General features: G+C 55.2%; 43 protein-coding genes, 1 tRNA gene and 1 pseudogene (1 of these 45 running past the window's edge). 32 read left to right on the forward strand and 13 right to left on the reverse strand.

Annotated features, from left to right (window positions below; genetic code table 11):
- Positions 1-373 precede the first annotated feature (373 nt).
- Complete coding sequence (locus K9N21_14340) at positions 374-2,113, reverse strand: aldehyde ferredoxin oxidoreductase (protein MCF8145092.1); 1,740 nt, start codon at positions 2,111-2,113, stop codon at positions 374-376.
- A 437-nt stretch (positions 2,114-2,550) separates the two neighbouring features.
- Between K9N21_14340 and K9N21_14345 the strand changes: the two genes are divergently transcribed.
- The 5 genes from K9N21_14345 (at position 2,551) to K9N21_14365 (ending at position 7,153) form a co-directional block, all read left to right on the forward strand.
- Complete coding sequence (locus tag K9N21_14345) at positions 2,551-2,796, forward strand: MoaD/ThiS family protein (GenBank protein MCF8145093.1); 246 nt, start codon at positions 2,551-2,553, stop codon at positions 2,794-2,796.
- 5 nt (positions 2,797-2,801) lie between these two features.
- Positions 2,802-3,128: a MoaD/ThiS family protein gene (locus tag K9N21_14350; protein MCF8145094.1), complete on the forward strand. Its 327-nt coding sequence runs from the start codon at positions 2,802-2,804 to the stop codon at positions 3,126-3,128.
- 844 nt (positions 3,129-3,972) lie between these two features.
- Entirely contained in the window at positions 3,973-5,460 is a 1,488-nt protein-coding gene (locus K9N21_14355) for an NAD(P)/FAD-dependent oxidoreductase (GenBank protein MCF8145095.1), read from the forward strand.
- Positions 5,460-6,743 (forward strand): NAD(P)/FAD-dependent oxidoreductase, encoded by a 1,284-nt coding sequence (locus K9N21_14360; protein ID MCF8145096.1) that lies wholly within the window; start codon positions 5,460-5,462, stop codon positions 6,741-6,743. The genes K9N21_14355 and K9N21_14360 overlap by 1 nt, the downstream gene beginning before the upstream one ends.
- 35 nt (positions 6,744-6,778) lie before the next feature.
- Positions 6,779-7,153: a DUF1667 domain-containing protein gene (locus K9N21_14365; GenBank protein ID MCF8145097.1), complete on the forward strand. Its 375-nt coding sequence runs from the start codon at positions 6,779-6,781 to the stop codon at positions 7,151-7,153.
- Positions 7,154-7,228: 75 nt separating this feature from the next.
- On the opposite strand, the gene K9N21_14370 is transcribed toward K9N21_14365, so the two are convergent.
- A complete protein-coding gene (locus tag K9N21_14370) occupies positions 7,229-8,146 on the reverse strand; it encodes a DeoR family transcriptional regulator (protein ID MCF8145098.1) in 918 nt (305 codons plus the stop codon).
- Positions 8,147-8,608: 462 nt separating this feature from the next.
- On the opposite strand from K9N21_14370, the gene K9N21_14375 reads away from it, so the two are divergent.
- From K9N21_14375 to K9N21_14415, 9 genes are all read left to right on the forward strand, one after another.
- A complete protein-coding gene (locus tag K9N21_14375) occupies positions 8,609-8,878 on the forward strand; it encodes a hypothetical protein (GenBank protein MCF8145099.1) in 270 nt (89 codons plus the stop codon).
- A 44-nt stretch (positions 8,879-8,922) separates the two neighbouring features.
- Entirely contained in the window at positions 8,923-10,017 is a 1,095-nt protein-coding gene (locus K9N21_14380; protein ID MCF8145100.1) for an ABC transporter ATP-binding protein, read from the forward strand.
- Between the two features lie 14 nt (positions 10,018-10,031).
- Complete coding sequence (locus K9N21_14385) at positions 10,032-11,117, forward strand: ABC transporter ATP-binding protein (GenBank protein ID MCF8145101.1); 1,086 nt, start codon at positions 10,032-10,034, stop codon at positions 11,115-11,117.
- 178 nt (positions 11,118-11,295) lie between these two features.
- A complete protein-coding gene (locus K9N21_14390; GenBank protein ID MCF8145102.1) occupies positions 11,296-12,171 on the forward strand; it encodes a sugar ABC transporter permease in 876 nt (291 codons plus the stop codon).
- Positions 12,168-12,971: a carbohydrate ABC transporter permease gene (locus K9N21_14395; protein ID MCF8145103.1), complete on the forward strand. Its 804-nt coding sequence runs from the start codon at positions 12,168-12,170 to the stop codon at positions 12,969-12,971. Before K9N21_14390 ends, K9N21_14395 begins: the two co-directional genes overlap by 4 nt.
- A gap of 12 nt (positions 12,972-12,983) precedes the next feature.
- The gene (locus K9N21_14400) at positions 12,984-13,268 is read left to right on the forward strand and encodes a DUF2160 domain-containing protein (GenBank protein MCF8145104.1); all 285 of its coding nucleotides are present in this window, start codon (positions 12,984-12,986) and stop codon (positions 13,266-13,268) included.
- A gap of 270 nt (positions 13,269-13,538) precedes the next feature.
- On the forward strand, positions 13,539-15,269 hold the full coding sequence (locus K9N21_14405) for an ABC transporter substrate-binding protein (protein ID MCF8145105.1): 1,731 nt from the start codon (positions 13,539-13,541) through the stop codon (positions 15,267-15,269).
- 286 nt (positions 15,270-15,555) lie between these two features.
- Positions 15,556-17,067, forward strand: coding sequence for a glycerol kinase GlpK (gene glpK, locus K9N21_14410; GenBank protein MCF8145106.1), 1,512 nt, complete (start codon positions 15,556-15,558; stop codon positions 17,065-17,067).
- Between the two features lie 6 nt (positions 17,068-17,073).
- Positions 17,074-18,243 (forward strand): FAD-binding oxidoreductase, encoded by a 1,170-nt coding sequence (locus K9N21_14415; GenBank protein MCF8145107.1) that lies wholly within the window; start codon positions 17,074-17,076, stop codon positions 18,241-18,243.
- A gap of 240 nt (positions 18,244-18,483) precedes the next feature.
- Here K9N21_14415 and ald read toward each other — a convergent pair whose 3' ends face one another.
- Positions 18,484-19,593 (reverse strand): alanine dehydrogenase, encoded by a 1,110-nt coding sequence (gene ald, locus K9N21_14420; GenBank protein ID MCF8145108.1) that lies wholly within the window; start codon positions 19,591-19,593, stop codon positions 18,484-18,486.
- A gap of 744 nt (positions 19,594-20,337) precedes the next feature.
- On the opposite strand from ald, the gene K9N21_14425 reads away from it, so the two are divergent.
- The 16 genes from K9N21_14425 (at position 20,338) to K9N21_14500 (ending at position 42,861) form a co-directional block, all read left to right on the forward strand.
- Entirely contained in the window at positions 20,338-21,699 is a 1,362-nt protein-coding gene (locus K9N21_14425; protein ID MCF8145109.1) for a sigma 54-interacting transcriptional regulator, read from the forward strand.
- A 254-nt stretch (positions 21,700-21,953) separates the two neighbouring features.
- Complete coding sequence (locus tag K9N21_14430) at positions 21,954-22,343, forward strand: NifB/NifX family molybdenum-iron cluster-binding protein (GenBank protein ID MCF8145110.1); 390 nt, start codon at positions 21,954-21,956, stop codon at positions 22,341-22,343.
- Positions 22,344-22,383: 40 nt separating this feature from the next.
- A complete protein-coding gene (locus K9N21_14435; GenBank protein ID MCF8145111.1) occupies positions 22,384-22,821 on the forward strand; it encodes an iron-sulfur cluster assembly scaffold protein in 438 nt (145 codons plus the stop codon).
- A gap of 167 nt (positions 22,822-22,988) precedes the next feature.
- A complete protein-coding gene (locus K9N21_14440) occupies positions 22,989-23,348 on the forward strand; it encodes a NifB/NifX family molybdenum-iron cluster-binding protein (GenBank protein MCF8145112.1) in 360 nt (119 codons plus the stop codon).
- 12 nt (positions 23,349-23,360) lie between these two features.
- Entirely contained in the window at positions 23,361-23,606 is a 246-nt protein-coding gene (locus K9N21_14445; GenBank protein MCF8145113.1) for a zinc ribbon domain-containing protein, read from the forward strand.
- 688 nt (positions 23,607-24,294) lie between these two features.
- Positions 24,295-24,867, forward strand: a complete 573-nt coding sequence (locus tag K9N21_14450) for a NifB/NifX family molybdenum-iron cluster-binding protein (GenBank protein MCF8145114.1) — start codon at positions 24,295-24,297, stop codon at positions 24,865-24,867.
- An 18-nt stretch (positions 24,868-24,885) separates the two neighbouring features.
- Positions 24,886-25,266, forward strand: a complete 381-nt coding sequence (locus tag K9N21_14455; protein ID MCF8145115.1) for a dinitrogenase iron-molybdenum cofactor biosynthesis protein — start codon at positions 24,886-24,888, stop codon at positions 25,264-25,266.
- A 166-nt stretch (positions 25,267-25,432) separates the two neighbouring features.
- A complete protein-coding gene (locus tag K9N21_14460) occupies positions 25,433-25,873 on the forward strand; it encodes an iron-sulfur cluster assembly scaffold protein (protein MCF8145116.1) in 441 nt (146 codons plus the stop codon).
- A gap of 465 nt (positions 25,874-26,338) precedes the next feature.
- Positions 26,339-29,635, forward strand: coding sequence for a PAS domain S-box protein (locus K9N21_14465; GenBank protein ID MCF8145117.1), 3,297 nt, complete (start codon positions 26,339-26,341; stop codon positions 29,633-29,635).
- A gap of 110 nt (positions 29,636-29,745) precedes the next feature.
- Positions 29,746-31,920, forward strand: coding sequence for a response regulator (locus K9N21_14470; protein MCF8145118.1), 2,175 nt, complete (start codon positions 29,746-29,748; stop codon positions 31,918-31,920).
- Between the two features lie 25 nt (positions 31,921-31,945).
- Positions 31,946-33,343 (forward strand): sigma-54 dependent transcriptional regulator, encoded by a 1,398-nt coding sequence (locus K9N21_14475; protein ID MCF8145119.1) that lies wholly within the window; start codon positions 31,946-31,948, stop codon positions 33,341-33,343.
- Positions 33,344-33,515: 172 nt separating this feature from the next.
- A complete protein-coding gene (locus K9N21_14480) occupies positions 33,516-34,895 on the forward strand; it encodes a methyl-accepting chemotaxis protein (GenBank protein ID MCF8145120.1) in 1,380 nt (459 codons plus the stop codon).
- Positions 34,896-35,181: 286 nt separating this feature from the next.
- Complete coding sequence (locus tag K9N21_14485) at positions 35,182-37,455, forward strand: PAS domain S-box protein (GenBank protein MCF8145121.1); 2,274 nt, start codon at positions 35,182-35,184, stop codon at positions 37,453-37,455.
- The gene (locus K9N21_14490; protein ID MCF8145122.1) at positions 37,421-37,801 is read left to right on the forward strand and encodes a response regulator; all 381 of its coding nucleotides are present in this window, start codon (positions 37,421-37,423) and stop codon (positions 37,799-37,801) included. Before K9N21_14485 ends, K9N21_14490 begins: the two co-directional genes overlap by 35 nt.
- 8 nt (positions 37,802-37,809) lie before the next feature.
- Complete coding sequence (locus K9N21_14495; GenBank protein ID MCF8145123.1) at positions 37,810-40,347, forward strand: response regulator; 2,538 nt, start codon at positions 37,810-37,812, stop codon at positions 40,345-40,347.
- Between the two features lie 87 nt (positions 40,348-40,434).
- Positions 40,435-42,861, forward strand: a complete 2,427-nt coding sequence (locus K9N21_14500; protein ID MCF8145124.1) for a PAS domain S-box protein — start codon at positions 40,435-40,437, stop codon at positions 42,859-42,861.
- A gap of 139 nt (positions 42,862-43,000) precedes the next feature.
- Here the strand turns inward: K9N21_14500 and K9N21_14505 are convergent.
- The 5 genes from K9N21_14505 to K9N21_14525 all read right to left on the reverse strand — a co-directional run bounded on the left by K9N21_14505 (position 43,001) and on the right by K9N21_14525 (position 47,322).
- Positions 43,001-43,077 (reverse strand) — tRNA-Met (locus K9N21_14505).
- 55 nt (positions 43,078-43,132) lie between these two features.
- Positions 43,133-44,596, reverse strand: a complete 1,464-nt coding sequence (locus K9N21_14510; protein MCF8145125.1) for a PAS domain S-box protein — start codon at positions 44,594-44,596, stop codon at positions 43,133-43,135.
- 2 nt (positions 44,597-44,598) lie between these two features.
- The gene (locus K9N21_14515; protein MCF8145126.1) at positions 44,599-45,174 is read right to left on the reverse strand and encodes a hypothetical protein; all 576 of its coding nucleotides are present in this window, start codon (positions 45,172-45,174) and stop codon (positions 44,599-44,601) included.
- A 28-nt stretch (positions 45,175-45,202) separates the two neighbouring features.
- The gene (gene xerD / locus K9N21_14520; GenBank protein MCF8145127.1) at positions 45,203-46,084 is read right to left on the reverse strand and encodes a site-specific tyrosine recombinase XerD; all 882 of its coding nucleotides are present in this window, start codon (positions 46,082-46,084) and stop codon (positions 45,203-45,205) included.
- Between the two features lie 116 nt (positions 46,085-46,200).
- Entirely contained in the window at positions 46,201-47,322 is a 1,122-nt protein-coding gene (locus K9N21_14525) for a Xaa-Pro peptidase family protein (GenBank protein ID MCF8145128.1), read from the reverse strand.
- Positions 47,323-47,928: 606 nt separating this feature from the next.
- On the opposite strand from K9N21_14525, the gene mnmA reads away from it, so the two are divergent.
- Together mnmA and mtaB are read left to right on the forward strand one after the other, a co-directional pair.
- Complete coding sequence (gene mnmA / locus K9N21_14530) at positions 47,929-48,972, forward strand: tRNA 2-thiouridine(34) synthase MnmA (GenBank protein MCF8145129.1); 1,044 nt, start codon at positions 47,929-47,931, stop codon at positions 48,970-48,972.
- Between the two features lie 218 nt (positions 48,973-49,190).
- Positions 49,191-50,507 (forward strand): tRNA (N(6)-L-threonylcarbamoyladenosine(37)-C(2))-methylthiotransferase MtaB, encoded by a 1,317-nt coding sequence (mtaB, locus tag K9N21_14535; protein ID MCF8145130.1) that lies wholly within the window; start codon positions 49,191-49,193, stop codon positions 50,505-50,507.
- Positions 50,508-50,648: 141 nt separating this feature from the next.
- Here mtaB and K9N21_14540 read toward each other — a convergent pair whose 3' ends face one another.
- The 5 genes and pseudogenes from K9N21_14540 to K9N21_14560 form a co-directional block, all read right to left on the reverse strand.
- Positions 50,649-51,128, reverse strand: a complete 480-nt coding sequence (locus K9N21_14540; protein ID MCF8145131.1) for a hypothetical protein — start codon at positions 51,126-51,128, stop codon at positions 50,649-50,651.
- A gap of 112 nt (positions 51,129-51,240) precedes the next feature.
- Positions 51,241-54,057 (reverse strand): annotated as a pseudogene (locus tag K9N21_14545) (alkaline phosphatase family protein).
- A gap of 13 nt (positions 54,058-54,070) precedes the next feature.
- Positions 54,071-54,829 carry an IPTL-CTERM sorting domain-containing protein gene (locus K9N21_14550; protein MCF8145132.1) on the reverse strand — a complete coding sequence of 253 codons (759 nt, stop codon included), beginning with the start codon at positions 54,827-54,829 and terminating at the stop codon, positions 54,071-54,073.
- Between the two features lie 165 nt (positions 54,830-54,994).
- Positions 54,995-55,486: a hypothetical protein gene (locus K9N21_14555; protein ID MCF8145133.1), complete on the reverse strand. Its 492-nt coding sequence runs from the start codon at positions 55,484-55,486 to the stop codon at positions 54,995-54,997.
- A 165-nt stretch (positions 55,487-55,651) separates the two neighbouring features.
- A protein-coding gene (locus tag K9N21_14560; protein MCF8145134.1) for an AsmA-like C-terminal domain-containing protein crosses the window boundary here: on the reverse strand, positions 55,652-57,671 show its 3' portion. The gene runs 1,610 nt beyond the window's last position; only the last 2,020 of its 3,630 coding nucleotides appear in the window; its start codon lies off the right edge, out of view; its stop codon occupies positions 55,652-55,654.

Below are 57,671 nucleotides of genomic sequence, written 5' to 3' on the forward strand. Positions count from 1 at the left end.
TCGTAGTGCATCAATCCCAGGTGTTCTTCATCCGCCTCGTTTTGCCGGTAGTGCTCGATACCCTGGAGGATAGAGGCTGCGCAGTTTCCGATACCAACAATACCGATTCTGATCTTTCTATCGCTATCCATGTCCCAACAATCCACTATGAGTACGAGAATGAGATCGAGACTTCTGCAACCGCCTCACAATATATCTTTTTATTTTGAAAATCAAGCCATACTTGGCCTTGAACTCGATTCCGGCTCTGATTGCGGACCGTTTTCGGTAGAGGCGACGATCGGGGGATGCCGGCCGGAGAGTGTGGATGCGTCAGGCCGGGTCTGGGGGAAGTTCCCCCCCGTCCGCATCTTATCGGACGGGGGGGACACTGTCAGGGGGAATCAAATTTTAACACTGAATCGAGATCCTCGTCAGAAACATCAAAGACGGCGTTGTGGGGCGAGAGTTTTTCCGTCTTGAAAAACTCGGGGAGCCGGTCATCGGCCGAAGTGAACCCGGCGCGCCGGTTGAAGTCGATCTCGGTCTTCAGGACCTTCTGTCCAAGGGCGCCGATGTCGTCTCCTGTGAGGCTTAGACCATACTTGGCGTTCACCATATCCACAATCGCCGCGAAGGCATCAGGGACGTCCAGCACCGGGAAGGCCACGAAGAGGCAAAGCCCGGCAGTGTCGATGAAGGCCGTGGCGATCTGGAGATCTTTGGAGAGTTTCGCCTGGCCCTCGCTCTTGAGCGGATCCAGTTGGCCCCCCACATTCATGATATTGGTTGCCACGGCGTAACCTGCCGTGTGGTCCGCCCCCATCGGTGAGGTGGCAAAGGTTACGCCGACGCCCTTTACCGCCCTCGGGTCATAGGCCGGGAGGGCCTGGTTCTTGACAACGGGAACCCGTCTGACCCCGAAGGTTTTTCCCACGACCCCGGCCCCTGCGCCTAATATGCGGCCCAGGGGGGTTCCTTTGCCCACCTCTGCGATGAGCTCTTCGGCACCCGCTGCGTCGCCGAAGTTTTTTAAGCCCCCTTCCATGGCAACGGCCACCGAATTTCCCATTTCGATGGTATCCACACCGATATCGTCACAGGCCCGGTCGATACGGGCGATGGCGTCCAGATCATCAATCCCGCAGTTGGGACCCCAGGCCCATACGGTTTCGTATTCGGGCCATTTGGAAACATAATCGCCCTTTTGGTCAACGAAGATTCCGGAACAACGGATGACGCAACCCGACATGCATCCGTGCGTCGGATCTCCCTTACGTTCTATGGTGAGCCTGTTCAGGGTTTCTCCTCCCACCTTGTCGGCCCCATCAAAACGCCCGGCGCTGAAGTTTCGGGTGGGAAGCCCCCCCGCCTCATTAAGGATATTGATGAGAATGTCTGTCCCGTAGGTCGGCAGGCCCTGACCGGTTACCGGATACTCCTGAAGCGCCTTGGCAAAGCGTTTGGCCGCCTGATTGAAGGATTCCTTGTCAATAATGGGCGCCACTTGGCCCCCTGACGGATCGATGATAATGGCCTTGAGTCCCTTGGATCCCATGACTGCGCCCAGGCCGCCCCGGCCGGCATGCCGGGTGGGGCGGACCTCTCTGTCGGTAAAGGCCACGCTCGCTCCGCCCAGTTTCCATTCGCCTGCCTGACCGATACTGACAAATCCGACTTTGTCTCCGAATTCGGTTTTCAGTTTATCTACGGCGGCATAGTTCCCGAGACCTTTTAGCTCGTCTGCAGGAGACAGCTCATACCGGTCCTTGCCCACCCAGAGCTTATAGAGCTTTCCGTTCTGCGGCAGACCCTCTACAACGATTGCTCCGATACCGAGCCGGGCAAGATACTGGCCTGCCTGACCCCCTGAATTGGCCTCCTTGATGCCGCCCGTGAGGGGACTCTTGGCGCCCACTGAGATACGGCCCGAATTGGCGCAATTGGTGCCGCCCAAGAGGCCCGGGGCAAAGATCAACTTGTTGTTGGGCCCGATGGGGGAGCAGGTCGGTTCCACCTCTCTTGCCACGATGGCAGAGGTGAGCCCCCGTCCGCCCAGTCCCTCATATACCTCCGGGATATCTTCCGCCTTGACCGAAAGATCGGTCATGTTGACTCTTAACATCTTGAACATGGCAGCCTCCTTTTGAATTGGGTTATTGCGTGTTTTTTCAATGACATTGCTTCGGTACCGCTCGGCTGGCGAGAAATCGGACCCGTTGGGTCCTGGTCAAAGAAGTCGATCGTCGCTCCTGTCACCCCCCTAAGCCTGCCATAATATGATCTCGATATCAAGCAGTTTTTACAAAAAAATCAGCATGTTAAGTCAAGAATGACATAAGGCGCCATCTGTAGCGGAATTGACAGCTACGGGTGTTTCTGATAAATTCCAGTCAGCAGGGTCCTCTCTGACGATATCGGATACTGGTTCAGCCTGCATCCAAAAAAAACGAAAGATCTCACTCCAAGACACGGAAAGGTTCTTCAACGGCTGACGGTCTGAGGTTCCTGAATTGAGAGAAGACAAGCAGCAACCCGCAAGCATTTTCAGTGGAGGGTCTGTTTAAAAAGATGTCTTTACCTATAAAGGTGTTTCTGAGTTCAACGGTGAGACAGTACATTCCCGGATATGATCCGTCTGAGGGAGTATTGATTTCCTTGGATCGGAAGACAACGATATTCGAACTCTGCAAGCGGATGCATATCCCCCAGGATAAGATCAAGATTATCATGGTGAATGGCAGGAATGCGTCTTTTGATTATGAACTGGAAGGGGGCGAGCGGGTCGGGCTCTTTCCCCCCGTAGGAGGGGGTTGAAAAAGATGGGTACAACCACAAAACAACAGCCTGTCACCATCCGCATATTCGGGTTTCTGCGGAGCCACATGGATGGGCAGGGATTGCCCTATACCCTGGAAAGAGATGTTCCCCAAGAGGGGTGTACCGCATACCATATCGTTACGATGCTGTCGCTTCCGCCTGAAGAGGTGGAAGCGGTATTTCGTAATGGACAGGTGATCAATATCTACGATCCCGTATTCCCCGGTGACCGGCTGGCATTGTGTCCGTACGGGACCCCTGGGCCTTATCGGGTTTTCCTGGGGATGGTGAGGGAAAACCGGGAACGGGCGCGGAGGGAATCAGAATAGAGCGCATTGCCAGGACCGGTTTCCCACGATTCGTACGAATGAGATTCTTGCCTGTATTCCCGCCTCGCAAGCCTCGGCAGGTTTTTGCCCCTTCTTGCACATGTTTTAAAACAACACGCATTAAAACAATAACGTTCAAAAACGAAAATTGAAATTTGGGATAATCAGAGCTGCGAAGGCCCTTCGGAGTCTTTTTTCGGAAGCTCGGCGTACAGGATAAGGACCGCTGTCATGCACATCCTAAGGATCGTAAGTTAATTTATCTCATCAAAATAATAAAATAAATTTTTTTTGCATCACACCAGAGAACCGCCTCGTTTCAGATGGGAATATTCCCCGACGTCTGCCGCTGTGCCATATCACTCCGGGCCACACACTCTATCACATTTTTTCGTAAATAACCTTATGTTTTGAAAAATGTCATATTTCGAAAAAAATTCTTGACATATTTCTTCATGTGGGAATAATAAATTCTGGTTAAGCTTGGTCTTTGTCGGATCCGCGCCCCAATGCCGGGCCATCATGGGAGATCCCCGGTAAGCACAGCGCTTCATCGATGGCGCCGCCACTGGCGGTTCTGTCAGGGCGCTGATCCACAAGAGCGGTGTTGGTTTCAAGCGTGGCAGAAGTCGACTTGGTTATTGTCTTCGTCGGCCATGGGGTGGATGTCAAACAGTTTCATGGTGCTTTACAGGTTTAGAAACAACTTTGATATGTCCCGGCTTGTCTTTGGTGTCATCTACCGGGGCATGTCCCACATCAGTACGGGCCTTCGTTAAAGAGCGAGAGGTCACCATGGTTCCGGATCAACGATTCGAAGCTGCAATCTGAAGCAGAGGGGTGAATGCGTTCACAGTATGACGTCATCATCATAGGCGCCGGGGTGGTGGGGTGTATGGTAGCCCGCTGGTTATCCCGGTACACGCTCAGGATTCTGCTTGTCGAGAAGACTTCAGACGTGTGTACCGGCGCCACGGCGGCCAACTCCGCCCTGGTTCATGCGGGCTACCACGCAGTCCCCGGTACGCTCAAGGCCGAGATGAACATCAAGGCGAATCCGATGTGGGACCGGCTTTCCGAAGACCTCCAGTTCGGGTTTGTACGCTCCGGCGCTTACATTGTGGCTGTGGGCGAAGACGAACGCCCGAGCCTGGACATGTTTCTGGACCGCGCCCAGAAGAACGGCACACCGGCGCAGATCATTTCCGGCAGGGAGATGCATAAGCGCGAGCCGTGCATCACTCCCGAGGTGACCAGTGCCCTCTTCGTGCCTGCCGGCGGCATCTGCGATCCTTGGGGCGCAACCATCGCAGCCGCAGAGAATGCGGTGATGAACGGCGTCGAACTCCGTCTTGACACGGAGTTCCAGGAGTTTCTATGGTCGGATGAGGAGGTCAAGCACATCGTCGGGATCAAAACCAACCGGGGTAGGTTCCATAGCCGGTGGGTGATCAACGCAGCCGGTCTTTTTGCCGACGAAGTGATGCATAAAGCAGGTGTACGGCCGGAATTCACGATCACGCCCCGCCGAGGAGAGTATTTTGTTTTGGATCGCAGCCGGATTCAGGTCCAAAACGTGCTGTTCCCGGTACCCACTCCCATCAGCAAAGGGATACTGGTCACCCCGACCCTTCACGGCAATACCCTTATCGGACCCAATGCGGAGAATGTCGAGGATAAGATTGACGTGGATGTGACGCCCGAGGGGATGGATGAGATCTGGGATGGGGGCAAGAAACTGGTCCCGAGTCTTGACCGGCGAGACATTATTGCGGTGTTCGCAGGGTTGCGGCCCGCAGGCAATGCACCGTGCCAAAACCCGGACGTGCACTACAATCACGACTTCATTATCGAAATCCCGGAGCACGTCAAGGGCTTCGTCAATCTGGGCGGCATGGATTCTCCCGCATTGACCGCGGCGCCCGCCATTGCCGAGAAGGTGGTAGAATTATTGCGGGAGGCGGGTGAGGCGTTGGCACCCAAGGCGGATTGGGATTCGATTCGCCCGGCACGCCCTGTTTTCCGGAACCTGTCTCACGGGGAGCAGGCTGCACTCGTCGCTGAAGACCCTCGATATGGACGGGTGATCTGTCGTTGTGAATATGTCACCGAGGGCGAAATCGTGGCCGAGATCCACGCGCCGATTCCTGCCACCACCTACGACGCCCTTAAACGGCGCACGTGGCTGGGTACGGGACGCTGCCTGGGCGCCTTTGACATGCCTCGCGTTATCAATATCCTGGCTCGCGAATTGGGAAAGGACCCCCTGGAGATAACAAAGAAAGGGGATGGCTCCGAACTCCTTTTCCGCAGGACCAAGGAGGTTCCGTGATGGCGAAGCCGCTGAAATCCCATTATGACGTCGTCGTCATCGGGGCCGGTCCCGGCGGGCTGGCCGCGGCCATCTCCGCCAAAAAAACCGGTGCGGACGACGTATTGATGATCGACCGCGATCCGGAATTGGGCGGCATCCTGTTGCAGTGCATCCACAACGGGTTCGGGGTGGAGACCTTCAAGGAAGATCTGCCCGGTCCCAGCTATGCCCAGCGCTTTATCAATGAGGCGCAATCGGTCGGCATCGAGTATCTGCTCGATGCCATGGTGCTGGATGTGACGCCGGGGCGCAAGATATATGTTTCGGGAGCCCGGGGGGGATTTAGAGAACTCCAGGCCAGGGCCATCGTTATCGCAATGGGATGCCGGGAGCGCACGCGCGCCCAGATTCGCATCCCCGGACCGCGCCCGGCCGGCGTCTATACCGCGGGGCTGGCGCAACGGTGGGTCAACGTTGAGGGATACATGCCCGGCGAGCGCTTTGTTATTCTGGGTTCGGGGGATATCGGCATGATCATGGCGCGGCGTCTGACGTTCGAGGGGGCCAAGGTCGAACGGGTCTTGGAGGTCATGCCCTATCTCACGGGGTTGAGCCGCAACTATGTCCAGTGCCTCATGGATTTCGATATTCCGCTGCAATTGCGACACACCGTCAAGCGCATTATCGGCAACGACCGTGTGGAGGCGGTTGAGGCGGTCCAGGTGGACGAGCGGTGGCAGTCTGTCCCCGGTACTGAGGAGATCATTCCCTGCGACACCCTGCTGCTTTCGGTGGGATTGATCCCGGAGAACGAACTCTCGCAAAAGGCCGGTGTGGTGCTGGATCCAGTCACCAACGGGCCGTTCGTGGATGACGGATTCGCCACCAATATCCCCGGGGTGTTTGCCGCCGGCAACGTGGTGCATGTCTATGACCTGGTGGATTGGGTCACCCAGGCCGGCCTTACCGCTGGGAGGCGCGCGGCCATGTTTGCCAAGGGGAGCTGTAACAAGAAGGCGGTCATGGTACCCACCGCTGCCGGTCGGAATGTGCGCTACGTAGTCCCCCACAAGCTCGATCCGGAGACGCTGACCCAGGACGCGATCACCCTTCAGATGCGAGTGACACAACCGATGGAAGAGGCGGTTCAGGTGCGGATAACCGACGGTGACACACTCATTGCGAAGAAGCGGGAGCGGTACGCGCGTCCCGGTGAAATGGTAAGCCTCACTCTGCGAGGACAGGAGTATGACGCGGTCCGAAATGCAAAAAAACTCGTCGTTAGCGTAGCTCCGGTTTAATCGCCGTGACACGGAGCCTGGACCGGAAGATGAACATGCCAGAGACAGAGAATATCATCTGCATCACATGCCCCATGGGGTGCAATCTGACGGTGACGCGCGAGGGCGCGACTGTATTGCATGTGAACGGCAATGCATGCAAACGCGGGCTCAAATTCGCTGAGGCGGAATTAACCGATCCGAGGCGTATGGTGGCGACGACAGTACATGTCAAGGGGGGGATTCACCCCCTGGTGCCTGTTTACACCAAGGAACCCTTTCCCAAACCACGCATCTTCGAGCTGTTGCGCGAGATTCGTCAATTGAATATCGAGGCACCGGTAACCATGGACCAGGTGGTGCTGAAGAATGCCCTGGGAGAGGGCATCGACATTATCGCCAGCCGGGACATGCCCGCAGCAGCCGTTTAGGAAATTCGATAAGGCCGCTGAGGGGTTTCAGCAAATCGCCTCATTTCCTGGTTGGGAATGCACGTCGAAGATTGCTCAGGAGTTGGGTGGGACATCTTTTCCGGACGGAATGATCTTTTTTTTCAGAGACTTCCCCTGGACGGGTTTCAAATCGTTAGGTGAGGATTCGTCTGCCACATACAATTTGACATCTGCGGCCGCTAACATCTCACACATCTCGGGAGGGGGAAACTGGTCTGTAAACAGGGCGTGCACTTCACGGATATTACAGAGGCGCACCATGGCCTGCCGGCCGAATTTGGTGTGATCGGCCACCAGAAAAACCTTTCGGGAGGTTTCGATGATCGCCCGTCCCACTCGAATTTCATGATAATCGAAGTCCAGCAAGGTTCCGTCTCCGTCGATGCCGCTCACGCTGATGATGCCGAAGTCGAATTTGAACTGCCGGATGAAATCAATGGTCGCCTCCCCTGTCAGTCCCCTGTCACGGCCGCGCACGGCCCCACCCGTGACAATCACTTCGAACCTTTCGTTTTCGCTCAAAATGACCGCCACATTCAGATTGTTGGTGATCACCCTCAACCGGTCATGATTCAGGAGGGCTTTGGCCACCTCCTCTGTGGTCGTACCGATGTCGAGGAAGAGGGATGCCTCGTCGGGGATATGCCTTGCCAGCAGGCGGGCGATCTGGATCTTTCCTGCCAGCGCAAACATCTTGCGGGTTGTGTATCCTACGTTTTCTACGCTGGAAGGGAGCCCGGCCCCTCCATGGTGCCGGTGTACCAGGCCCTTTCTGGAGAGCTCATTAATGTCCCTGCGAATGGTCTGGGGGGTGACCATGAATGTCTGGGCCAGGGCATCGATGGAAACAAATCCCTGCCCTCGGACAAGGTCCACGATTTTGGATTGTCGGAGGAGGACGCTCCTCGACTTGCCGTCTTTCTTAAATTCCTCTTCTTCTGTTCTTGTCGTGACGGTCTTGTCGGGTGCCATTTCAAGTCCCATTACAGTCACCTCCGGCATGGTTTTCTATTTCCTGAATTTGTCAAAGAGAACATATCACTAAATAATGCATTTCGCAAACGAAAATTCAAGATGATCTTCCCGAAGATCCACAGCCCCTGTGAACGGCTGTTCGGGCGTCTGGCGGAAAGATGAAGACCGGTGCCGTTAGATTGCCCGCCGAATACAGGCAAAAAGCCATTCTGGTGGACTTGAACGTCGCTTCCTTTTGGACAGAAAACTCTCTCGGGATGGCATTCAACACATAATCCACATCGCTTATGGGATGCCATCCGTTGAAATGATTTTTCACAAACGATTATTTTATGAAAAACAATGTAATTTTCCGAAAGAAATGCTTGACATTCTTTTCAGGTTGTTCTAGTAAAAATAGACGAGATTTTCACCTTTGAACTTCAACCTGCCGGATCGGCGTCCGGTTCCTGAGTAACCATGGACCATCCTCTGCAACCAAACATACTCAAGATCATCGGTGGCGCGCAACCGGAACAGGTTTTGTCATTGACCTGGTCCTTTGCGACATTCCGTTGCGTCTTTATGAAAAGAGAGGATATCCATTCCGGCGCATCCGGCGGAACGCACGGACTGCTCCACAAGCGATTTGAACCGCTGTCTCAGGTGGTGGTCATTGAACACGGGGCTCCTGACAAGCGCCCCCCATATGCAGACCGCACCGGTCGAATTATTTGGATCAGGCTTTGAAAATCCATCAACAGACGTAAAGCAGCCGTATGGATGACGTTCCTATGTCCTTGAGATTGGAATCCATAGGTAAGAAGGTGGGCCGCGAAACGCATATCGACGCGGTAAGCCTGGAGTTTGAGGCGGGATCTCGGAATGTCCTCCTTGGCCGCACGCTTTCCGGCAAGACCTCCCTTCTCCGCCTGATGGCCGGGCTGGACCGGCCTACATGCGGACGGGTTTTGGTAAACGGGCAAGACGTTACGGGCAGGTCTGTCCGAAAGCGCAGGATTGCCATGGTGTATCAGCAGTTCATTAATTATCCCTCTCTCACCGTCTTTAACAACATCGCATCGCCTCTGAAAATCGCCAAGGTCCCCAATTCAGAAATCGACAAACGAGTGCGCACTACAGCGGAAATGCTCCATCTGGAAGGGTTCCTGGATCGGCTACCCAGCGAGCTTTCAGGCGGACAGCAGCAGCGCGTGGCCATTGCCCGGGCCCTGGTCAAGGAGACGGATCTTCTCCTGCTGGATGAGCCCCTGGTGAATCTGGACTACAAGCTGCGCGAGGAGCTGCGGGCTGAGTTGCAGGATATTTTTGAAGCGCGTCAGGCCATTGTGGTTTACACAACAACGGAACCGACCGAGGCCCTGATGTTGGGCGGCAATGTCGTGGTTATTGACGAGGGCCGGGTCCTGCAGACCGGTCCGACTCCGGAAGTGTATCATCACCCCGCCACAACCAAAGTGGCCGAAGTCTTCAGCGATCCTCCGATCAATTTCCTCACCGGCAGGGTCCATGGGGGCGTTGCCCGGATGGGGCAATATATTGAATTGCCGCTCAATAACCATATGAAATCCCTGACTGACGGGGACTATGTATTCGGCGTCCGCGCCAATCACCTTTTTTTGTCCAGAACAGGCAAAGAAGATGTGGAAATTCCCGCAAGAGTGGGACTGGCGGAGATCAATGGGTCGGAAACTTTTATCCATGCGACTCACGATGGTTTCCAGTTGGTGGTTCTGGAAAGAGGCGTTCGGCCGGTCCGGATCGGCGTTGAAATAACCATATATGTCAGCCCATCCTCCTTTTTTGTATACGACCCATCAGGGGCACTGGTTGCGTCGCCCCCACGAGAGGCGTCAAAGACCGACTGATGTAGGGGAGTGTTATGGCTCGCATCGAGTTGAGTGAAGTTGCGCACAGCTATCTTGCCAGACCCGGAAAGGATTCCGATTATGCGCTGAAGCGGATCCACAATGTATGGGAGGACGGGTCCGCATGCGCCTTGTTGGGTCCCTCGGGCTGCGGGAAAACGACCTTGCTCAACATTGTTTCCGGTCTGCTGACCCCCAGCAGGGGTCGGGTCCTTTACGATGGAAGGGACGTCACCAAATTGCCGCCTGAAAAACGGAACATCGCCCAGGTCTTTCAGTTCCCGGTGCTCTACGACACCATGTCGGTTTACAATAATCTGGCATTTCCCTTGCGCAATCGAGGGATCGATGAATCCCTGGTAAAGGAGCGGGTCCTGGAAATCGCTGAGATTCTTGAACTGACCTCTTTCCTGGGCAAGCGGGCCGCGGGACTGGCAGCCGATGCCAAGCAGAAAATCTCATTGGGTCGCGGGCTGGTCCGAAGCGACGTGGCGGCCATCCTCTTTGACGAGCCCCTGACCGTGATTGATCCACAGCTCAAGTGGCACCTGCGGCGCAAGCTCAAAGAGATCCACGAAAAGCTGAAGCTGACCTTCATCTATGTGACCCATGACCAGGTGGAGGCCCTGACCTTTGCCGATCAGGTGGCGGTAATGTACGAAGGTGAAATTGTGCAGATCGGAACGCCTCAAGACCTTTTTGAAAATCCCGAACATCGTTTTGTGGGCTATTTCATCGGGAGTCCGGGGATGAACTTCCTGGATTGCGTCATCGATGGAAATGTGGCCCACGTGGATGGGGCCGACATTCCCCTGGCTGAGGAAACCGCGGCAAAAGGACTTGAGGCCAAAGGAAAGCTGGAACTGGGGATTCGGCCCATGTACCTGGAGGTCCATGGCGAACCCGGTGACAACCGGGTGGAGGCCTCGGTCAGGATGGTTGAAGACCTGGGGAGCTACAGGATCATGACCCTCAGACTGGCGGGGAGGACATTAAAGGCCAATCTGTCTGAAGACCAGCATGTTCCCGAGAGACGGGCCTGGCTTTCTTTTCCGCCGCAATGGACCCGTTTGTTCGCCGACGGCTGGCGGGTTAAATAGTGCCCGAACAAATAGACCCGTTCAGGGAACGTGCGAATACGGAGATCGGAAATCCAGAACAAATTCAAACAGCAAAACCCAAAACGATGAAATACAGCCCTAAATAGAGAGCCCTCTCCTATTAGAGAGCGTGGGTACATTTTTCAATCCTCAATCTTCAATTCCAAAGGGTATTGTCATGGAAAAATGGCCCGATAACAAGGCCTGGTTGCTGGTGATGCCGGTTTTTGTCATTGTCGCGTTCAGTGCCATCATTCCCCTGATGACCGTGATCAACTATTCGGTCCAGGACATTCTCGCACCGGGACAGAGCATCTTCGTCGGAACCGAATGGTACGAAGAGATGTTGGGCGACTATCGCCTGCATGAAGCGCTTTGGCGTCAGTTCATGTTCTCCGGGCTCGTGCTGTTGATCGAAATGCCCCTGGGCATCCTCATCGCCCTGGCCATGCCCAAAAAGGGATGGGGGGTCCCCGCCTGTCTGGTGACCATTGCGCTGCCGCTGCTGATTCCATGGAATACCATCGGAACCATCTGGATCATCTTTACCCGGCCCGATATCGGGCTGTTCGGCGCGGGGATGAACAACCTTCTGGGCATTCCGTTCGACCACACGGCGAGGCCTTTGGACGCCTGGGTGACCCTGATGCTCATGGAGGTCTGGCATTGGACTCCCCTGGTGGCCCTGCTGGCCTATGCCGGACTACGCGCCATTCCCGAGGCCTATTATCAGGCCGCCCGGATCGACGGGGCATCGGCCTGGTCTACCTTTCTCTACATCCAGTTGCCCAAGATGCGCGGCGTACTCACCATCGCTTTTCTCCTGCGATTCATGGACAGTTTCTTGATTTATGCGGAACCGTTTGTGCTCACCGGAGGAGGCCCCGGCAATTCCACCACGTTCCTTTCCATCTATCTGGTCAAGATCGCCCTGCTGCAGTTCGATCTGGGGCCGGGCGGGGCCTTTTCCCTCATCTATTTCGTCATCGTTCTCCTGTTCAGTTTTATCTTTTACCAGGCCCTTCAGCGAGTCGGAAGAGGAGATAAAGTATGAAAGGAAAGAAAAAAATCGTCGGTCTTGCCATATACTTTTTCCTGTTGCTGATTCCCATCTACTGGATGCTCAACATGTCCCTCCGGTCCAACGCCGACATCCTTGCGTCTTTTGCGTTGTACCCCAAGGACATCACATTCATGAATTACATGAAGATATTTACGGATTCATCCTGGTACATGGGATACGTCAATTCCATGATCTACGTGGCACTGAATACTGTCATCTCTCTGTTCGTGGCCCTGCCCGCGGCCTACGCCTTTTCGCGGTACCAGTTTGTAGGCGACAAGCAGATGTTTTTCTGGCTGCTCACCAACCGGATGGCGCCCGCGGCTGTTTTCGCGCTCCCCTTTTTCCAGTTGTATTCCACGGTGGGCCTCATGGATACCCACATTGCAGTGGCCCTGGCCCATTGCCTGTTCAATGTGCCTTTGGCAGTATGGATATTGGAAGGTTTTATGTCCGGGGTCCCCCGTGAGATTGATGAAACCGCCTTTATCGACGGGTACAGCTTCCCTCGCTTCTTTGTCACCATATTTATTCCTCTGATCCGGGCCGGTGTGGGCGTCACGGCCTTTTTCTGTTTTATGTTCAGTTGGGTGGAACTGCTGCTGGCAAGGACCCTGACAGTCACTGAAGCCAAACCGATCTCCGCCATCATGACCCGAACCATCAGCGCCACGGGCCTTGATTATGGGCTGTTGGCCGCAGCCGGGATTCTGACCATTGTACCGGGCGCCATGGTGATCTGGTTTGTACGCAATCATATGGCCAAGGGTTTCGCCCTGGGCCGGGTATAAAAAGGAACTACCATGAAGCTGACACTGGAATGGATGGAATGGACCGTACCCACCGCCATTTTCATCACCACTATTATTGGAATTGTGATTGCCATGACCGTGTGGCAGACCGTATCTCCCTCCATGGAACGCCGCGGTTTTCTGCCGATACCCACCACACCGGGGGATCGGTTCTTCATAGGGGTCTTAACCAGTGTTTTTATTTTTTTTGCATGGATTGGCTTGACCAGTTTTGCCCTTTGGATCTTGCTCATTGTTGTCGTGTGCTGGATGGTTGTGGTGATGGTATGGGGATAGCCCATTTCAGTCTCCAGGTCCAGACGTGAGACGATTTGCTGATAAATCATTAGGAAGAAGTTACGTGAACAGAGGTGCTAACTTCGAGATCGTATGTGGAATAACCCAAATTGTCTTGAAATTTGGAAAGGGGGTGGTGACGACCAGAAAAAAATAGGGGCCCACCGAATAGGGGCTCTGGTCTGCTTTGCCGATTTTTTTCTTCGACGCAGTCCTATCATCGGCAAGGCGCGTGCGGTTAATTAAAAAGCTTTGAGAGGAGGCAACCCAATGAGCAAGAAGAGACTATTTTTTTGCGGGATCATCGCCTTGGCGTTTGTTTTTTCAGGCGTTCCCTGCTGGTCGTCACCGCAGACGGACGCAGCCAAGAAATGGATCGACAATGAATTCCAACCATCCACGCTGACCAAAGAGCAGCAGATGAAAGAGATGGAATGGTTCATCAAGGCGGCCGAGCCCTTTAAGGGCATGAATATTAAGGTCGTCTCAGAGACCATCGCTACCCATGAATATGAAGCCAAGGTCCTCGCACAGGCCTTTGAAGAGATTACCGGAATCAAAGTTTCCTTTGATTTAATCCAGGAAGGGGACGTGATCGAAAAGCTTCAGACCCAGTGGGCCTCGGGAAAGAACATCTATGACGCATGGGTGAACGATTCGGATCTCATCGGCACGCACATGCGCTACGGGTTCGTGGTTCCTCTGAGCGATTTCATGGAAGGCGAGGGAAAGGATGTGACCCTGCCGACCCTGGACATTGACGATTTCATGGGAAAATCCTTTACCACCGGTCCGGATGGAAAACTTTATCAACTTCCCGATCAGCAGTTCGCCAACCTCTACTGGTTCCGGTATGACTGGTTTACGCGCCCTGATTTCAAGAAAAAATTCAAGGAGATCTACGGCTATGAACTGGGCGTCCCGGTCAATTGGTCTGCATACGAAGACATTGCTGAGTTCTTTACCGAGCATATCAAGGAAATCGATGGGAAAGCCGTTTACGGCCACAATGACTACGGTAAAAAGGCCCCGGATCTGGGTTGGCGTTTTACGGATGCCTGGCTCTCGATGGCCGGTTGCGGCGATAAAGGACTGCCCAACGGCAAGCCGGTGGATGAGTGGGGCATCAGGGTTGAAAACTGCCAGCCGGTGGGTGCCAGCGTTTGTCGGGGCGGCGCCGCCAACAGCCCTGCAGCCAAGTACGCCCTTCGCAAGTACATGGAGTGGCTTCGGAAATATGCGCCTCCCGGCTGCTTGGGAATGGATTTCTATACCTACCTACCCTTCTTAGCCGGAGGGAATGTGGCTCAGCAGATTTTCTGGTACACGGCATTTCTGCCCACTATGGTGGCTCCCGGACCGACGGTCAACGAGGATGGGACACCCAAATGGCGTATGGCCCCTTCTCCACATGGCCCCTACTGGGAAGAGGGGATGAAGTTGGGGTATCAGGACTGCGGATCCTGGACATTCATGAAGAGCACACCCCTGGATAGGCGGAAAGCCGCATGGCTTTTTGCCCAATTCTGTGTGGCCAAGACCACGTCGCTGAAGAAGGCCCATGTGGGCTTGACGCCGATTCGCGACAGCGATATCCGGCACCAGTCCTTTACTGACCGTGCACCGAAGCTGGGTGGTCTGGTAGAATTTTATCGCAGCCCGGCGCGTGTGGCGTGGACCCCCACCGGGACCAACGTGCCCGATTATCCCAAGCTGGCGCAGCTGTGGTGGCAGAATATCGGCGAGGCGGTCTCAGGCGAGGTAACCGTTGACAGGGCCATGGACAACCTGGCTCAGGAGATGGATAAGGTCATGCAGCGGATCGAGCGGGCCGGCGTCCAGAAGGAATGCGGTCCGAAGCTCAATCCATGCGGGGACCCGAAGGAATGGCTGAATAAGCCCGGATCGCCCAAGGCCAAGCTCGCCAATGAGAAGCCGCAAGGTCAAACCATTGACTACGACCAGCTCATTCAGGCGTGGCGTGAGGGAAAGGTGAAATAACCCGAGGGGGAAGACCCTTTCAGCAAGCAGGTGGTATCAGGGCCGGCCGTCAAGGCCGGCCCTTTTTTCGTGTGTTATGGCATCCTCAGATCTCGTCACCATCACCCCGGCCAGGTGGAATCCGACGGGGCCCTTGCCATGGCACAACGGAAGAGGAGGACAAAAAGATAGAAAGCCGATTGATTTTGGTAAAATTTTGTGCGAAAGACAAATTCAGCAGTTTCTTGATAAAATCAGTTGGTCAACTGATTAGGCCGCGCTTGCGCGAAGACTCTGGAGGAGTGACATGGCTGGCTATATAGGCGCAGTGGACCAGGGAACCACCAGTACCCGCTTCATTATTTTCGATCACGCGGGCCGGATAGCGGGTCTGGATCAGAAAGAGCATAAACAGATTTTTGCCAGGCCCGGGTGGGTGGAGCACGACCCTTCTGAAATATGGCGAAACACGCAGGATGTTATTCGGGGCGCACTGTCCAAGACAGGGATTCGGGGTTCTGATTTGGCCGCTATCGGGATAACCAATCAACGTGAGACCACTGCGCTCTGGAACAGGCATACCGGAGAGCCCTATGGTAATGCCGTTGTCTGGCAGTGTACGCGGACAGACGGGATCTGCAATGATCTTATCCGGGAGAGAGGAATAGACGGGTTTAGGGACAAGACCGGTCTCCCCATTGCAACCTATTTCTCCGGCCCCAAAATCAGATGGATCCTCGAGAACAATCCCGATGCCAGGTCTGCTGCCAAGAAAGGGGATGTCTGCTTCGGAACCATGGAGACGTGGGTCATATGGTGGCTTACGGGCGGACCTGAAGAAGGACGCCATGTGACCGATGTAACCAATGCGAGCCGAACCTTGCTCATGGACCTGCGGTCTCTCACGTGGGACAACGACATATTGGGGGCACTGGGGATCCCAAGAGAGATCCTCCCTGAAATCGTCCCTTCCATTGATACGGATATTTGGGGCATGACCTCAACCGATGGCCCGGTGGGGGCCCGGATTCCCGTGTGCGGCGCGCTGGGGGATCAGCAGGCAGCGCTTGTGGGTCAGCACTGTTTTGAAATGGGTCAGGCCAAGAATACATACGGCACCGGATGTTTTCTTCTCCTCAATACCGGAACCACTCCTATGCCGTCCAAACATGGGTTGATTACCACCTTGGCATATCAGATGAGAGGTCAAAGGCCGGTCTATGCCCTTGAAGGATCCATCGCCATTGCCGGGGCCCTGGTCCAGTGGCTGAGGGACAATTTAGGGATGATTTCCGAGGCCCCTGAGGTGGAAGATTTGGCCTCTGAAGTCGAGGACAGCGGCGGTGTTTACATCGTACCGGCATTTTCCGGACTCTTTGCCCCCTACTGGCGGTCCGACGCCCGCGGGGTCATGGTCGGGTTGACCCGATACGCCAACAAGAGTCACATCGCCCGGGCGGTGTTAGAGGCCTGCGCCTTTCAGACCCGGGATATCGTTGAGGCCATGAATAAAGATTCCGGAGTGCGCCTGGCCCATCTCAAGGTAGACGGCGGCATGGTCTACAACGATCTTCTGATGCAGTTTCAGGCAGACACCCTTGCCGTACCGGTCATCCGGCCCAAGGTGGCGGAGACCACTGCATTGGGGGCCGCCTATGCAGCCGGACTGGCTGTGGGTTTCTGGTCAGGGATCGAGGAACTGCATAAGAACTGGAGTGCGGATAAGACCTGGCAGCCGGGCATGGCCGAGAAGGAGAGAGAAAAGGGATACCGGGGGTGGAAAAAGGCTGTTGAAAGGACTCTCAACTGGGTTGAATAACCCCCCATGGGGAAGGTTTCTGTGGCCGTTAAGGAAGATCATTGCAGGGTCGAAACGTCCGGCTTCGAGGCCGTTATTATCGGGTGCGGGATTGCGGGGGCTTCTGTAGCCTATTTTCTGTCTCAGCGGGGGATGACGGATATCCTGATCCTCGAGCGGGAGACCCAGCCCGGCTATCACGCCACCGGACGCTCGGCGGCGGTACTGGTGGAATTCGACATGGTGCGGCCCATCCTCCAGTTGAAGCTTCTGGGGGCGCGATTCCTGCGCAATCCGCCTGCGGGATTTTCCGAGAATCCCCTGCTTCAGCAGTCCGGGATCCTCATCCTGTTTCAGGCGCCCCTGTGGCAACATGTCGCGCAGATGATCCCGGACCTGAAGCGATGGGGCGTTGCCGTGGATGTGCTGGACCGGGAAGAGACCGTCAAGAGGATGCCGGTGGTGTCTCCCGAGAATTTCGACGGTGCACTGCTTCTACCCCAAGACGGACGCATCGATGTCAACGAATTGCTGTGGGGTTATCTTAAACAGGCCCGGGCCAGGGGGGCCCGGCTCCTGTGCAATGAAGAGGTCTCAGACATCATGGTGGAGCGGGGAAGGTGCGTCGGCGTCAGGACGAGTTCCGGCACCTATCGATCCCGATGGGTCATCAATGCGGCAGGGGCCTGGGCCGGACAGATCAGGGAGTTGATCGGCCCCTCCCCGGTGCAACTGACGCCCCATCGCCGCACCATCGTCACCTTCAAGCCCCCGGAGGGGTTGGTCGTCCGACAATGGCCCCTGGTGGCGGATTTGAGCCACGACCTCTATTTTTCCCCCGAGTCGGCCGGTCTCATGGCCAGCCCCATGGACCAGGACCCCATGCCCGCGTGCGATGTACGGCCGGATGAAATGGGGGTGGCGCGAACAATGGAGCGGCTTGAGGAGATCACCCCGCGACTGGTTCCCAGATCCATTGTCCATAAATGGGCCGGACTCAGGACCTTTGCGCCGGACCAGGTCATGGTGGTGGGAGAGGATACGGATGTGAAGGGGTTTTTCTGGCTTGCCGGCCAGGGAGGGGCCGGGATCGAGACCAGTCCGGCCGTCGGACGGATCGCAGCGGACCTCATGGTAGACGGGCGCACCGACCTGGTGGATGCGAGGCTCTACTCACCGGCAAGATTCGGCAGGTGATTAAAGTGCCTGCACTGAAGTTCCCAAGGCGGCCTAACCGCCGCAACCCAAAAGTTTTCACCCAAGTCCCGGAAGCGTTCTGGACGCCCACGGGCAGACTTCTTCGCACGTTGCAGAGAAGTTACAGACAAAGACTTTAAGGCGGCCTAACCGCCGCAACCCAAAAGGTATGGGTGCAAATCCCGGCAATTTTTGAGCGCGCGTGGGGGTCTCTTTCTCCCGCCCAAGGGCGGGACCACCCTACCAAATGGATGTCAGAGGGGTATATTCAAGACCGAGGGCCTCTGCCACTGCCTGGTAAGTCACCTTTCCCCTATACACATTGATCCCTTTGGCCAGTGCAGGGGTATTCTTTATGGCCTGGGAGACCCCTTCTCTTGCCAGTTGCGTCAAGTAGGGGAGGGTGGCATTCGACAGGGCATGGGTACTGGTCCGGGGGACAGCTCCCGGGATGTTGGTGACCCCATAGTGAATAACGCCGTCCAATACATAGACCGGATCCGAATGCCGGGTCGGGCGGATCGTCTCGCAGCACCCGCCCTGATCTACGGCCACATCCAGAACGACGCTCCCCGGCGCCATCCTCCGAATCATATCCCTCGTCACCAGGCGCGGCGCCTTTGCACCCTTTACCAGGACCGCGCCGATGAGGAGATCCGACCGTTTAACCGCCTCGGCGATGTTGTAAGGATTGGCGCACAGGGTGGTGAGCCGGCCGTGCAGGACCTGATCCAGATAGCGGAGACGATCCGCGTCAATATCGATGACGATCACGCTGGCGCCCATGCCGAGGGCAATCTGGGCGGCATTGGTCCCCACCACGCCGGCGCCCAGGATAGTCACATTCGCGGGACGGACCCCGGGTACTCCCGACAGGAGCTTTCCCCGGCCGCCGTTGTTTTTTTCCAGGTACTGGGCCCCCAGCTGGACCGACATACGCCCGGCCACCTCGCTCATCGGGGTAAGGAGAGGAAGTCTCCCATCGGCCGTCTCCACGGTCTCATAGGCGATGCCGGTCACTCCGCGCGTCATCATCTCGAGGGCGAGGGCCTTTTCTGCGGCCAAATGGAGGTAGGTAAATAGGGTCAGGCCCTGTTGCATCAGGGGGTATTCGGAAGACTGGGGTTCTTTGACCTTGACGACAATGTCAGCGGTCCACGCCTCACCGGCTTGCGCAACTATCCGTGCGCCCCCCTGGAGATACTCCTCATCGGAAAAACCGCTCCCCTCACCGGCGCCGGTCTGGACCAGGAGGTCGTGCCCTGAATCCACCAGGTGCCGGACACCGCCCGGCGTAATGGCTACCCTGTTCTCGTTGTCTTTTACCTCCCTGGGCAAACCGATGATCATCAGTCCCTCCCAAAAAGTACCTAAGGCGGCCTGACTGCCTCAACCAAACAGGTTTCACCTATGGACGCCCGTGGGGGTCTCTGCCCAAGAGCTGCAATAAAATGCGGTCGTATCGTTCGGCGGCCGCCCCCGGGCTCCGGATAATGTTTACGGAAAGGCAGCAAGGACATACCGTCCCATAAAAGGCAGTCCTTGGGGCTGGAACAGACTGTATTGTAAAGCCCTGCTGCCGTCCCCAAGAGCTGTATTCGGTTTTTGTCCCGCCTCCTGGGCGGGAGGCAGAGACCCCCACGGGCAAACTTCTTCGCACATTGCAGAGAAGTTACAGACAAAGAGCCTAAGCTCGAAGCTCAAAGCTGAAAGGGGTTATCAGTTATCGGTTATCGGGCAAGGGGTCTCCCGGTTAGCGCATGGGGCATAGGGTCGCTCAACCCGATAAACCCAATGAACTCAACAAGCCCAACGAGCCCAATAAACCAGCATCCAGCATCCAGTGTCCAGTATCCAGGACCCAGCATACAGTATCCATGAGATACGAGTTTACCGGAAATGCGGTGTCTTAATCAAGCGTAATCAGATACATTGGTTGATAGAGACAAGATTGTGCTTATAATATGAAGTTGAGATGATGAGGGTATTTGTGAACCAGGGTCTCTCAACGCAATGTAGCCCAATTCAGAGATAATCCGCCAAGAGAACAAACGCGGGAAGAGGGATGTCTTATCAGATTGAGGGGAACTTTTGATGGAAGGGGTAGAAAAGGATCGGACCCATATTATTCTGGACAGCATTGCTGAAGGTGTCTTTACGGTAGACGCTGATTGGAAGATTACCTCTTTTAATCGAGCGGCTGAAAAGATTACCGGGATCAGGAGGTGCGAGGCGGTGGGCAGACACTGCTGGGATGTGTTCAGGGCAAGTATCTGCGAGAACCGTTGTGCCCTTCGTCAGACCATGAAAACGGGGAAGCCGATTGTCAACCAGGCGGTTTTTATCATCAACTCTCAAGGCGACCGGATCCCCATCAGCATTTCCACGGCCCTTTTAAAAAGCGATACCGGACAGGTCGTGGGAGGGGTGGAGACCTTCAGGGACCTGAGCGTGGTGGAGGAACTTAGAAAAGAGCTGAAGGACCGACATTCATTTCTTGACATAATCAGCAAAAACAGTGAGATGCGGCGGCTTTTTAACCTTATGGAACAGGTTTCAGAAAGCAGTGCGACCGTCCTCCTCGTGGGTGAGAGCGGCACGGGCAAAGAGCTGTTTGCAAAGGCCATTCATTCTCTCAGCACGAGAGAGGAGGCCCCCTTGATAACCATCAATTGCGGGGCCCTGCCGGATAACCTCCTCGAATCGGAACTCTTCGGATACAAGGCCGGCGCTTTTACTGATGCCAAAAAGGATAAGCCGGGCCGTCTGGCCCTGGCCGAAGGCGGGACGATTTTCTTGGACGAAATCGGCGACATTTCCCCGGCCCTTCAGGTTCGGCTGCTCAGGGTATTGCAGGACAAGGTGTATGAACCCCTCGGCAGCACCCAATCGGTTAAGGCCGATGTACGGATTGTTGCGGCAACAAACCAGGATCTGGAAAAACTGGTGAGCGACGGCACTTTCAGACAGGACTTATACTACCGCATCAATGTGGTCAAGCTGGTCCTCCCCCCCCTGAGAGAACGAAAGGAGGACATCCCGCTGCTGATAGATCATTTTATCCGCAAGTTCAATCGACTCAACGGCAGGGAGATCCAGGGCCTGTCGCCGGATGTGCTTCCCCTGCTGATGTCTCACGGTTTCCCTGGGAATATCCGCGAGCTGGAAAATATTATCGAATACGCAACGGTTGTCTGCAAAGACCTTCTGATCGGGGTTGAGCATCTCCCCGATAATTTCCAACAGGACCTGAAGGGCAGCCCTGTATCGGCTTCAGGGCCGACTGTCCGAAAAGAAGCTTCCTGGGCGGAAATGGAACATGACTTTGTATATGAGGCACTCAGAAGGAACAACTGGAATCGATCGGCCACTGCCGATGAAATGGGAATTCATACCACCACCCTCTGGCGCAGAATGAAGCGCCTGAAAGTTGAAATACCTCCCAGGGGGGCGTAGTATACGGCCGTTGCAGTCCTGCTGTTTCAAGGGCGCTGGGTTGCAGGGATGAGAAGTCATGCTGTCGGGGAATCCGATGGTTACGATTGGCTGAACGGGCAAGGTAAGTGGGTTCAGCGGTTGTGCATTTTTCCATCCATGCCCATGCCTGGCTAAAATGATGCTTGACATGGATGCGGATAATTTCTAACTTATCCGATGCGAAAGAAACGACTGATGAGGTCGTGAATTATTCAACTTTGAGGAGGTTTCAGATGCAAAAAGGAAGAATAGCCATACCGAGTGTGGCGCCGGGAGGTCTGGACGGCGAACGGTCCGGACATTTCGGCCACTGTGATGTGTTCACGTTTGTGGATGTGGAGGATGGTAAAATCACCCAGGTGACGACCATCCCTAATGAGAGTCATGTTCAGGGCGGCTGCATGGTGCCGGTAAACCTGCTGGCCGGTCACAATGTCAATGCCCTGATTGTTGGAGGGATTGGTATGCGGCCTCTGATGGGATTCAGGCAGGTCGGGGTGGATGTCTATCATGATGCGGTCAGGCCTCAGATCCGGCCGGTGGTGGAGGATCTAATAAATGGAAAGCTCCCCATGATCAGCGATAATGAGGTCTGCGGAGGGGGCGGCGGCGCAGTCCATTAAGCTCAACACCCAGCACTTAGGCAATAAGAGGTTTTTTTCGATGGATAAACAGAAGCCGGATGATGTTTATAAAATGCTCTCTGAATCGGGATATGCGGATAAGGCCATCAAGTACTTTCAGGCCAAGGAAAATTTTGGTGTTATTGAGGATGCGGATCAGATAACGGATCTCACGGGCCCCTGTGGAGACACCATGAAAATTTCTCTGAAAGTAGACGGCGATAAGATAAATGATGCCAAGATTCAGGTGCTTGGCTGCCCGGGAGCCGTGGCCTCCGGTTGTGCCCTGGTAAGCCTCGCAAAGGGAAAGTCTTTGGAAGAGGCGGCGGATATTGATTTGGACGCCTTGTACCGTGAACTCGAAAAAATGCCTGATCAAAAAGTCCATTGCGCCCGCCTGGCCCTTAAAACCCTGCAGAAAACGCTGGAAGAGTACCGAGGGCAGCAGATGAAAAAGAGGGCCATCGGAGATAAATAGCAGTGCCTGAACCAAAACCCCGTTTAGGCACTATTGAATATTCAAGAATTGAAAACTGGTTTTATTAATTCCAACTCTATTCCATCAATTCGGAATTCGCAATTCCTCAATTCGCAATTGTGCCTGAACGGGGGTTTTCGTTCAGGCACTGAATAGGAAAGAATGCCATGAAAATTGCTGTAACGTCAACAGGAACAGACATCGATTCAGAGGTGGATCCGCGATTTGGAAGGGCCGCCTACATCATTATTGTGGATTCAGAGACGTTCGAATTTGAGGTCTTGGACAACAAGGAAAATGTGAACGCCTTAAAAGGGGCCGGCATTCAGGCGGCCGTGGCCGTCAGCAACAAGGGGGCCGATGTCTTGCTCACAGGCTTTTGCGGCCCTAATGCCTTCAAGGCGATGGAGGCGGCTAAAATCAAGGTGGCCAATGACGCCCAAGGCACGATCAGGGAGGCTGTCCGGGCATATCTCGATGGAAAAATGCCCCTGGCCGATGCGGCAAATGTGGAGGGGCAGTGGTAAAGAGGAGAAATCATGCCTATCTATGAATTTGAGTGTCTTGATTGCGGACAGCGAACCGAGATCCTGATGTCCAGTCACGAGACGGACCTGGTGGTGTGCGGGAATTGCGGGGGCCGGAACCTCAAGAAGCTCTTGTCCGCACATGCCGCTGTCAGCCCCACAGGGAGATTCCCCTCCGATCCGGCGGATAGATGCTGCGGAAGTGAGGGCCCTCCGTCTACGTGCGCGGGCCCAGGGAGTTGCTGCGGCAGGGCGTGAACGGTTCCCGCTCTTTCTGCAATGTTCCCCATTGCACTGTGGCGGAACCGGGATGTCCTTGAAATACGGACCCACCAGCGCTCTGTATATTTCAGTGAACCAGAGCGGGTCCATCCAGATTGCATCTCAAACACGCAGGGGCTGGGTTTACTGCCAGCCCCTGTTTGCGTATTTAGTGTCTGAACGAAAACCCGGAAATCCAAAAAGGGTGGAATTGAAAACTTGGTTTTATTAATTTCAACTCTATTCCATCAATTCGGAATTCGCAATTCCTCAATTCGCAATTGTGGCTGAATCACGCCAAGGCGTGATTTTCGTTCAGTCACTATTTAACCCTACCTGCGGTACTTCTTCTTCACCTTTTTCACGCCTACAACCGAAAATAAAAATCCATCCGGACCCATAAACTGCAATCCAGGCTTGCGGTTTTGCAATGCAATTTCCCCACTGCGACTGCGATAGCGAAACAGAGAAACCCGCGACGCCTTTACGGTTGCGCTTGGGATTATATTTTTTACCATATATATCAGCAACATATCCCAAGCATTGGATTTTGAATACACTGGCATGAAAGATGCTAATACAGTGAACATGTCTTGGACGGATTCGCGGGGCCTGACCAATTGATGGGGCCTGTCGTTTTTTTCTCAGCGATCAAACAAATCAATTTCCTGCAGGAGGGATGTGGATGAAAGTAGTTGTCAGTTCAACCGGAAAGGATCTAAACTCACAGATCGATCCTCGTTTTGGGAGGTGCGCGTACTTCATCATCGTGGATACGGACACCATGGACTTTGAGGTCTTGGATAATGCAAACCTGGCCCTTGGCGGCGGTGCAGGGATCCAGTCTGCCCAACTGGTCGCGTCCAAGGGCGCCAAGGTGGCCATCACCGGTAACTGCGGCCCAAATGCGGTAAGGACCCTTTCCGCGGCCGGCGTTGAGGTCATTGTCGGTCAATCCGGCAGTGTCAGGGATGCAGTTGAGGATTTCAAGGCGGGAAGACTGAAGACGACGAGTCAAGCCAATGTGGCAGACCATTATGGCATGGGTGGCGGCGGCATGGGCGGGGGCATGGGCCGCGGCGGCGGCATGGGCCGCAGAATGAGTGCGGGGCAGGGAATGTCCATGGGCGCCGGGATGGGCGGAGCCGGTTCCGTGTCTCAAGATCAGGAGGTCGCATCCTTAAAGGACCAGATAAGGGCGTTGCAGGCCCAGGTGGAGGGTCTCCAATCCCGGATCAAGGACCCAGAGAAAACATAGACAGGAGAAGGGTTCTCCATGAAAATTGCTGTTTCGGTCTGGGAAGGGAGGGTCTCTCCGGTCTTTGATACCGCCTCCAGATTATTGGTCCTTGATGCGGAGGAGACCGGCGAGAGATCCCGCTTTGAGGTGCTGCTGGACGAACAGACCTGCTCTCGAAAATGCTCACGCATTCAGGTCCTGGGCGTCGAGGTCCTGATCTGCGGGGCGATTTCACGCTATCTCCAGGGAATTCTCGTCGCATCCGGGATTCGTGTGATCCCGTGGGTCTGTGGCGCTGCAAGCGAGGTGGTGAGTGCCTACATGGATGGAACCCTTTCGCAGCCTAGATACTTGATGCCCGGTTGTCGGCCCAGGGAGGACGATATGGGCAGTACAGGGAATGATTCATTGAAATAAGGGTAACTTTTCAATGCGCTCGGGTAGGCAACATACTGCTATACTTAAAATTTACTGAAAAGCGCTTAATATTCCATATTGGATTTTGGGCGTACGCCTTTTATGAGGTCCTGACGGATAAAAACTCCACCCGAACTTATTGAGAAGTTACAAATGAGGGACTGCCATGAGTGATGATTTTGACAATTTTGCCCGTAATTTACAGGCGCAGATTTTTGAAGAGACAAAACAGGCTTACGGCGCCGCGGCGTTCGATCGATGGCTTCACCCGATGTATATGGGGAAGATCGATCACCCCGATGGATATGCCCGTGTCACTGGACCCTGTCAGGACACCATGGAGATCTTTTTGAAATTCGAAGACGGGAAGGTGACAGAGGCATCGTTTCAAACGGACGGCTGCGGATCGAGTGCCGTGTGCGGATCGTTTGCGGCTGAGATGGCCCGCGGAAAAACGCCGGACGAACTCCTGGAGGTGACCGGCGAGGCCATCCTGAAGAGACTCGGGGGCCTCCCCAAAGAGGATGAACACTGCGCCCATCTCGCTGGAGAGACCCTTCATGAGGCGCTCGGCAATTATATGAAGGATCAGGCCAGGAGAGTCTAACGAGGCACAACCCCATCCCAAAAGAAATTTCTCACACAAAGCCACAGCGCCACAAAGAGACAGGAAAGGTTTTCTTGTTTTTTTTGTGACAGAAATTCCCCAGTTCCCCAATCCCTGAATCCTCAAAGGTCTCACCCCAAGTCAAATGCCCGCAAAGAGGACCGGATTTCTTTCTTGTGACAGAAATTCAGTCCCTAAGGGCCCCAATGTGGCCTGACCAGACTGCAGCAGGACTGACTTGGCCCTGGGCGAGAAAACAAATTGAAGTTTAACCTGTTTTTCTATAGTGTAGGAGGGCACCCGGTACCAGGCGTAAGGTGCAAGGTGCTTCAACCGAGGCAACCCCCGATATTCACTCTGAATTCAATGAGCTTAACAATCCTGATGAATTCAACACCCCCCTTTCCAGCATCCGGAGGCTTTTTATGATCCACACTGCGCAAGGGTCCACCGGAGGATGAAGGAATGAGGCTTCGATTCATCCTGCTTGTTCTGTCTCTCCTGGCATTTCTCTCCGCAGCGGCCGGCGGGTATTTCTACTATCATTCTCTTCGAGATGCCTTCTTTGAAGCGGCCAAACAGGACGCCATTTCTCATGTGCATACGACCAACAACCTGATATCCCAGCATATCATGGCGTATACGCGACTTGCGGATGTCCTTTCAGACTTTCGGGAGATCCGGATGGCCCTGACAGATCCCGACGATGAAACCCTGGACCGCGCAAACGGCATTCTGGATCATTTTCAAAAGGGGGCCCGAATGGAAGTGTGCTATCTCATGGACCATAGCGGCCGGACCATTGCCTCCAGCAACCGTTTTGAGGCGGATAGTTTTGTAGGGAAGGATTACTCCTTCAGACCCTATTTTCAGGCGGCCATGGGCGGCAGGAGCGGGGTCGGCATGGCCATGGGAGTGACTTCCCGGAAGCGCGGGCTCTATGTGAGCTATCCCGTGTACGGCCAAGACCCGGATCTTCCCATTGGGGCGGTGGTTGTGAAGGGCTCTGCCGAGAGTATCGTCAGACGACTGTTGCGCGTGGAAACGGCTTCCCATGCATCCCGTAAGGCAATGCTCTTTATCACCGACCCGCACGGGGTCATCTTTATTTCAGATGCAAAGGGCTTTCTGCTGAAGACCTTGTGGAAAACCGATGAACTTGGACAGCGCAAGATCGCCGAGACACGGCAGTTCGGCAAAGGGCCTTGGGCATGGAGTGGGTTCAAGATCCTGGACAGCGCTCATCAGGTCGTTGATGCCTCGGGCGATCCCTATCAGATGTACGAACAAGGCATAGAAAACCTTCCGGGGTGGAAAATTGTCTATCTCAGCAACCTGGATGCGATTTCGTCCCTCATCGCAAATCCACTTTTAAAAACTGCGGCGTATCTGATCATCGGATTGTGCATTCTCATCGGCGCAGCCATATTCCTCCTGAACAATCTGGCCCATGCCGAGATCTCAAGACGCAAGCGGGCCGAGGCGTCCTTGAAAGCGAGTGAGTCCAAGCTTCGGACCATCATCGAACACAGTAACGAGTTCTTTTACATCCACGATACACAGCACCGCCTGAACTATGCGAGCCCGGGTTCATCAGCAATCCTCGGATATTCACCGGAAGAGATGCTGGTGAAATGGACCGATCTGGCAACGGACAATCCCATCAATTTAAAGGGAATCGAGATCACGGAACGGGCGATCCGTACGGGTGAGAAGCAGGAACCCTATCTCATCGAGCTGAGTGGAAAGGATGGGCGCCCCGTACTCCTGGAGATTGATGAATCGCCCATCAAGGACGACAGGGGCCGGGTCGTCGGGGTTTCGGGGGCGGCCCGGAACGTGACCCAAAAGATTCTGGCCGAAAAGGCCCTGCGGGAGAGCGAGGAAAGATATCGGATCCTGGTGGAGGAGAGCTTTGACGGCATTTTTGTTCAGAAAGGGCCCAAAATCATATTTGCCAACGGCCGGCTGCACCAGATGCTGGGTTACGATGACGGTGAACTGCTGGGGCTGGATCACTGGCTGGTGTACCATCCGGAGTCTCAGGAGATCACCCGGAAACGGGCAGAGGCCCGTATGCGAGGCGAAAACGTGCCGTCACACTATGTTGTCAAGTTGGGTCGTAAGGACGGTTCGTGGTTTTACGGGGAGATAGCGGCCCGGGTCATCGATTTTGAGAATGAACCCGGGATACAGGTCTGGGTCAAGGATATCCACGAGCGCAAACAGGCCGAACAGGCCTTGCAGGAGAACGAACAGAGGATGCGGGCGATCCTCAGGGCATCTCCGGTCGGGATCGGTCTGGTGGTTGATCGGGAATTGGTCTGGGCTAATGAAACCATGCACAGCCTGGCCGGTTATGGGCTGACGGATTTGCTGGGACAGAAGGGCAGGGCCCTTTATCCTGATCAGGAAGAGTATGAGAGGGTGGGCTGGGAGCTTTACACAGGAAGATCTCCAGACGGGACCAGCCAGGTTGAGACGCGCTGGGTTCGGAAGGACGGGACCATCTTTGACTGTATGATTCGATCATGTCTTCTGGAAACCGATGATCCCTCCAGGGGGCATATCGTTGTTGTGACCGACATCTCAGAGGCCAAACGCCTCCAGGCCCAGCTTCAGCGGGCTCAGAAGATGGAGGCCATCGGGACCCTTGCCGGCGGGGTGGCCCATGATCTCAACAATATCCTTTCCGGCCTGGTCAGTTACCCGGAACTCCTGTTGATGCAGATCCCAGCTGACAGTCCCTTGAGAAAACCGATACTGACGATCCAGCGATCAGGGGAAAGGGCCGCTGCAGTGGTCCAGGACCTGTTGACCCTGGCAAGGCGGGGGGTGGCGGTCAGTGAGGTGGTGAATCTGAATGACGTTATCTTGCAGTATCTGAAGAGCCCTGAATATGAGAAACTGAAATCGTTTCACCCGGGCGTGGATGTGGAGACCCATCTGGAGACAGGACTCCTGAATATCTCCGGATCGCCGGTCCATCTGTCCACGACCGTGATGAACCTGATCTCCAATGCGGCCGAGGCCGTTCGCGACGGAGGCAATATCGTGGTATCCACGGAAAACCGGTACATCGACCGGCCCGTCAGGGGGTATGAGGATGTACTGGAGGGCGATTACGTGGTGCTTACGGTGACCGACCCCGGGGTAGGCATTTCTGCGGATGATATCAAGAAGATCTTCGAGCCCTTTTACACAAAGAAGAAGATGGGGAGGAGCGGAACGGGTCTGGGTATGTCCGTTGTCTGGGGTACGGTGAAGGACCATCATGGGTATATTGACATTGAAAGCAGGGAAGGAGAGGAGACGACCTTCTCTCTCTACTTCCCTGCAACCCGGAAAACAAAGGGAAGAGATGAGCCCCCGCTTTCCACTGAAGATTACAGGGGGCGAGGGGAGTCCATCCTTATTGTCGACGACGTGGAGCAGCAGCGAGACATCGCTTCGGAAATGCTGAAAGGCCTCGGCTATTCCGTGGCGGCCGTATCCAGCGGAGAAGAGGCCGTTGAATATGTGAAAACCCATCCGGTGGACCTACTGATTCTGGATATGATCATGGACCCCGGAATGGACGGACTCGAGACCTATCGACGGATTATCCGATTCCGTCCCGGTCAGAAGGCCGTTATCGCCAGCGGTTTCTCTGAGACGGAACGGGTGAGAGAGGCCCAGCGGCTGAGGGCCGGGGCCTATGTGAAAAAGCCTTTTTTATCCCACAAGATCGGTCGGGCCGTCAGGGCTGAGTTGGATAAGTGATGCAATTCAAAGTGGAAAACAGAAGATTCCAGACCGATATGATGCGTGTGATGAGACGACGTTCGCGTTGATGTCGCCGCTTAGGACTTTTGTCGCCGGGAGGAACCAAAATGACCTTTTCCATTATTCCCAGGGATGATCCTGACCAGGCCCTGCGTATCCGGCGGATGCTCCTGGCCATGAGCATGGCTGTCATTCACCTCGCCATGTGCTGTGCCATGTATTCTCAAGGGTTTTTCCGACTCTCGTTCACCGGGTTTGTCCTTTTCTCAGTGGCCCTCTGGATCGGGCACTTTTCCATCTTCACAGTGGTCAGGACAGGGCTCAACAAGCGGTTCGCCGATCCGAGCCTTACATTGGTACAGATACTATGGACAGCCACCTGCGTCATGCTGACCGCCTACTTTCTCACCGAATTACGCTCCGTAGTCCTCATGTTATTCCTCGTGGGGATGCTCTTTGGTTTCCTGCGACTGAATTTCAGGGAATTCTTATATCTCAGCCTGTACGCCATCGTGCTTTACGCGGCCGCGATAGGGCTGCTGTACCAATTCCATCCACAATTTGTTGAGCTGGATAAAGAGATTATTACCTGGTTCTCCTTTTCTCTGGTGACATTCTGTTTCGCATTGATGGGGCGTATAATCAATCGCATGAGGAAAACCTTGCGCACCAGCAACATTCAACTGGGCAAAGAGATCGAAGAGAGGAAAAGGGCTCAAGAGCAGACACAATTCCGAAAGGCCTATTTTGAGGGACTGGTGGACAATATGCCGGATGCCATCGCCATGTTCGACGACACCGGCAGGATTACCGAGATCAATTCCCGGTTTACCGGGATGTTCGGGCACTCTGAAAAGGAGGCGCTGGGCAAAAACATCAGCGACCTGGTGGGGCCGCCGGATCGGCTCGAAGAGGCTCACGCCTACCGCCGGCGGATCACGTCCGGCGAGATAGTGGATGTGGAAACCGTTCGTATGGCTAAGGACGGCTCCCTGATCGATGTATCCCTCCGCTCCGCCCCGGTCATTGTCGACCATCATCGAATCGGACACTTTGTCATATACCGGGACATCTCCCCCCGAAAGAAGGCGGAAATGGAGAGATCCAGACTGGAATCCCAGCTCCAGCAGTCCCGTAAAATGGAGGCCATCGCCACCCTGGCAGGGGGCATTGCCCATCAGTTCAATAACGCCCTGACAGCCATCATCGGTAATCTTGAACTCCTCGAAGTTGAGCATTGCAGAGATGGAAGGATTCTGCCGCAACTTGGAGCCATGAAGACCTCGGGCCATCACATGGCTCACCTGACAAGTCAATTGCTGGCCTACGCAAGGGGAGGAAAATATAATGTCACAACACTATGCTTGACTGATTTTGCAGCAGACACCCTGCCCCTTCTCGAGCACACCCTGAAACCTGACATTCGTGTGGAAACCGATTTTCCTCTTGATATCAGGCGGATCAAGGCCGACAGGACCCAGATGCAGATGGTCCTCTCTGCGCTGCTTTCCAATGCAAACGAAGCAATGGACGGCCCGGGCCGCATTCGAATTTCTGCGAGAAACATAGACGTGGACCCTACGCTCATAAGGGACTGTCCCGGTCTCAAGCCGGGTCCCTATGTTTGCCTTTCCATTGAGGATGATGGAAAGGGCATGGATACCGAGACACGGCAAAGGATATTTGAACCGTTTTTTACGACCCATTTCTTTGGCCGCGGGCTCGGGATGCCTGCTGTATACGGTATCGTAACGAATCACCATGGAATCATCGAAGTGGATTCCGAGTTGGGGAAAGGAACGGAGGTTCGGATCTATCTGCCCGCAATAAGTGCCGGGATCATCGACACGGAGCGGCCAGAAACCATTGAAAAGCCGGGGAAGCGGCTGCACGTGGGCCGGGGGACGATCCTGGTTATAGAAGATGAGCCACCGGTGATGAATCTGACCCGGACGGTGCTGGAAAGACTGGGATACCGTGTTCTGGAGGCCACAACAGGGAAAGAGGCCATTGACATGGCCAACAGTTTTGATGGCGCCATCGACCTTGCCCTCATGGATATCAAGCTGCCCGATATGACGGGGAATCAGATCTATCCCCTGATCCGGGATGCCAGACCGGAGATGAAGGTCCTCGTGTGCAGCGGTTACTCCATAGATGGTCCTGCCCATGAGATTTTATGTGCAGGGGCAGAGGGATATATTCAGAAACCATTTTCCCTGTTGACATTGTCTCAGAAATTAGAAGATGTGTTGACGGCAAACCAGGATCTATCGAATTAAGAGGTTGGCGCAGTAAGGGGTTTAGATGTCAAAGGTTCTGATAATCGATGACGATCGGAGCATTTGTGAGATTCTGGAGGCTCTCCTGGAGTCTCTGGGCCATACGACGGCATTTGCCCTCGGACTTCAGGAGGGGCTTCATGTCCTTTCCAAAGATGCGTTTGACCTTGTATTTCTGGATGTTCGATTGCCCGATGGGAACGGGCTCAAGGCCATTCCGCAGATCAAGGAATTGTCATCTTCTCCGGAGGTGATCATCATCACGGGCGAAGGGAGTCAGGAGGGTGCTCAACTGGCTGTTGAAAGCGGCGCCTGGGACTATCTTGCCAAGCCCCTTAACACAAACCAGGTCAGTCTATGCACCAGCAGGGCCATTGCATACAGGGAAGGTAAGAAGGTCTCGACAAGTCCTTTTGTGCTTCAGCGGGATGAGATTGTGGGGAGCAGCGCCCTTCTCAAGAAATGCCTGGACCAGGTGGCCAGGGCGTCCCTTTCCATGTCCCCGGTGCTCATTAACGGCGAGACAGGCACAGGGAAAGAGCTTTTTGCACGTGCTATTCACCGAAATAGCCCACGCGCCGGAAAATCTTTTGTGACCGTCGATTGTGCTGCACTGACCGAATCGCTGGTGGAAAGCGCTCTTTTCGGGCATGTGAAAGGATCTTTTACCGGGGCCGATAAAGATAGAAACGGGTTGATCAAGGAGGCGGATAAAGGCACCCTGTTTCTCGATGAAGTGGGTGAGCTTCCCATGAGTATTCAGGGCACCTTCTTAAGAGTGCTCCAGGAGCGGCGATTCCGACCGGTGGGTTACGATCGAGAAATCACAAGTGATTTCAGATTGATTGCCGCGACCCACCGGGACCTTGACGAAATGGCCCGGGAAGGAGGTTTCCGCCGCGATCTACTGTTTCGATTGAAATCCATTGTGATACATTCACCGGTATTGAGAGATCGGAACACTGATATCGTCGAACTTGCACTTTTATTCATCTCCGGATTCTTCAGGAATGTTGGAAAGACCATCAAGGGGATGTCGCCCGAGTTTCTGGAGGCTCTTTTAAGCTATCCCTGGCCCGGAAATGTTCGGGAACTGAATCACGTGCTGGAAAGCGCTCTTTCGGCGGCCGGCGAAGAACCCATCCTGTATCCCATTCATCTGCCGCTGGATATGCGCTCCCGATTGGCAAGGGAGGCCATTGCGCCGGCCTCTTCACAACGACCTCAAGAGGAGGCCCTCCCTTCCGGGGGGGCTTCCCATCCCCCATTGCGTGATCTGCTGGCATCCGTGGAAAAGAATTACCTGCATGAGTTGATCTCTCTCACCGGTGGAAACATCCAGAAAGTCTGCAACATCTCCGGCATTTCCAGGGCCAATCTCTACGTCCGTCTCAAGAAACACGGTATCACCCGGCATTTCTAAGCACCTCACCACATCTGACCTGATACCTTGTCTCAAAATCAAGACAAGGTATCAGGTCTGGGACAAGATCCTGATTTGAAGAACCGTCTGTCCCCCATATCGCGGCCTCCAAATTACTCATAACCTGTCGATATTATAGTAATGAAATTATCACTAAAATGAAGAAAAACAGATGGCGCAGTTCTTGCATATGAACGCCTTCAGCAGGGAATTTATTGACACCGTGAAGGTGGGGACGAGCGGCTATGCCTACCTGTATCAGGCGGACGGCACTGTTATCGCCCATCCGGATAAGTCAAACATTTTAAAGTTGAACATGAACGAATTCGATTTCGGCAGAAAAATGCTGGCTGATGGCAGCGGGACCATGCTATACACCTTCAAGGGTGTGGAAAAGCTGGTAGTGTTCAAGACGGACAAAGAGCTGGGTTGGACCGTGGGGGTGGGGGCATCGCCTGAAGAGATCCTGGCGCCGGTCCGGAATGTAGGCTATACCAATGCCGGTATCGGGGCACTGGTGGTTGTCCTTGCTGCTATTCTCATCCTCCTCCTAGTGAACTCCCTGGTAAAGCCGCTCTTCAGACTTTCCAAGGGACTCGGGGATGCGGCCCTTCAGGTGTCCTCTGCATCCGGCCAGGTGGCCGCATCCAGTCAGGCCCTGGCCGAGGGCGCATCGGAACAGGCCGCAGCCATCGAGGAGACGTCTTCTTCTCTGGAAGAGATCGCTTCCATGACCAAACAGAATGCCGGAAATGCCACTCAGGCAAATTCCCTGGCAACGGAAACCAAAACGACCACGGGGTCTTGTTCCGATACCATGCAGAAGATGGCCGCGGCCATAGGCCAGGTGAGCGAGTCTGCCCAAGAAACCCAGAAGATTGTCAAGATCATCGATGAAATCGCCTTCCAGACGAATCTTCTGGCGCTCAATGCAGCGGTAGAGGCGGCCAGGGCCGGAGAGGCAGGCGCTGGATTTGCAGTAGTGGCCGACGAGGTGAGAAATCTGGCCCTGCGTGCGGCCGAGGCGGCCAAAAATACGACCGAACGGATTGAGGATATCAACAAAAAGGTCAACGGCTCCATGGAAATGGTTTCAAAGACCGTGGATGAATTTGGCAAGGTAGATGAGAATACGAAGAAAGTGAGTGAACTGGTGGCCGAGATCGCCGCAGCATCCAATGAACAGGCCCAGGGCATAGGCCAGGTAAACAATGCCGTGGCGGAAATGGACAAGATCGTCCAGCGGAATGCGGCAAGCGCCGAGGAAACGGCCTCTGCCTCAGAGGAAATGAGCGCCCAGGCAGAAGAGATGCAGGGCTTTGTAAGAGAGCTCAATGCCACAGTTGGAGGACGTAAAGGAGAAGACGTCCACGGACAGGCAACAGAGAGGATTGCCGGTGGGGCAACGAAGGTCCGAAAGAGGGCACAGGGGACTGCGCCGCTCCTTTTAGCTCCGAAGGGGGGTGAACGGGCAACGACGGGGCGGAACCGAAGGAAGGCCACGCCGGAGGAGATCATTCCACTGAAGGAGGATGAGTTTGAGGATTTTTGAAAGGGTGGAAATTTGATCAGAACTTGTTGAATCTTCAGACCCATTTTTCAGGCATGCGTTGGGCCGGTGTGTACGGCCCGACGCTTTCTGCTTTTCTGCTGTAGGCTGGATATTGGATATCGGCCGTAGCGAAGCGTAGATCCCGCAGAATGCGGGATTGATGTTTCTCAACTTTAGGCATTCCAAACTTTAGACACTTCTCTTCTTCCAGATGTAATCTTGGTTCACTGGCGAGTCCCTTTTTCAGGTCCAGGCCGGATTCAGAGGGGTTATCAAGGAGAAGATCATGCAGCCCATATTCAATCCTCGTCTATTTGTTCGAGAAGGAAAACCGGAACGCAGTGAGATTTCAGCGGTTCGGCAGACCATATTTGAAAGACTCCTCTATATCTTCTCTCTCATCGGCCTTCTGGCCGTTGTTACAGGTGCTATTGAGGCCTTCCTGCAGGGAAAATGGTACTTTTCTTCCCTGTATGCCGGCATTTATCTGCTCTTCCTCCTGGTTACCTTTGGATCCCGTCGTATCTCATACAAGACAAGGGCCGTGGTCCTGGTATGCTGTCTCTATCTGATCGCCCTGGCGGTTCTTGTCAGAATCGGATTGAGTGGCGTCGGGACCCTCATCCTGGTCGGGGTATGCTTTCTCTCCGCGGTCTTTTTTGGTCTTCGTGGAGGAATCATCGCAATTTTTCTCAGTCTCGCGAGTATGGGCCTTGTGGGCGCCGGAATGACCACCGGCATTATCGAGATATACCCGGACCATATGCTGACCTCTCTCTCACTCATGGCCTGGATCACATTTCTATTCGTTTTCTTCATGATCACGAGCGTCACCGTTCTCGCACCAGAGATGTTCAGCCTGAGCATTGAGCATTCCCTCGATCTTATCGAGGAGCACAAGATCAAGCTGGAGATCAACAATCAACACCTCCTGCTGGAAATCGAAGAACGGAAGAAGATGGAAGAGGCCTTGCGGGCCGGCGAAAGGAAGTACCGAAGCGTCATTGAGAACATTCAGGACGTGTTCTATCGTCTGGACAAGAAAGGAAAACTCGTCATGACAAGCCCCTCCGGGGCTCGGATGTTCGGGTACACATTCATCGAGGAGATGAACGGCCTACCTTTGGAACACTTCATGCCGGATGCACACGAACGTCAGGCGCTGATGGAGAAATTGAAGAAGAACGGCAGCGTGAACGATTTTGAGGCCGTGATGAGGAGAACGGACGGGTCCACCTTCACCGCCTCTATCACGGTTCATTTTTATTACGATGATACGGGTGACCCAAAGGGGACTGAGGGCATTATCCGGGATATCACCGAGCGCAGACAGGCGCAAGAGGAGAGAAAGCGGTTGAGCGACTATCTCGACAATATCATCAATTCCATGCCGTCGCTGCTGGTGGGGGTGGATCGGGAAGGCCGGGTAAGTCAGTGGAACCTGGCCGCAGAGAAGACGACGGGCATCTGCGCCGAGAAGGCCCGGGGACAAAATCTGGAGCATGTTCTGCCCATGCTGGGCCGTGAGCTGGAAAACGTTCAGGAGGCCATCCGCAACAAGAGTGTAAGATCGGAGGTTAAGGTCCCCCGGCAGACGGAGGGCGTGATGCACTATGATGATATAACGGTGTATCCACTGGTCACCAACGGCGTAGAGGGAGCGGTCATCCGGGTGGATGATGTAACCGAGCGGGTGCGGATGGAGGAGATGATGATCCAGTCCGAGAAGATGCTTTCGGTGGGAGGGCTGGCTGCGGGAATGGCCCATGAGATCAACAACCCTTTGGGGGTTATCCTGCAGGCGTCCCAGAATGTGTTGAGGCGGGTATCGCCGGATCTGCCCGCTAATTCCCGGATTGCAGAGGAATGCGGGACCACCTTGAGTGCGCTGAGGACATATCTGGAACGGAGGGAGATCCCGGAGTTTCTCGATGATATCCGAAAAAGCGGCGAGCGGGCTGCCGGGATTGTCTCCAATATGCTGAGCTTCAGCCGCAAGGCTGACGGAAGGGGAACCCCTGCGGACATGGGGGAACTCCTGGACCAGACCCTGGACCTTGCAGGGAGCGACTATGATCTCAAGAAAAAATACGATTTCCGGAAGATTGAGATCGTACGGGAGTATGACCCTGAGGTGCCGAAGGCGGTATGTCAGACGAGCAAGATCCAGCAGGTCTTTCTGAATATCCTGCGCAACGGGGCTGAGGCCATGCAGGAGCAAAGAGCAAGAGCCAAAGAGCATGGGATAAAGGTGCTAACCCCGAGGTTTACCCTGCGGGTGATGCGCGAGGGGGAGATGGTGCGCGTGGAGATCGAGGACAACGGTCCGGGGATGGATGAGGCGACGCGCAAAAGGGTGTTCGAGCCCTTTTTTACCACAAAGGCCCCGGGTGTAGGGACCGGACTGGGATTATCCGTCTCCTATTTCATCATCGCCGAAGAGCACCGGGGCACCCTTTCTATCGAATCCAACCCGGGGATGGGCGCCATGTTTGTGGTTCGATTGCCTGTGGAGGGAGGGAGTTATGGGAGGGGAGAGGATCCGAATTTTGGTGGTTGACGATGAGGAGAGCATCCGAAGGGGCCTGCGGGCATGGCTGGAAGACGATGATTTTGAGGCCGTGACAGCGGAAAGCGGGGAAAAGGCCCTCGAGATTCTCGCCAGCGATCCGGCGGACGGCGCCATTGTGGACATTCGTCTTCCGGGGATGGACGGAAATGCATTTATGGAACAGGCCCATCGCCTGTATCCGTCGATGAGATTCATCGTCTATACAGGATCGGTAGCGTATTCCCCGCTGCCGCAATTACGGGCGATCGGGATCAACGAGAGGGACATATTTCAAAAACCGTTGAGCGATTTGGCCGTACTGGTTGCTGCCGTAAAGGATCGAATGAAAAGGTGAGGAGACTGATGGAATCATGCACGTTGCTGACCATTGAGGATGAGGAACCCATCAGAAGGAGCATCCGGGCATTCTTTGAGGATCTGGAGTTCACCGTGATGGATGCGGGGGATGGGGAAAAGGGCCTTGAACTTTTCCGGCAAAGACAACCGGCAGTCGTTCTGGTGGACCTCCGCATGCCCGGCATGACCGGCCTGGATGTGATCGACGTGCTCTCCCGGGAGGCGCCCGAGACCCCTGTTGTGGTGCTCTCCGGAACAGGCGTTGTGGCCGATGCCATAGAGGCCATTCGGCGGGGGGCCTGGGACTATATTATGAAACCGATCAAAGACATGGCAGAGCTGGAGCACGTCGTTAACGGCGTGCTGGAACGGGCCAGACTCCGGGAGGAAAGCCGCAGATATCATACGAGTCTTGAGGAAGAGATCGAGTTGCGGACAAGGGAACTCCGGGAAAGCGAGGAACGGTATCGCGATCTCGTGGAAAATATGAACGATGCCATTTATGTGGTGGATGAGGGCGGCACCATATCCTATATCAGTCCGGTTATCGAGCGGATGGCGGGATACAGGCCCGATGAGGTCATTGGCCGGGATTTCAGGGACTTTTTCTTGAATGAAGCACGCGATCAAATGACGGCGGAATACCGGGGATTTCTGGCAGGCGAGAGCCGAAATGGCGAATATGTTCTGTTGAACAAATCAGGCGAACCCCTGTGGGTGCGGGCATCGAGCCGGCCCATATGGGATGGAGGCCGAATCGCCGGAATCCAGGGCATCCTCACCGACATCACGGACAGAAAAACGGCGGAGCAGCAACTGGAGAACAAGGCCCGGGAACTGGAGGTGTTAAACCTCCTGGGCAGGGAGATGGGCCAGGACCTTTCGGTTGACGCGATCGTCAACAGGGTATTGAGGGCAGCAAAGACCTCTCTTCAGTCCGACCTTGTGGCCCTGTTTTTAAAGGATGGAAACGACCTCATCTTGAAGGGATTCCAACCGCACGGGCAAGCGTTTTCAGAGGAGGATGTGCCGGCTCATCATGTGGGGGAGTGCCTTTGTGGAATCGCGGCAAGGGAGGGAGCGACGGTCTATTCCGTCGATATCCACACCGACCCTCGCTGCACCTATGACGAATGCAAACGGGCAGGGCTGCGGTCTTTTGCTGCGCTGGCCCTGAAGAGCGCAGGCGAGGTTATCGGGGTGCTGGGTCTGGCCTCGCAGAAAACGAGGGATTTCCAGGTATCTTCTTCATTTCTGGAGGCGCTTGGAAACCAGACTGCCACCGGACTGAAAAACGCCCTTTTATTTGAAAAGGTCCGGTCAGACGCCATTGAGCTTCAGACGAGACTTGAGCAGATCCAGGAGACCCAGAAGGAAAAGGAAGAACTGATGCTTCAGCTTCACCGCAGCCAGAAGATGGAGGCCATCGGAACGCTCGCAGGGGGCATTGCCCACGATTTCAACAATATCCTCACGCCGATTGTGATGGGTACGGAAATGGCCTTGATGAATGTGCCGCCGGATAACCGGGCGAACCGGATGTTGGAGCGGGTGCTGGATGCGGGGGCCAGGGCAAAAGATTTGGTGAACCAGATTCTTACCTTCAGTCGTCAGGACGATCTGGAGAAGGGGCCGATGCAGGTGGGACCTATTTTAAAAGAGGCGATCAAACTGACACGGGCAGCCCTCCCCTCGACCATAGAAATCCGGCAGGATATCCGAACGGACAATGACACGGTCCTGGCCAACCCGACACAGGTGCATCAGGTGATTGTCAATTTCGTAACGAACGCGGCCCATGCCATGCGGGCCAAAGGAGGGATCCTGGAGATCACCCTGGACGAGGAGATCCTGGATGAAGTGAGGGTGGCGGAAACGAAAACATCGCTGAGCCCCGGGCCGTTCCTCAAACTGACGGTAAAGGACACAGGGCACGGCATGGACCCCAGGACCCTGGAGAAGATCTTTGATCCCTTTTTCACCACCAAGGCGAGGGAAGAGGGGACCGGTCTGGGCCTCGCGACCGTGCATGGGATCATCCGGAGCTGTGAAGGTGCGGTGGTGGTAGAGAGTGAATTGGGGAAGGGTTCTCGCTTTACCATCTATCTGCCGAGGGTCAAGTCTCTTGACAAAGAAAAGGAGAAGCACGGTCAGCCCATTCCTCATGGTACCGAGAGGATCCTGTTTGTGGACGATGAGCCGATGATTGCGGAGATGTATGCCGATATGTTGCGGTTTCTGGGGTATGTGGTGGAATGCAGGACCGATCCCCTGGACACTTTGAATGCCTTCAGGAACGATCCGGAAGGCTATGACCTGGTCATTACCGATATGACCATGCCCAGGATGACAGGAGACGAACTGGGGAAGGAAATCATGCGGATCAGACCGGACATGCCCATCATCCTCTGTACGGGGTTCAGTGAGCGGATGCCCGAGGACAAGGCCCTCGAGTTGGGATTTTGCGCCTTTGCCATGAAACCTGTGGTGATCGAAGAGATAGCGCAAAAGATCCGTCAGGCCCTTGACGGGAAAAGACGATGAACCGAAAAGTTGATAAACTGATAAGCTGATAAGCTGGCAAGGCAGTAGACGGATGAGGCGATGGGAGTATAAAGGCATGAGGGGCGTTTGGACTGGGGTCGAACCATGAATTCAGGCGATCCCGGAAGACCTGAGAATCAAGAGGAGAGGGCGGGAGGTTCCGTTCTGAGGCGTGTGGCCAATTGGTGGTCCGCTCTCAGAATTTTTCCGCTGTTTGAACGGCGGTCAAAGGGGATGCGGGAGCGCATTCTCCTGTCTGTCATCATCATAGGGATTTTATTTTCAGGGCTCGCGGCTGTCCCTGCTGTGCTGCTTGCGCTGAGGGAGAGGCTTTGGGTCCCTTTGTCAATGGACGTTGCGGTATTTGCATGCGGCCTCGGTCTCCTTATCGGGAAGAGGCTGAGATACAAAGTCAAGGCATGGGTGGCCTGTGCCCTGATCTATATCGTCGGCGTCTACGTGGTTTTCTTCTTTGGGTTCCTAAGCGGGGGTCCCATCTGGCTTTTCTCCTTTGCGGTCGTATGTGGTCTGCTCCTCGGCGTGAAGCCGGCAATCATAGCAATATGCGTCAATATGGGGACCTTGGGGATACTTGGGTGGCTTCACGCTGCAACCCCATTGGGAGACAAGGTTCCATTCTTCGTTAGTCCACTGAATGCACTTGCCGCCGGTGGAAACTTCATCTTTTTGAATACATTGGTGGCGATCTCCTGCGCCCTGTTGATACAGGATGAAAAGGAGGTCTCCATTTCCCTGACAAGGGAGAAGTCCCAGATCCTGGAGGCCAAGAGGAGACTTGAAGAAGAAGTTATTTCTCGCAAGGAGGCGGAAAAGAAACAACGGGAACTTGCACGGGAGCTGGAGTTTCTGCACGCCACGGCCATGGAGTTCGTGAACGTAAGGGACAGGAAGTCCCTTTACCAAATCATCGGGACGAGGATCAAGGCAATACTCGGGGATGTCGTGGTGCTGGTCAATTCCTATGAACCCGAGACGAGGCAATTCTGCACGATGGCCGTGGAAGGCATAGGGGCCGGCCTGGAGCGTATTTTGAACGTACTGGGGCGAGACCCCGTGGGAATGATAACCACACTGAATGACGAGTCTGCAGAGCAGACACTCAAGACCGGGAAGCTTGCGGACGGCCCGAAAGGGATCCATGGCCTCTCGTTCGGCGCCATACCCAAGGCTATTGCCCAGTCGCTCGAGAAGCTCGTGGGCATCCGCCGGATCTATGTGGTCGGATTAGTCAGAGAGGGGGAGTTGTTTGGGAGTGCGATTATCGTGGATCGAAGTACTTCCTCGGGTGCGGATTTTGTGTCGAGGAAAAGGCTGGTAGAGGCATATGTAAACCAGGCGTCCTTGGCCCTGCTTCGCAACCGATTCGAGCGGGAGCTGAAGGAGAGCGAAGAGCGCTACAGACAACTCGTCAACAATGCCCCGGCGGGCATCTACGAGATAGACCTGAAGAACTTTGTCATAACAAATGTCAACGAGGTGATGTGTGGGTACACGGGTTACACAAAAGAGGAATTTCTGACCCTCAATCCGCTGAGCCTCATGGCGGAAGAGAGCCTCGAGCATTTTATGGAAAGGGGGCGGCGTATCTTTGCCGCTCAACCGATCTCGGAAAGCACGGAGTATAAGATCCGCAGAAAGGATGGCAGTACTTTCTGGGTCAGATCCCATTCCAAGGCGACCTACGCCCACGGGGTCGCCGTCAAGGACACGCTGGTCTTCCACGATATCACCGAGGTGAAGACCCTCGAGGAGGAGAAGCGGCAACTTCAGGAGAGTCTCTTGGAGGCCCGCAAGATGGAGGCCATTGCCACCCTGGCGGGGGGCGTCGCCCACCAGTTCAACAATGCCCTTTCGGTGGTTTCGGTGAGCATGGATATGCTGGAGCTGTCCAGGGAAGAAGGAAACGACCACCAGAAATACACAAACATGGTCAGGGACTCGATTCAGAGGATGACCGGGCTCACCAGTCAACTCCTTGCCTATGCGCGCGGCGGAAAATACTATGCCCGGATCCTGTCTCTGAGCCGGTTTGTAGCCGAGACCCTGCCGACGCTCCTCCCCGAGATGCCCACCTCCGTACAGTGGGAAACGGACCTGTCCCAGGATGTCCTGCCTGTCAAGGCCGATCCGAAACAGATGAAGTCCGTGTTGTCCGCCATCCTGACAAACGCCGCGGAGGCCATGGAAGAAGGGGGGAAGGTTCGCATCGCGTGTACAGTTCAGACTGTCCATGAGGGCGATCTGAAGGAATACCCGGACCTGGTTCCCGGGCCTTACACAGCCTTGACTATTGAGGACAACGGCAAGGGGATGGACGAACAGACCCTTAGGAAGATCTTCGACCCCTTTTTCACCACCAAGTTTCAGGGAAGGGGTCTCGCCATGCCCGCGGTCCTGGGAATCATCAAGAACCACGGGGGATGGATCGGCGTTGATTCAGAGAAAGGGAAGGGAACGACCGTGCGCATTCTCTTGCCCGTGTTTGAGGAATAGGCCTCTTCTGTCGAAGATAAATTCGAATATTTCGACCTCCGATCTGGGGTTATTGTTCTGGAGGTGTTGCGGTGGGGTATGAAATTGGATGGCAATAAAAAAAGGGTTCGTCACCGACGACGAACCCTTTTGAAGGCTTTGGTAGCGGGGGCTGGATTCGAACCAACGACCTTCGGGTTATGAGCCCGACGAGCTACCAGACTGCTCCACCCCGCGGCAAAAACATAATATATATCCCAATGGCCTTTTTGTCAAACAAAAAATCAGACGATTATTCAACCGGGAGCCTGACCACAAAGGTGGTCCCTTTTCCCGGCACGCTGTCCGCCCAAATCTCTCCCCCATGGGCCTCCACAAGCTTGTAGGATATGGCCAGGCCCAGACCGAATCCCCGTTCCCGTGTCGTAAAGAAGGGTTCGAAGATATGAAGGAGATCTTTTTCATGAATCCCAATGCCTTCATCGGATATACGGATTTCGATAAATCCTGATGATTTCTCCGTGGTGATGGTGATCGTACCCCCGCCCTCCATCGCCTCGACGCCGTTGGTAATGATATTGATAAAGACCTGCTTCAACTTATCCGGATCGCAATCGATTTCGCCCAGGTCCGGTGCCAGGCTGACTTTGAAGCGATGCCTGTCCGGAGAACAGACGCCTTCCATGATCTTCAATACATCCCGAATGACCGAATTAATGTCCGAGGTTCGCAAAACCAGGTTATGAACCTTGGTAAAATCCCCGATACTGGTCACCAGTCGTTCGAGCCGGCCGACCTCTTCCTGGATCATATCCAGTTTTTGTATTGCCTTGTCGTCAATCAAGCTGTCTCTTATCTGGTGAGAAAAGCCGCCGATGATCATGAGCGGATTTTTGATTTCGTGGGCCACATGGGCCACTGTCTGGCCCACCGCTGCCAGGCGTTCGGACTGCAACAGCTTCTTTTCCAGTTGCTTTTGTGTGGAAATGTCTCTGATGATGGCCGTGAAGGTAATGTCTTCTTCGGTTTCGTAAAAGGAAAGTCCCAGCTCGATGGGAAATTCCTCTCCGCTTTTCCGAAATGCAATGAGCTTGAGATTCCTTCCGACTGCCCGCGGCATTCTGTTCTCCAGAAAACCGCTGACGAAGCGGTAATGGTCGCCGTATTGGGGCGGGATGAGCATGTTGAGATCCTTATTGAGGACCTCCTCGCTGGAGTAACCAAAGATCTGCTGGGCCGCGGTGTTAAAGAGGATGATCCTGTGGTTTCTATCGATGCTGATAACTGCGTCTGTGGCCGTGTCCAGAATGGTGCTGAACCGCTTTTTCTCAGCCTTCAGCTTTCGGATCAGGTTCCGGTATTCTGTAACGTCCGTAGAGATCTCCACAAAATACTGCCCCACTTCTCCCCCGGTAGAGATCGGGTACATGATCCGGCTCAATTCTCTGTCGCCAATGCCCGGTCCGTAATACCGGTGGGTGATTTCCACCCGTTCTCCGGTCTCCTGTACCTTTTTGACGGGGCAGTTCTGGGTCCCGATGTGACACGGATTGCCGGACAGTTTCCTGAGCTCATAGCATTTTTTTCCGACAACCGTCTCCCGCGTCCGCCCACAGTTATTCAAAAATACCTGGTTCACATCCTGAATCGACCCCTCCGAGTCGATCACCATGATCTCTTCACTAATGCTGTCAAAGATGGCCTCCAAGAAGAGATTGCTGTCTCTGATCCCCCGGTTCGATGAATTTTGCTTCATGATCACCCTCCTACCGATGGGCAAAAGAAAATATATTCACGGGACAGGATGTCAAACATCTCATCCGTACCTTCCCGGATGGCCTGATAGAGCGTCTTCAGGGTTGCGGCGCGATGTACGGTAGCACGGTAGGCGGCGTCATTGTAAAAAGAGGGATCGATGGGGAGGAGGACCTGATCCAGAGACCCGTGCCAGTGTATGTTGAAATCGGCCTTCATGTCGAAGACTTTCTTATACATGGCCCTCAAAATATCGGTCCTTAAGATCGGATTGACCTGGTTGATCATGCAGTCGGTCAATCCGATGAGGTAATAGGCCTGCCGCATCCTGACGCCGTCCCGGCGGATGGCATACATGGCCTGAATGGTGGATGCAAGGCCGCGATCGAGGGAAAAATGGGGAGGGATGGAGGCCATCGGTTCATCGGAAGCCAGCAGCTTTTCCGCCAGGGGGCGCAACATCTGGGCAAAAAAAGGTGTCTTCCAGCATGCCCTTCGGAATTCCCACGGTCCTGAAACGATCAGGTCGCAGGGGGACAGTTTCTGGAATCTGTCCCGGATATGAATAATTTTCCCCATAAACAACGTCTCGCCGGCCGCCCTGGGATCATGGCCTGGGGTGATATTTTTCGTGGAGTTCTCTTAACTTGTCCCTTGTGACATGGGTATAGATCTGGGTGGTGGAGATGTCTTCGTGACCGAGCATGACCTGGACAGCCCTAAGGTCGGCGCCGCCCTGAAGTAGATGACTGGCGAAAGAATGCCTGATGGTGTGGGGCGATATCTCCTTTTTTATCCCGGCATCCTTCCCGTATTGCTTGATAATCTTCCAGAATCCTTGACGGGTCAGAGGGCGTCCTCTGAAATTGAGGAACAGGCAGGGAATGTTGGCGTTGCGAAGCATCTGAGGCCGGCCTTCTGAGAGATATGCCCTGACCGCCTGGATAGCCTTTCCTCCAATGGGTACCAGCCGTTCCTTGGCGCCCTTGCCCAGTGTTCTTATATATCCCGATTCCAGATTGACGTTCGAGACGGTCAATCCGATGAGTTCAGAAACCCGCAACCCGGTCGCATACAGGAGTTCCAGCATGGCCCGATCCCGGTTCCCACGAGGGCTGGAGGGGTCGGGTCGGGCCAGAAGCCGCTCCACTTCGTCCGTACTCAGGACTTCCGGCAGGTTCCGTGAGAGCCGAGGGATCTCGAGCAGCCTGGCCGGATTCTCCCGGATATGACCTTCTGAAGCAAGGAAGCGAAAAAACATCCTCGTGGCGGAAATGTTCCTGGCGATCGACCTGGCAGACAGCGACCTCCTTAGAGAGTTCAGGTATTCGATAATTCGATCCCGGGAGACCGTAAGCGGGGACAGGCGCTGTTCTTCGAGGAATCGGGCAAATCCGGACAAATCCCTGCTGTAGGCCTGGACGGTGTTGTCGGCAAGCCCCCGTTCCAGTCTCAGGTAATTGATGAATTGATCGATCAGAGCATCCATTTTTGAACCAGAATTAGACGAATGATGCGAATAGCGCAAGGAATTCGGTTGCCATGACAACATGCCGTACTACGGAAGAATTTCATTAAATTTCTCAATTCCTGAATCCGTGGGAATCAGAAATCATAAAACCGGTCGCTTCTGGTCAGTATCCTCGGACCCGTATCTTCCACCAGGACCATTTCCTCCAATCGCACGCCTCCCTTTCCGGGGATATAAATTCCGGGTTCAATGGTGAATACGCTCCCTTTTTGGAGTTTGACCGGATTCCTCGGTCCGATTCTGGGACGTTCATGGACCGCCAAACCCACGCCGTGGCCGAGGCCGTGACCGAAATACTTTCCAAACCCGGCCTCACGAATGTATTTCCTGGCCAAACCGTCCAGATGGGTGCTCTCCACCAGAGGGCGAACGCTTTTCAGAGCCTCCAGCTGTGCGTGCCGGACGGTCCTGTAGATGATTTTGAATTCGGGGCTCGGCGCGCCCAAAAAGACCGTCCGGGTCATGTCCGAACAATAGCCGTTCAGCCTGGCGCCGATATCCAGGGTCAACGGTTCATTTTTGTTGAGTCTCCGGTCTGTGGGGACGGCATGCGGGAGCGCGCTGTTGGGACCGGACGCGACAATGGGGGGAAACGACAGACTCTCCGCCCCGCGGTCCCGGGCCAGTCCCTCGATCTTCCACGCGATCTCCCTTTCCGTCATGCCCGGCCGAAGATGGGTGGCAATCTCATCCAATACATCGGAGATAAGGTCCGCGGCCGCCTCCAGGGCTTGAATCTCTTCCGGATCTTTCACCTCCCGCAGTCCTTCAACAAGGCTGTCCAGGGGGACCAGTTCCACAGGGGGTGAAAGGGCCTGAAGCCGGATTTGGATTTTGCTGTGGAGTCCCCAGGTGAGGTAGTCCGGCTCAAAGCCGAGGGTCCGGATCCCCATGTCCATCACCCATGAGGGCATCTCGTCGACCAGGTCCTGCTTCAAGATCCTAGTCTCGAACTGAGGGGCCTCGTGCTCGGCCTGGAGGGTATATCTTGAATCCGTCACCAGGAGGGATCGGTTTCCGTGAATCAAAAGGGATCCGGAGGATTCCGGGAAATGTCCGTCCTCTGCCCTGAAACCGGAAAGATATCGACGGTTTTCAGGCTGAGTGATCCATGCGGCATCACACGGGGCAGGAGTGCCCGATGCCATGCGGTGTCTCAGGGCGGCCAGGCGGTTTTGATAGATTTTCGTTTTCATAGGCTCTTGTTGAGCGCCACTTTTAGTAACTGGTCTTTGTCATGAAAAAACAAGAAAATATGGCCATCCTTGCACTGAACGCTTAGCCTTCCGTCATTCCGGCACGATTCTAGCCGGAATCCAGAAATACGGCGTACTGGGTTCCGGCTAAGGGCATGCCGGAATGACGGGACAGTACACAGCCGTTTTGCTTGCGGTTATCCGAATTAGGATTCTCTCAGCCTGAAATATATTCAAGGAGATTGCTCTAAGATTGATGATAACCGATGGAGCGGGCTGCAATTTCAATAAAAAACAATACCCAAGTCCGTGCGGGGTGTCAATGGGGATGAGGCGAGCGGTCTCAACGAGCGGCGGGAAACCGAATCACGAGGACACAGGGCGACAATTCGCAACGGAAACTGTGCAGGGTTCTGATTTTTATTGACAGGAACGGAATTGCTCAATATTGAGGTTTTCATGGCGGTTGATCATTCCATGCTTACCTTACGACATCCCTGAAAACAAGATGCTTATTTATTCTGTCAGCGGATAGAACGGCCGGGCGGAGATCTATCCCGGAGTAACCCGCTATTCGCGAAGTTTATGCTTATGAAAGCCGCAAAAATGAATCAGCCAAGCAATGTGGCCGTTGCGCTCAGCGGGGGCGTGGACAGCGCTATGGCGGCCGTTCTCTTGAAGGCAGCCGGATGGGAGGTCTACGGCCTCCACCTGGTCCTTTCCGACGCTGACCCCCGAAGGGGAGAGCGGGTCAGTGAAATTGCAGACCGGATCGGCATTCCCCTGGAGATCCTCGATCTCCGGGAGCGCTTTGAAACAGAGGTGGTAAGGCCGTTCTGCCATGCCTATCGGGCGGGTCTGACACCGAATCCGTGCGTCCGCTGCAATCAGGAGATTAAATTCGATGCACTCCATCACTATTGCATTGAAAATGAGATCCGTTCCCTGGCCACCGGCCATTATGCCCGACACTGTGTGGAAGAGGGGAGGATAAGCCTTTTGAGGGGCGTGGATAGGGCAAAGGATCAATCCTATTTCCTGCAGCGACTGGGCGGGACCCTTCTTTCCAGGGCGATCTTTCCCCTGGGGGAGATGACCAAGGAAGAGGTCCGACGCCGGGCGCGGGATATGGCCCTTCCTTGTCATTCAAGACCCGAAAGCCAGGAGATCTGCTTTATTTCCGGGATGGACTACCGGGAGTTCATGGAGAAGAGGGGGCGTGCCTCGATCAGCAAAAAGGGGCTCATTGTGGATGAAGACGGCACGCGGATCGGAGAACATGAAGGGATTTACCGGTATACGATCGGCCAGAGACACGGTCTGGGAATTGCTTCTTCAAGGCCTTACTATGTCAAGGAAATCAGGCCCGAGGTGAACCAGGTAGTGGTGGCCAGGCGGGAGGCACTTTTTACCAATACCGTGCATGCGATAGCTCTGAATTGGATACAGGGCACCCCGCCTGAAAACGGGGCGAAGATGTCAGCACAGATCCGGTACCGTCACAAAGCGGCTCCGGGCCGGTTAACGGTGGTGTCATCGGATGAGGTACGGTTCATATTCGACATGCCCCAGTGGGCCGTCACGCCGGGACAGGCCATTGCACTTTATGATGGAGAAAGGCTCATCGGCGGTGGCTGGATTGAGAGATGAGAAGGGGCAAGGGATGAGGCAGGGAGCAGGGAGCAGGGAGCAGAGAGCACGGAGCTGGGAGCCGGGAGTGAGGAAGCGCTGAAGCTGAAAGCTCAAAGGTCAAAGGGAAAAGCGCCCCTTAACCAGATAAACCCAAGGAACCCGATAAACCGGTACCCAATATCGAGCAACCCGCATCGAGTATACAGCATCCGGCAACCCGCAACGAGCAACCGGAAATGACGAACGGTCCCAAAACATTTAGAATCATCACCCTCGGCTGTAAGGTCAATCAGTATGAGTCGGCCTATTTTGGTGAGGCCTTGGCCGCGGCCGGGTGGCGTGTCGCAGGAGGAGATGAAACCGCTGATGTGGTGATCGTCAACACGTGTATTGTGACCCAGAAGGCCGCACATCAGTCCAGGCAGGCCGTTCGAAAGGCGATCCGGGAACATCCTGTCGGATATGTGGCGGCAGTCGGATGTTACGCCCAGGTGTTCCCGGAGGAACTCTCTGAAATCGAAGGGCTGGGCCTGATCGCAGACAACCGGATGAAGGCCGATCTCCCCGAATTTCTTACCGGGGCCGACGCATCTTTTGAGACCGGTCTGCTGTTGAAGCCATTTGAACCCGGTGCCCGGTTCGATGCCATGGATATTTCCCGTTTCCCGGGTCGCGCCCGGGCCTATCTCAAAATCCAGGACGGATGCGAGTCTTTTTGCAGTTATTGCATTGTTCCATTCGCCAGGGGCCCTTACCGGAGCCTTCCCCCGGAAAAGGTCATTCGCAGGTTGGAAACCCTGTCCGATCAGGGTTACGGTGAGGTGGTCCTCACCGGAATTCACCTGGGAAAATATGGGGTGGATCTGAAGGGTGGAGTGGACCTTGTTTCCCTTCTTGGACAGGTGGGGAGAGAGGGGTTCCCCCTGCGTATCCGGCTCAGTTCCATCGAACCCAACGAGTTAAAGATGGAATTGATAGAGATGGCGGCATCCGAGTCGTGGCTCTGCCGGCATGTCCATATCCCTTTGCAGAGCGGGGACGACCGGGTCCTTCACAGGATGAACCGGCATTATACCGCACGAGAGTTTGCCGATATTGTGGAGGCGGTTTACACAAGTATTCCGCATGCAGCGATCGGGGTGGACATCATGGCCGGATTTCCGGGAGAAGATTCAAGGGCCTTTGACTCCGGGTATTCCCTGCTGAAGGACCTGCCGATCTCTTATCTCCATGTCTTTCCCTTTTCGCCCCGACCGGGCACGGCCGCCAGCCGGTTCAGCGGGAGAGTTGCTTCGGAAGAAATCAAGGAGAGGACGGCCAGATTGAGAGCTCTGGGCGAGAGAAAGCAGCGCCTGTTTTATCAGGGATGTCTGGGCAGGGAATTCTCCGTGCTCCCGGAAAGATGGGAATCCCGTGAAAAGAGGCTCATGCAGGGGAGGAGCGACAATTACCTGCCGGTAATTTTCCCTTTGACCCGTGATTCGATCCAAGGTCCTTTCCGGGTTCGGATGGAGCAAATCGAGGGCCGAAGGGTCATCGGCACAAGGGTTTAGCGTACCTTCTCAGTAAACCCGGGAGATCCGTTCCCCTCACGACGGCAATGACAGCGAGAGGGATCCCCGAGATAGCCGTGTCGTGGTTCAGGCGTATTTTTGCGGTGACATTGGCTTGCTCGGGTTCAAGGTCTTGGAGAATCAGATTGTGGCGCCCTTGAAATAGTAGACCCCGATCGGATGCCCCTTTGTATTGTAGCCCATAAAGACAAACCCGGTGCGCGTCTCCATTGCCACGCGAAACCGTTTTGCAATGGAAGGGTTTTCAAGGATGATCAGGAGCCCGATGGGTCCCCGGCCTTCGCCCGCTGTGAATCGCCGCTCAAAAAAACTGCGTGTGCGCAGAAGAAGGTCGAGGGCAAGCCCCTTCCTGCGGTACACGATGGACGTCATGGAGCGGTAGAAGTAGAAGCTGTTTTGAAATCGTTTGAGGTAGAGTTCCCTGGCCGTGCAAAGGGCCGCGATCTCGCCCCCGGTGGTTCGGGCGATAAAGACGGTTTCTTCGGCCCTTTCTTCAGGGTCGGCCAAAAGGGGGAGGGCCTCATGAGCTTCCCAGAAATTCATGATCTCCGCCCTGAGTTGCGCGCCCACCTTCTGCCATACGCAGGTAAACGAAAACATCGTTTGATCCGCTCTTGAGTCCTGTTGGCCGTGTCTCTACGGCCCCTAATGGTTGCAGCTCGTAAATGGGATCCCCAGGGGGTCTTTCGCCGTATTTCCTGAAGGCCGACTTCTACGTCTCTTCTATCCCTGCCATCCTCTCACCACGCTGACGATACAGCCTCGGATCCACGACCCCTGCCATGGCCTCTGCACACAGGTCCCGGCCCAGGAAGTCGCGGACTTGCTCAGCCGTCTCCCCCGGATGCCCGATGCATCGGTCGTGGCGGAGGTAAAGGACGGGGAGTCCCATCCGGGCAAGGATCCGTTTTCCTGTGGTCGCCTGTCTCTCAAGAACACGTCCCAGATCGCGGTCCGAAAGTCTGGCCCCCTTTTTCCCCTGCCGCAAGAGGAGGGCTTTCTGGGAAGCGATGACTTCCCGTATGTCCCGCTCCACAAAAATAACTCGATAGGAGATCCCATGTTCCAGGCGTCCCAAAAGGGGCGCCACGATCTTGATGGCCTTCCCCCGGGCCTCAGGCAGCCACGAGGCATCTTCATGCAGGCGCTTGGCCGGTGCATATTCGAGATATCCCTTCGGGTTGTCCTCATCGGCCTCTCTTATGTCGTCTGCCAGGATTGAAAGACCTCCGGCCCGGAGCATCTGCATGATCATGGAGGTCCCTGCGCGGGGCAGACCCGTCACCACCACCACAATATCGGACAGGTCCTCGGGGGGAGGCATATCCGGAATCCCGGGAACGTCCTGTTCCGCCTCGCGATCCGCTTCTCCCAAAAGCCCCGGAGATTCCCATACCCGGCTTGAAAGGGTCTTCTGCTCCCTTTTGAACTCCCGGATCTTCCTGGCTGCGTCGCGGGCGGACCGTGCCCGTTCCGATGCCTTTTCTTTGTTTGCAAGCCTCCGTTTGTAGATATAGGCCAGCCGTTCATGGGCCTTTGCAAAATGCGGGTTTTGATACACTGCCATCTTAAGGGCCAGCAAGGCCTCGGGAAGCTGCCCCTGGCGGTGGCGGGCCACACCCAGCAGGTAATGGGCGGTCGGGTTGTAATAGACGCGGCCCAGGGATTCGTAGGCCGCGTCACAGGCCTCCTCCAGTCGCCTGGTGGCAAGGCAGGTCCGGCAGATTCCCAGGTAGGCATCGGCGCTGTCCGGGTCCAGACGGAGGGTCGCCTGAAAGGATTGTTCCGCATCCTGCCATCGCCGCATCTTGAGATAGACCTGCCCCAGCTTGATATGAAGGCCCGGATCCTCCGGGTTCATGGCCTCGGCCGTCTTGAGATGCTCCAGGGCCTCCTCCTCTTCCCCTTCCTCAAACAGGATGGCCCCCCTGAGGTATTCCACGGCATACGGGTTGAACGAGGCCTGGGCCGCCAGGGACCGAAGCCTTCTCCCCTGGGCCTCGGTGATCTCTTCGGGCGTTTTGTCCTTCATCTTTTCTTTAAGGGCCTTGAGGGTTTCACGGGCCTGGGCCGCACCTCTGTTTTTACGCGCAAGGGTCTCTTCCAGGACCTGTCGGGCCTCCTGGATGCGACCGAGGGACTGGCAGCAGGAGACCAGTTGAAGCCCAAAGCGGTACTGATCGGGCCAATCCGCAAACAGGGACGCCAGGAGGGGAAGGGCCCTGCCGTGAAGACCCGCATCCATGTAGGAACGGGCCATGTTGTATTCCAGTTCCCGAACCGTCTGGGCCACGGCCTTGGCCCTGTCCTCATCGGGCGGCTCGATATAGCCCAGGGCCGCCAACTGGGTGAGGGCCTCCCGGGCCTCCACAGGGTCGATCCGCTTTTCTGGCGGATGCATCCCCGCCTCCCCGGGCACCAGGTCCCAGCTCTCGATGGCGGTGATCTCGAGAGGGAGATCAAAGGCATTGGCGAGGGGCCGTCCATCCATGTCTTGACCCACCGGCAGGCCGAACAGGGTCAGGATGGTGGGACACACATCCAGGAGACTGGCCCCGAATACCGTCTCATCTTTCTTTATGCCCGGGCCCCGCATGACAAAGATCCCGTAAGGCCGGTGCTGCGCGGCAGGGCCGGCAGGCTCCAGGGGCACATGGCGGGGCCTCAGGTGGTCTGACTGGAATCCATGGTCTGAGACCAGGAGTATGGTGGCATCCTCCCCGGCCGCTTCAAGAAGCCTTCCCAGCATCTTGTCATGGAAGATGTATCCGTTCTCGATCACCTGTCCGTAGATCTCGAAGTCATTTTCCGGGATATGGGGCTGGCGGGGAGGGTGATACCGCATGAAGGCATGGGAAAAATGATCGATGGCATCGAAATAGACGGCCGCGAAATCCCAGGGCTCATGGGTCATGATGGCCGTTGCGGCCGAGAGGATGGTGGCTCCGTCGCAGATGACGCGCGACAGGGATTCGAGCCGGTGGTCCTTATCCTGATCCACCTCAGCCGCCCTGGGCACAAAGGGGAGGATGTGTCCTGCGTTGAGTTTTTGGGGATGCCACCGCAATTGGGCCAGATTGCGGACCAGCCGTCCGGGATGCACCGTGCCCGGACGCAGGGGCCAGGGCCGGCCCAGAGGAGGGTAATGACCCGTGTAGAGGTTGGAGACCATCACCCCGTTGATCGGCTCAGCCGGGTGGGAGGGCCACCACCCCACCACCACCGACTTCTTCTCCTCCTGGGACAGGATGTTCCAGATGGCCTTGGTCTTTCGGGAGAGGCTGGTAACGGGCCGGATCCCCCCGGCGTCGGGGTCCGGCTCGGTGAAACCGTGGATGCCGTGTTTGAAGGGCCGCTTGCCCGTGGCGATGGAGGTCCACAGCATGGGGGAGAGGTCCGGGTGGAGGGTGGCCAGATTTCCCATGACGCCATCCCGGACCATTCGCTCCAGGTTGGGCATTTTGCCGGCATCCAACAGCGGGTGTATGACCTTCCAATCGGCCCCGTCCCACCCGATCAGGAGCACCCGTCGGCACGGGGGTTCAGATCTCTTCACGCCGGTTCTTCAATAAATGGGCCCCAGATGCCACGATGAGGGCCGCCAGAAAGATCATGCCCCACTCGTTCAGGGTCGGAATGGGTGGGATGACCGGCCCTTGATCGCCGGCCGCGATGGACTTACCGGGGACATCTTCGTAGGCCCACCCCGCGATCCGCCCCTCCGACCAGCCCGGGGGATCCCATGTCCCCTCAAAAGCGATCCAGCCATAATGGGTGTTGCCGTCGATCTGGAACCGGACCCCAAGGAAACCCTCCTGGTTGATAAAATTACCGACTCTATAAGAGGTAGTATATGTGTAGGTCCCTGCTGTGTGTATCCTATAAAAGACTCCTGCTGCCAGGTAGCCGTAATATGTCCACGCGCCCGCCATTCCCTGCGACACCATATCGCCCTGCTGGAGTCGATAGGGAACGGGATAGTGAGTCGAGCCAACCGCGCTGTTGCCCGTATTCCCTGTCAGTCCCATAAGTTGATTGGTGAAGAAAAGCGTCGTATTGGTACCGTAGTACTTGGAATAAACAGTTCCGTAATGCACAAAGGAAAAATCCCCAATCCCATCCCCGTTGAGGTCCACGGCTACGGGGGTATGGTCGCGATTGACCACGAGGTCCTTGGGGCCGCTCCAGTGGATGGCGGCCTGGGCAGGGGCGGTTACGGCCATGGCCGCCCCTGCTGCGGTGGCATAGGCAGCTGCATGTCTCAGACTTCCGGGCGGTAATGTGGATTTCTTCTTTGACATGGTTGGTCTCCCCGTTCAAAAGGATTGGCGATGCGGTTTATGGGCGGCGCGGGTTTGACACTATCCAGACCGGCACAGAAGAATTCCCCTATCAGATCGGGGGGCTCTTGTCAACCCGGTTCTTACGGGGCCTGGAATTTTCATTCGGGCGACACTCGTTCCGTTTTATCTGATCTCGACGCTCAGTTCCTGGACGATCTCTTCCCCGTCATGCGTTATCACCAGGCGGATGCCGTTTTTGCCTGCCGGGAGCGGACCGGGAAAGAGGCCTTTTCCGTTCTTGTCAAGCACCTCCTCACCCAAGGGCGTAAATGCCACTAAGCGGGCCGGAAAGATCTCTCTGGAAAACGGTGTTCCGTGGGGGATCGTGTCCGGGGGGATACCTTTTTTTATAGTCGCAGGGTCAATCCCCCGGAAGACAAAGATGCCATTGGGCCTGCCATTGTGAAGATAGCGTGTTTTGTTCCAGTCAATGGCCAGAGGTCGATCGCTTTTGCTTGTCACATCCAGGCGAAACGAGACAAAAAACCGTTTATCCCGCTTGAGCGGCTCGAACCGGACATCAAAAGAACGGTCTTCTCCCGTCTGAACAGGCGGGATGCTCGCCCAGTCCCTGGCGTCATTTGCCGGGGCGCAGGCCGTCAACATTGTCAACATTAATAGACCACGCCACCACCCTGTTTTCATCGTCTTTCCTCCTCAGCTGCCTAAAGTGCTAAAAATGACCTGATTGACCTAAACTTGAGAACTCAAGCACCCTAACGATCCTCCGACCTGAACTTCTCAATGCCTCAACTTCTGATCCTCTGTCCCCCTCATGCATCACTTAGGTATCATGGGCGTCAGTACCTTGATCGGGGCCTTCAGGGTTCGTTTCATGATTCCCAGTAAATCCGAGCCTAACATGGAGACCGGAAGATACGCCACCTTCGGATTTTCCACATCCCCGGTAACCTTGACCGCAACAGAGACAAGGGTGTCGTCCAGGATATACCCGATGACCGGCAGTATCCTCAGTACCCGGTCCACTGTCTTAAACGGCGCTGCGAAAACAGCAAGGTCCAGGTCCTGTTTCAAGAGATCAATATGACCGGTAGCGGCGATATTCATGGAAGAACCGTCCAACAGGGCATTTTCCACATAAAACTTCCCCTCCTCGAGGTGACCGTTCACTGTCATTGAATTGTAGGCGAATCCCCTGCTCCTCAGATCAGGGAGCCGGCCCGTGAAGATCTCGGTGATATTGAGGAGGGAGAATATTTTCATGAGAAGGCCGAAGCGATCAATGCGGCCGTCTTTTGAAACGAATTGGATCGGGCCGTTGAGGGATCGGATAAGTGTCTCTTCGGTCCCCTTCCCGGTTATATCCCCTTTAAAATCGAAGGTGCCGCTCATTTTTGTGGTGTCGCTTGCCAGGCAGTCGATGGTTGAGGCCAGATTTCCCCCTTTGACATCCGGCAGGACATGAACGCCCGTTTTCCCGGGGAATATCTCCACTGTCCCCGGCGTAGAGATGCCGCAGAGGGCCGCCTCCCTGACGGCGATGCGGATTACGCTTCCTTCCGAAGAGATGTCGCAGTTGAAGGGCTTCCATTCAAATTCCCCGTATGTAAGGCTGTTCAGTCTGATTTGAGCCGTTCCTTTGACCGGGACCGACCATCGGGTCGGATCCTTTCCTCCGGCGAATTTCCGATCCACCTTTTCCAATGCCGCCAGAACTCTTTTCAGATCAATACCATCGGCGGAGAGGTCGAGTTTGAAGAGAATCCCCTGTTCAGACATGTCGAGGTCGGCGTCCAACCCGATCCGCCGGTCGTCCAGGGCAAGGATGTTCGACTGGAATTCGAGCCTTTGCTGACTGGCGTGCAGCGAGAATCGATCCACGTGGGCAGGGAGATCCAACTGGCCGAGGCTGATATCTTCGCCCTCCAGATGCCCCTCGATGGTGGTTTCGATAGGGCTTTCCGGAATAATCCGCCCCCAGAGATCCCCCTTGATCCATCCGGTCAGCAATCTGTTTTCGATCAGGAGCGAATCCAGGCAGGTCTGTGTCAGATTTCCGGCAAAGCCGATGCCGATCGCATCTTGTCCCAGATCAAACCGGAAGGTGGCATCGGATGTGTCATCCATGATGCGGAGGCCCTCGATCTTGATAAACCTGGGGGTCCGGGTTCCGTTCAGGGAGATACGGGGGCCGTTCGCAACCATTAGCTCACCCTTAAAGGAGGTTTCCCTCTCCCCGTTCCATGTCACACGGGCCTCTGAAACCGCCACGGGAGGGTTGAGGCGGATATCTTCCGGCAGGGTGATGGTATCTGAAATAAATTGGAGGGCCGCCCGCCCGATGTCGCCGTCAATGACCGTCTCCAGGGTGTTGATCCCCTTGATATAGCCGGTGGCCCGACCGGACAGGTTCAGCCGGGCATCCAGCATGCCCATTCCGTTCCCCTCGAAGGCGATGGTATCGGCATCTGCCCTGGCAGTTCCTTTTGCAAGGGTCAGCGGACCGGGCAATCGTTTGGAAACCAGGGTCAGGTCTCTGATCTCTCCCTCTGTGTTGAAACGCCATGCCACAGGGTTGAAAAGCGGGCCGCTGATGGTCAGGGAATTTAACAGAAGGGAACCCTCCACACGGCTCAGGTCCTTGAGGCCCTTTTCAGTCCAATACAGGGAGGACAACCAGGGGAATATCTCCTTCAGGAGGATGGCGGTCGTGCCTCCTGTCATTTCCAGAAAGGGCGCTTTTCCTTGCCAGTCCAGCATGCCCGAGAGCCGGGCAATGGACGATCTTCCGATGTTGACCGCCATATCATGGGCCTTGAGGCTGCCGCTGTCATAAGAG

Source organism: Deltaproteobacteria bacterium (genome assembly GCA_021737785.1).
Classification (GTDB): Bacteria; Desulfobacterota; DSM-4660; order Desulfatiglandales; family Desulfatiglandaceae; genus AUK324.

Excerpts from the sequence above, each read along its gene's own strand:
- xerD (MCF8145127.1), bottom strand. The coding sequence starts at position 46,084 with ATGGATGCTCTGATCGATCAATTCATCAATTACCTGAGACTGGAACGG.
- K9N21_14345 (MCF8145093.1), top strand. The coding sequence starts at position 2,551 with ATGTCTTTACCTATAAAGGTGTTTCTGAGTTCAACGGTGAGACAGTAC.
- K9N21_14485 (MCF8145121.1), top strand. The coding sequence starts at position 35,182 with ATGCAGCCCATATTCAATCCTCGTCTATTTGTTCGAGAAGGAAAACCG.
- K9N21_14435 (MCF8145111.1), top strand. The coding sequence starts at position 22,384 with ATGGATAAACAGAAGCCGGATGATGTTTATAAAATGCTCTCTGAATCG.
- K9N21_14350 (MCF8145094.1), top strand. The coding sequence starts at position 2,802 with ATGGGTACAACCACAAAACAACAGCCTGTCACCATCCGCATATTCGGG.
- K9N21_14450 (MCF8145114.1), top strand. The coding sequence starts at position 24,295 with ATGAAAGTAGTTGTCAGTTCAACCGGAAAGGATCTAAACTCACAGATC.
- K9N21_14360 (MCF8145096.1), top strand. The coding sequence starts at position 5,460 with ATGGCGAAGCCGCTGAAATCCCATTATGACGTCGTCGTCATCGGGGCC.
- K9N21_14390 (MCF8145102.1), top strand. The coding sequence starts at position 11,296 with ATGGAAAAATGGCCCGATAACAAGGCCTGGTTGCTGGTGATGCCGGTT.
- mnmA (MCF8145129.1), top strand. The coding sequence starts at position 47,929 with ATGAATCAGCCAAGCAATGTGGCCGTTGCGCTCAGCGGGGGCGTGGAC.
- mtaB (MCF8145130.1), top strand. The coding sequence starts at position 49,191 with ATGACGAACGGTCCCAAAACATTTAGAATCATCACCCTCGGCTGTAAG.
- K9N21_14510 (MCF8145125.1), bottom strand. The coding sequence starts at position 44,596 with ATGAAGCAAAATTCATCGAACCGGGGGATCAGAGACAGCAATCTCTTC.
- K9N21_14525 (MCF8145128.1), bottom strand. The coding sequence starts at position 47,322 with ATGAAAACGAAAATCTATCAAAACCGCCTGGCCGCCCTGAGACACCGC.
- K9N21_14495 (MCF8145123.1), top strand. The coding sequence starts at position 37,810 with ATGGAATCATGCACGTTGCTGACCATTGAGGATGAGGAACCCATCAGA.
- K9N21_14515 (MCF8145126.1), bottom strand. The coding sequence starts at position 45,174 with ATGGGGAAAATTATTCATATCCGGGACAGATTCCAGAAACTGTCCCCC.
- K9N21_14355 (MCF8145095.1), top strand. The coding sequence starts at position 3,973 with ATGCGTTCACAGTATGACGTCATCATCATAGGCGCCGGGGTGGTGGGG.
- K9N21_14455 (MCF8145115.1), top strand. The coding sequence starts at position 24,886 with ATGAAAATTGCTGTTTCGGTCTGGGAAGGGAGGGTCTCTCCGGTCTTT.
- K9N21_14475 (MCF8145119.1), top strand. The coding sequence starts at position 31,946 with ATGTCAAAGGTTCTGATAATCGATGACGATCGGAGCATTTGTGAGATT.
- K9N21_14470 (MCF8145118.1), top strand. The coding sequence starts at position 29,746 with ATGACCTTTTCCATTATTCCCAGGGATGATCCTGACCAGGCCCTGCGT.
- K9N21_14465 (MCF8145117.1), top strand. The coding sequence starts at position 26,339 with ATGAGGCTTCGATTCATCCTGCTTGTTCTGTCTCTCCTGGCATTTCTC.
- K9N21_14550 (MCF8145132.1), bottom strand. The coding sequence starts at position 54,829 with ATGTCAAAGAAGAAATCCACATTACCGCCCGGAAGTCTGAGACATGCA.
- K9N21_14425 (MCF8145109.1), top strand. The coding sequence starts at position 20,338 with ATGGAAGGGGTAGAAAAGGATCGGACCCATATTATTCTGGACAGCATT.
- glpK (MCF8145106.1), top strand. The coding sequence starts at position 15,556 with ATGGCTGGCTATATAGGCGCAGTGGACCAGGGAACCACCAGTACCCGC.
- K9N21_14370 (MCF8145098.1), bottom strand. The coding sequence starts at position 8,146 with ATGGCACCCGACAAGACCGTCACGACAAGAACAGAAGAAGAGGAATTT.
- K9N21_14480 (MCF8145120.1), top strand. The coding sequence starts at position 33,516 with ATGGCGCAGTTCTTGCATATGAACGCCTTCAGCAGGGAATTTATTGAC.
- K9N21_14385 (MCF8145101.1), top strand. The coding sequence starts at position 10,032 with ATGGCTCGCATCGAGTTGAGTGAAGTTGCGCACAGCTATCTTGCCAGA.
- K9N21_14395 (MCF8145103.1), top strand. The coding sequence starts at position 12,168 with ATGAAAGGAAAGAAAAAAATCGTCGGTCTTGCCATATACTTTTTCCTG.
- K9N21_14555 (MCF8145133.1), bottom strand. The coding sequence starts at position 55,486 with ATGTTGACAATGTTGACGGCCTGCGCCCCGGCAAATGACGCCAGGGAC.
- K9N21_14460 (MCF8145116.1), top strand. The coding sequence starts at position 25,433 with ATGAGTGATGATTTTGACAATTTTGCCCGTAATTTACAGGCGCAGATT.
- K9N21_14340 (MCF8145092.1), bottom strand. The coding sequence starts at position 2,113 with ATGTTCAAGATGTTAAGAGTCAACATGACCGATCTTTCGGTCAAGGCG.
- K9N21_14380 (MCF8145100.1), top strand. The coding sequence starts at position 8,923 with ATGTCCTTGAGATTGGAATCCATAGGTAAGAAGGTGGGCCGCGAAACG.
- K9N21_14405 (MCF8145105.1), top strand. The coding sequence starts at position 13,539 with ATGAGCAAGAAGAGACTATTTTTTTGCGGGATCATCGCCTTGGCGTTT.
- K9N21_14490 (MCF8145122.1), top strand. The coding sequence starts at position 37,421 with ATGGGAGGGGAGAGGATCCGAATTTTGGTGGTTGACGATGAGGAGAGC.
- K9N21_14540 (MCF8145131.1), bottom strand. The coding sequence starts at position 51,128 with ATGTTTTCGTTTACCTGCGTATGGCAGAAGGTGGGCGCGCAACTCAGG.
- K9N21_14430 (MCF8145110.1), top strand. The coding sequence starts at position 21,954 with ATGCAAAAAGGAAGAATAGCCATACCGAGTGTGGCGCCGGGAGGTCTG.
- K9N21_14440 (MCF8145112.1), top strand. The coding sequence starts at position 22,989 with ATGAAAATTGCTGTAACGTCAACAGGAACAGACATCGATTCAGAGGTG.
- ald (MCF8145108.1), bottom strand. The coding sequence starts at position 19,593 with ATGATCATCGGTTTGCCCAGGGAGGTAAAAGACAACGAGAACAGGGTA.
- K9N21_14400 (MCF8145104.1), top strand. The coding sequence starts at position 12,984 with ATGAAGCTGACACTGGAATGGATGGAATGGACCGTACCCACCGCCATT.
- K9N21_14365 (MCF8145097.1), top strand. The coding sequence starts at position 6,779 with ATGCCAGAGACAGAGAATATCATCTGCATCACATGCCCCATGGGGTGC.
- K9N21_14445 (MCF8145113.1), top strand. The coding sequence starts at position 23,361 with ATGCCTATCTATGAATTTGAGTGTCTTGATTGCGGACAGCGAACCGAG.
- K9N21_14415 (MCF8145107.1), top strand. The coding sequence starts at position 17,074 with ATGGGGAAGGTTTCTGTGGCCGTTAAGGAAGATCATTGCAGGGTCGAA.
- K9N21_14375 (MCF8145099.1), top strand. The coding sequence starts at position 8,609 with ATGGACCATCCTCTGCAACCAAACATACTCAAGATCATCGGTGGCGCG.